Origin of the sequence: Tianweitania aestuarii, assembly GCF_018457165.1 — a bacterium.
Taxonomy (GTDB): Bacteria; Pseudomonadota; Alphaproteobacteria; order Rhizobiales; family Rhizobiaceae; genus Tianweitania; species Tianweitania aestuarii.
In genome coordinates, this window is sequence record NZ_JAFMNX010000001.1 from 1577362 (window position 1) to 1632065 (window position 54704).

Here is a 54704-nt window from a genome sequence, read left to right on the forward strand (position 1 = left end):
ACGGGCGCTCTCCTGGCTGGTGGCAGAGGTGTAGGCGCGTGGCGGGCCGCCCGCAATATGCTTGTTCCGGTGAACGATGTGTCGGCACACTGGGTGCTTTCATCGAACGGTGAGAAACTTATCTTATTGTCTTTGACGATGCCGGACGAGCCGGCGCCGAATGCGAAGGAGCCGATCATGGCAAAGGTACTTGTTCTTTATTACTCGAGCTGGGGCCACATGGAGCAGATGGCCAAGGCCGCTGCCGAAGGCGCACGCCAGGCCGGCGCTGAAGTCACGCTCAAGCGTGTTGCCGAGTTGGTGCCGACCGAGGTGGCGCAGGCCGCTCATTACAAGCTCGATCAGGACGCGCCGATCGCCGATCCGCTCGAACTGGAAAACTACGACGCGATCATCGTCGGCGCTTCGACGCGCTACGGCGCAATGGCTGCGCAGCTGAAGAACTTCTTCGACCAAACCGGCCCGCTCTGGGCGCGCGGCGCGCTGCTCAACAAGGTTGGCTCAGTGATGGTGTCGACCGCTTCGCAGCATGGCGGTGCGGAAATCGCGCTGATCAGCACGCAGATCCATCTCCAGCATCACGGCATGGTCATCGTTCCCCTGTCCTATGCCTATCAGGGTCAGCTCGGCAACGACGTGGTTCGTGGCGGCGCGCCTTACGGCATGACCACGACGTCGGATGGCGACGGTTCGCGCATGCCATCGGCGCAGGAACTGGAAGGCGCAACGTTCCAGGGCAAGCGCGTGGCTGAAATCGCCGCCAAGCTGCACGGCTGAGCGACCAGCTTCTGATTGCGGACGCGGGCGGCCATGTGCCGCCCGTTTTCGTTTCCGGCCTTGTCGCTGGGGAGCCGCTGTTTACATGACACGCGAACCGAGCCGCTGGGGAAATGCCTGATGCCTGTGCTGACACTTGTCCTGATCTGCGGCGGCGTGCTTGTGGCCGCAGTCGTGGGAATCATCCTGTGGGGCTGGTTGTCCACGCGGCGCATCGCGGCGCAAGCCGAACGCATGGTGCCGCCGCTCGGCAAGTTCATCGAGATCAACGGCAGCCGCATCCATTATTACGAGGTCGGCGAAGGCGAACCGATCGTGATGATCCATGGTCTGGGCGGGCATTACCATCAATTCCGCCAGCCGCTGATGGAGGCGATCGGGCCGGGATACCGCATGATCGCGCTTGATCGCGAAGGCTCCGGCCATTCCACGCGCGCCGATGGACGAACGGGGCGCCTGCCGGAACAAGCAGCGCTCATCAAGGCGTTCATCGACGCGATGAAGCTCGACCGCCCTATGCTGGTCGGTCATTCGCTCGGCGGTGCGGTGGCGCTGCAAACGGCGGTGGATTATCCCGAAAGCGTATCCGGTGTCGCTCTGCTTTCGCCACTGACGCAGATGATGGACGCGCTAAACCCGGAGTTCCGGCGGCTGTATCTGCCCTCGCCGCTGATCCGCCGTTTCCTGTCGCACACTTTTGCCGTGCCGCTGGCGTTGCGCAATGGCGATCGGGTTATGCGCTTCGTGTTCGGGCCGAACACCCCGCCGGAGGATTTTGCGATCGAAGGCGGCGGGATGCTCAGCCTGCGTCCCGGCCATTTCTACGCGACGGCGAGCGACCTCGTCGCCATTCCGCTCGATCTCGCGCAACTGCAGGCACGCTACGGATCGTTGAAGATGCCGGTGGGCGTGCTTTATGGCCGAGGCGATCAGGTGCTCGATTATCGCATTCATGGCGAGCGGATGCTGGATCAGGTGCCGAACCTCGATCTCGAACTGATCGATGGCGTCGGTCACATGCCGCAATATGCCGAAACGAACCGCGTCGCCGCCTTCATCCGCCGTATCGCCGAACGGGCTTTTGCAGTTGATCGCAGCGTGGCGGTAGGCTAGCCAGACGGTGATGTGGGCGTGGCGGAATTGGTAGACGCAAGGGACTTAAAATCCCTCGATCCTGGATCGTACGGGTTCGATTCCCGTCGCCCACACCAGCCTGGATCAGTTGAAGCTCTTCTTCGCTGCCATGGCATCAACCGACGCGTCGCTGATCTGTCGCGCTCCGTTCCGACGAAACAGCCGAGGCAATCATCATGAAAACCAAACTCTTTCAGCCGGATGCACGTGTTCGCTCGGACGAGCACAAGAGGATCTACGCTCTCTATGAACTCGCCTACACGATCGTCGATGTGGGTGCAGCCGTGGCTTTCGTGATCGGCAGCTTCTTGTTTCTCAGCGAGAAGACTCAGACCGCCGGCACCTGGTTCTTCATCGTCGGCTCATTTCTGTTTCTCGCCAAGCCGGCCATCCGCTTCAAGCGGGAACTGAAGCTCCTGTCGCTGGGAAAAACAACGAAACTGGCAAAGCGCGACGGCTGGTCGAAGAAGCAATCCGGCAAGTAAGCCGCCAACAGTCAGCTGGCAATCCGGCTGATGATGTAGGTGTCCATGATCCAGCCATGCACCGCGCGGGCTTGTTCGCGGCGCGTGACGATCTCGTCTGACACGTCAGCAAGCGGCCCCTCGATCAGAACCTCATCCGGCGTTCCGAGATACGCGCCCCAGTGGATCCGGTAGCCGTCGGCATCCAGATGGCGGAAGGAGCATTCGCCGTCGAGCATGACGACAACCGTGTCGGCTCCGGTTGGAAAGCCTTCGCGCAAACGCCGACCTGTGGTGATGACGACGGGATCACCGATCCTGTTCAAGGGGATGCGGTGGCTGGCGCAGAGCTGCTGAATGCTGGTGACGCCCGGAATGACATCAATGGCCAGCTCGAAGGATGCGATGCGCTTCAGCCGCTCTATGATGCGCAAGGTGCTGTCGTAAAGCGACGGATCGCCCCAGACGAGGAAAGCTGCAGCGCCCTCTTCCGCCGTTTCCGCCTTCAGCAGATCAGCATAGCTTCGGGCGATCGCCTCATGCCAATCGTCCACGCCCTGCCTGTACTCGCCGGACTGGTCGCGCACCGGCAGGTCGAACTCGACGATGCGTGTCTTTGCATTGGTGATGAAGCGGACGCAGATCTGACGCCGGACCTCGGCGAGATCATCCTTGGCCTCGCCCTTGCGCGGGATCAGCACGACATCGGCGCAGTTGAGCGCGTTGATCGCCTGCACGGTCAGATGTTCGGGATTGCCAGTGCCGATGCCGATCACGAGAAGCTTGCGCATGGGGATCAGCCGTCCGACACGCCGGCTTCGGCAAAGGTCGCCATGCCGTTGTGGCAGGCGATCGCGCCGCGCAGGATATTGACCGCCAGGCAGGCGCCGGACGCTTCGCCAAGCCGCATGTTGAGGTCGAGCAATGGCGTGAGGTGCAGGGCTTCCAGCAGGCGACGATGCCCGGCTTCGGCCGAAACATGCGCAGACCAGGTATGGTCGAGACCATGTGCATCGAGCTTCGCCAGCGGCAGGGCTGCGGCGGTGGAGACGAAACCATCGAGCAGAACGGAAACCTGGGCATGACGGGCAGCGAGGATCGCGCCGAACATGGCGGCCAGTTCGCGGCCGCCGACGCGACGCAGGGCTTCGATCGGATCGCCAAGCGCTTCGCCGTGGCAGGTCTTGGCGTCATCGACGGCAGACGCCTTGCGCGACAGACCTTCATCATCGACGCCGGTGCCGCGCCCGACCCAATCCGCACCCTCGCCGCCAAGCAGTGCGCAACATAAGGCCGCTGCTACGGTGGTGTTGCCGATGCCCATTTCGCCGAGCACCACAAGATCCGGCCGATCCTTGATGGCCTCATAGCCGGTACTGACGGCTTGGAGAAAGGCGTCCTCATCCATGGCGGGCGCAATGGTGAAGTCCACCGTGGGCTGGTCGATGTGCAGCGGGATCACAGTCAGATTGGCGCCGACCTGGCGCGCGAGCTGGTTGATGGCTGCACCGCCATGCTCGAAATTGGCCACCATCTGCGCGGTGACTTCGGCCGGAAAGGCCGACACGCCGCGATTGGTGACGCCGTGCGAGCCGGCGAACACGAAGACCTCGACGCGGTCGAGCTTCGGTTTTTCCCGCCCCTGCCAGCCAGCCAGCCAAACCGCGAGATCCTCCAGCCTGCCGAGGCTGCCTGGTGGCTTGGTGAGAATGCCTTGCCGATCGCGCGCCTGATCGGCTGAGGTGTCATTCGCCTTCGGCAGGTCGCGACAAGCGGAGCGGAGTTGGTCGATCGAGGTGAAGCGGGTCATCGAAAACCTTTAACGGAGCGCGGCGACGGCAACAATCAGGACGCCGACTTCTGCAACCTGCTGGACCATGCCAAGCACATCGCCGGTCTGGCCGCCGATCTGCCTGAGCGCCAATCTGTGAAGCGAAACAACGATCAGGCCAAGCAGGATTGCCGCAAGAATGGCATGTCCAAACCCGAGCGGCAGCAGGGCAAAGAAGCCAAGCAGAAGCGCCAGCATGGCACTGTTTTTCGGCACCTGCCCAACGCCGGCGGACACACCACCTTCGCGGGCGTTCGGAAGCGTGTGCATGGTGTAAGGAAGCAGGCCGCGCGAGGCACAATGCGCCGCGATCAGCGTGGCGAGCGTGATCCCGAAGCCATACGGCACGAGCGCAGCCAGGAGCGCGGCCCGCAGGAGAAGCGACAGAACGAGCGCTGCGACCCCATAGGTGCCGATGCGGCTGTCTTTCATGATCTCCAGCTTGCGCGCCCGCGTGGAGCCGCCGCCGAAACCATCCGCAACGTCGGACAGGCCGTCCTCATGCAGCGCGCCGGTGATCAGAAGCAGCACGACGAGCGCCAGACCGGCGGAAGCGAGCGGCGGCAGATCGACGGCGTGGCCGAAGCTCAGCGCGACGGTTGCGGCTACAGCCGGAACGAGCCCGGCGAGCGGTGCAGCCCATAAAGCGCGGCTGAACCCGTCGGGCGCCAGGCGATAGGCGGGCATCGGCAGGCGCGTGAAGAAGCCGAGACAGGCGAAGATTTCGCCCATCCAGTCACGATCCCTGCCCGGTCCCGCCGTCATGCGCGGGCGATCGCGTGGAAATAGGTGCCCGACACAAACCCGCGTCGTGCCCCCGATGGTCCAAGGACATTGCCGATGCCGTCGGCGAGTTGCGACAGCGGCTCATCGTTGCCGGGATCGATCACGCGCGAATAATGAAACTCGTGGCCGCGCACCGTCTCGCCGGCGCGTCCGATCGGGCAGTCGGCTTCAAGCACGGCCTGTCGGTAGCCGAGGTTGAGTTTGCGCTTGGCATAGCTTGTGGCGTGGCCGAGCAGGCCCGTCATGGCATGGGTAACGCCGTCGGCGTCTTCCAGCGCCCGCCCCAAGACCATGAAGCCCCCACACTCGCCATGAACGGGTCGCGTTTGGGCGAAACGGCGCAGGCCGGTCTTGAACCTTTCTGCGGCAGCAAGGCGACCGGCATGGAGTTCGGGATAGCCGCCGGGCAGCCAGCAGGTGTCGCAATCCTCGGCCGGCGTCTCATCGGCCAGCGGCGAAAACGGCACGATCTCCGCACCCGCTTCGCGCCACAAACGCGAGACATGCGAATAAACGAAGGTGAAGGCGGCGTCCGAGGCAAGCGCGATCCGCTGACCGGGCGGAGGTAAGGCGTGGGTAATCGACCCCGTGCCGGCTTCCACCGGTTGAGCAAGCTTGATCACGGCATCGAGGTTCAGGCTCTTTTCCATCGTGTCGGCAAGACGATCGATAAAGGCCTCGAGCGCCTGATGTTCGCTGGCCTGAACGAGGCCGAGATGGCGTTCGGGCAAAGCCATGTCCGGGTTTCGGTAAACCGCACCGACTACAGGAATGCCGCGCGCTTCGATGGCAGCACGCGCCTGATCCTCATGCCGTGAGCTGGCGACTTGATTGAGCACGACGCCGCCGATCGGCACTTGAGGATCGAAGGTGGCGAAGCCATGCGCGACCGCAGCGGCCGTGACGGACTGGCCGGAGATGTCGAGCACAAGGAGCGTCGGCAGACGGTAGCGCCGCGCCAGCTCGGCGGCAGCCCCGGACCGGCCGGGATCCGAGCGGATGCCGTCGAACAGGCCCATCGCGCTCTCGATGATCATGAAATCAGAGGCTTGCGCCTGTTCGCTGATGAGATAGTCGAGCAGATCAGGGATCATCGACCAGCTGTCGAGATTGACGCCGGGTTGGCCGGTGGCGGCGTGGTGGAAGCCGGGATCGATATAATCCGGGCCCGACTTGCCGCCGCGCACCGTGTAACCACGCCGCGCCAATGCGCGCATCAGGCCGATGGTGACGCTGGTCTTGCCCGAGCCGGAACGCGGCGCGCCGATGATCAGGCCACGCGCGCTCACGGCAGGATGACTTCGCGCATCAACGAACCCAAGGCGTAGCGCTGCAGAACGATTTCGCCGACGACGATTAGGGCCGGCGGCACGATGCCGGCAGCGCGGACATCGGCTTCGACGCGAGCGAGGTCGGAGATCAGCAGCCGCTCCTTGACGGTGGTCGCGCCCTGGATGACGGCAACCGGCGTCGTTGCGGCAAGCCCGCCGTCACGCAGGCCGGCAGCGATGATCGGCAGATTGCTCATGCCCATATAAACCACGAGCGGCTGCCCGGTGCGGGCAAGCGACGCCCAGTCCAGATGATCCTGATCATCGATGCCGTGCCCGGTGGCGAGGATGATCGCCTTGTTCACGCCGCGCAGCGTGGCGGGCATGCCGGCAGCGGCGAGCGCACCAAAGGCGGAGGTCACGCCCGGCAGAAAGCGGAACGGGATGCCGGCGGCGGTCAGCGCTGCGGCTTCTTCACCGCCACGCCCGAACACATTGGGATCGCCACCCTTCAAGCGCAGGACACGTTTGTTCTCGCCGGCAAGCTTCACGATCAGCTCGTTGATGAAGGTCTGGCTGGCGGACGGCTGTCCCGCGCGCTTGCCGACATAATGCGCCTGCGCCTGCGGGCCTGCCTTGAGCACGGCTGCATCCACCAGCGCGTCATAGACGATCGCATCCGCCTGCCCCAGCGCCGACACGACTTCCAGCGTCAGGCCGGCGAGATGGCCGGGACCCGCGCCGGCGAGCCAGACATGCCCAGGCTCGAAAGGCGGCATCTGTATATCGAGGCGCGCGAGGGTTTCAGGAAGGCTCATAGGCTGTCGCGGCCCCGGAAGCGGCGCTGGTAAGCGGGATCATAGAGTGAGCTTTCGCGGAAATCCTCGGCTCCGAGGCCCGGACCTACAAAGATCAGCGCCGTGCGGTCGATCGGATCGGCGGCAACCTCAGCTTCAATCGTGGCGAGCGTGCCACGCAGGATGCGTTCTTCCGGCCAGGTCGCGCGCACGACGATGGCGACGGGGCAATGGGCACCATAAAGCGGGGTCAGTTCTGCAACGACGCGATCCAGCGCATGAATGGCCAGGTGGATTGCCAGTGTCGCGCCCGTCGCGCCGAAAGCGGCCAGATTTTCGCTGGCCGGCATGGCGGAAGCACGGCCGGACACACGGGTCAGCACAAGGCTCTGCGCCACTTCCGGGATCGTCAGCTCGCGCTTGAGCGCGGCGGCTGCGGCGGCGAAGGACGGAACGCCGGGGGTCAGCGTGTAGTCGATGCCGAGCTTTTCGAGGCGGCGGATCTGTTCGGCAACGGCGCTCCATACCGACAGATCGCCGGAATGCAGCCGCGCGACATCGTGGCCTGCGGCTTGAGCGCTGGCATATTCGGCTTCGATCTCGTCGAGCGACATCGGCGCCGTGTCCACGATGCGGGCATCTTGCGGGCAATAATCGAGCAGTGCTCTGGGAACGATCGAACCGGCGTAAAGGCAGACTGGGCAGCGCGCGATGAGATCGCGGCCGCGTACCGTGATGAGGTCCGGCGCGCCGGGGCCGGCGCCGATGAAATGCACGGTCATCAATCCACTCCGCTGACGGCGAGCGCGCAGGTGACGCCGTCTTGTACCAGGCGCGGTCCGAGCAGGCGCGCATCGGGACCGCAAGCTGCCAGAGCCGCCGCTTCGCTGGCCGAGCCAAGGCCCGTCGCTGCAAGCGAGGTCTCGCTTTTTGTCAGGCCCTGCGTGTCTGCGGCCTTCAACTGCTGATCTGTAGGAACGGCCAAGGGAATGCCGAGGATTTCGGCCGCTTCGATCAAACCGGCTTCATCGCGCTTTCCGGGAACGGTCGCCAGCAGAGCGAGGTCGTCGCGCGTGAAGCCGTGGACATCCAGGGCCGTGTCGAGCGTAGCCAGCACCACCATCGCGCGCGTATCTTTCGTGCAGCCGACGCCTGCAACCATCATGGCTTCACCCACATCCATTGCATGACCGGCATAGACGGGCGCCAGCCGCTCATAGAGCCGATCTTGGAAGCACGCGCGACGGAGACCTGGATGAGATCACCGCCGAGACGGGCATGAAGCGCCAGCAGCACGGCTTCCATTTCAAGCGTGACGCTGTTGGCGACAAGCCGACCGCCGGGCTTCAGCGCGGCGACGACAGCATCCATCGTGCCTTCATCCGAACCGCCGCCGCCAACGAAGATCGCGTCGGGTTGCGGCAGGTGGGACAGCGCATCCGGCACACGGCCTTCCACCAGTTTCAAGCCGGGAACGCCGAAGCGGGTGGCATTGCAGCGGATGCGGGCAACGCGCTCGGGCTCATGTTCAACGGCAATCGCGCGCATGGACGGATGCGCCAGCATCCATTCGATCGCAACCGAGCCGGACCCGGCGCCGACATCCCACAGGAGCTCGCCCCGCCGTGGCGCGAGGGCGGAAAGTGTTGCGGCGCGGATCGGGCGCTTGGTGATCTGGCCGTCATGCTCAAACAGATCGTCCGCCAGCCCGAAGCCGAGCGGCAGGATGCGGGCGTCATTTCCCGCAGTGACCTCGATGGCGAGGACATTCAGCGGATCGAAGGACGGGAGCGGTTCGGTGGCAGTCCAGGATGTCAGACGCTCCTGCGGACCACCGAGGGCTTCCAGAACATGCAGCCGGGACGCGCCAAAGCCGAGCTCGCGCAAGGAGGCGGCAATCGCGGCAGGCGCTTGCCCATCCGAGGTCAGCGCGAGAACACGGCGCGCGGGATGCAGCAGCGGCCGGATCAGGTCTATCGGCCGGCCATGCAGCGAGACCGTCTCGATGTCCTGCAAGGCCCAGCCGAGGCGAGCCGCTGCAAGGCTGAAGGCCGAAGGTGCGGGAAGAACGTCGATCTCCTCCGCATCGATCACCCGCGCGATCGTTGCGCCGACGCCGAACAAAAACGGATCGCCGGATGCCAGGACGCAAACCTGGCGGCCTTGCAGCGCGATCAGATCCTGCATGGAGGGGTCGAAGGGTTCGGGCCAGGCGCGCGCCTCGCCCGTGATCAGGCTTTGCGCGAGCGCGAGATGGCGACGGCCGCCCATGACGATCTCGGCCTGGGCGATGCGATCGCGCGCTCGTGGCGAGAGGCCGTTGACGCCATCTTCACCGATGCCGACCACCGAAAGCCATTTCGTGTCTGTTGCCGACAGCCCAAGCGGATTATGCAGCGGCATGAACACACCGCATTGCTTGATCCTGGGGGGCACCGGCGACGCGCGGCAATTGGCGCAGCGTTTGGCTGGTCGCGCCGACCTTCGCGTGACCCTGTCGCTTGCCGGCCGCACCAAGACGCCGCTGCCACAAGCCGTTACGACGCGTGTCGGCGGCTTTGGCGGTGCTGCCGGGCTGGCCGAGTTTCTTCGAACCGAGCGCGTCGACTTGCTGGTTGATGCAACCCATCCCTTCGCGGCGCAGATCAGCGCCAATGCCTTTGCAGCCGCGCAAGAGACTGGAACGCCGTTGCTCGCCTTGGATCGTCCTGTCTGGACGAAGGCTGAGGGTGACGATTGGATCGAGGTGGATGACGTCGCTGCCGCCGCTGCAGCTATCAGCGGTGAAGGCCGAACGGTGTTTCTGACCATCGGCCGGCAGGAGCTCGCCCCCTTTGCCGCTTATCCGCAGCACCGCACCATCATCAGAAGCGTCGATCCAGCGGATGTGGTTCTGCCGAACTCCACGATCATCCTTGACCGTGGCCCGTTCGATGCCGCGGCCGAGGAAAGGCTGATGCGCGCGCATGGCATCGAGGTCGTCGTCAGCAAGAACAGCGGCGGCGATGCGACCTACGGCAAGATCATCGCCGCACGAAAACTTGGGCTGCCCGTGATCATGGTCAAGCGCCCCCAACCATCCGGCGCGCGGAGCGTTTCCGGCGTCCAATCGGTCGAGGACTGGATCGAGGCTCATGTCGCGGCCTTTGCGGAGCGCGGTGCATAAACCAGCGTCTCACGGCCCGGCCGTTCGATCAGCCGTGTTTCGGGAGAGCCGATCAGGATGCAGGTGGCCATATCAGCCATATCAGGCTCGGCTTGGCTGAGCGGCACGATCCGGATGCGCTCATCGGGACGACCGGCAGCGCGACCGAAGACCACAGGCACGGTGTGCGGCAAAACGGTGCGCAGGATCTCGAAAGCGCGGCCAAGCTGCAGCGGACGGGCCTTGGAGATCGGGTTGTAGAGCGCGATCACGAAGCCGGCGGATGCCGCGGCAAGAAGCCGGTTTTCGATGAGATCCCAGGGCTTCAAATTGTCGGACAGCGACATCGTGCAGAAGTCATGGCCAAGCGGCGCGCCGACGCGGGCGGCGACGGCGAGCATGGCTGTGACACCCGGCACCACCGAGAAGTCGAGGTCGCGCCATTCAGCCGGACCGTGCTCGATCGCCTCGCACATGGCCGCGGCCATGGCGAACACACCGGCATCACCACCAGACACAACGGCGACGTGCTTGCCGGACGCGGCGAGTTCCAGCGCAGCCTTGGCGCGGTCGAGTTCCTCGCGATTATCGGACGCATGCAGGATCTGGTCGGCGCGCACCTGAAGGCGATCGAGATAAGGCTTGTAGCCGAAAAAGTCGCTGGCCTGCGCGATCGCGCTGCGCGCCTGCGGCGTCATCTGATCGGGATTACCGGGGCCGGTGCCGATCACGGTGAGACGTCCACTCATACGAGACCCTCCGTCATCTGCAGGGCAAAACCCAGATCCTGCCCCGGCTTGGCGGCCCAGCCGGGCACCAGAACGAGCGAGAAATATGGGGCGATATCGTCGGCTTTGTCGGCCAGAGGAGCGATCACCATGTTGGCCATGGTGCCGCGCTCGACATAGATCGCGCGGTCGAGCTTGCCGGCTTCAGCCAGCGCACGGCGGATCTTCGGGAGATTGCGTCCGACCTTCATGATGATGGCGGCCTGCGTATCCACGAGCCTCTCGGCCAGAATGTTTTCGTCCAGAGTGCCCGGCAGAACGCTCAAGATGTCGTCGCCCTGCACGATCGGAACGCCGGTCGCCGACCAGCAGCCGGACATGGCGGTGATCCCCGGAACGACCTCGGTGGGGTAGCGATGCGCAAGCCTCACATGCAGATGCATGTAGGATCCGTAAAACAGCGGATCGCCTTCCGACAAGACGACGACCGTGCGATCGGCGCGAAGATGATCTTCGACCTGCTTCGCAATGTCTTCGTAGAAGTCGTTGATGGGGTTAATGTAATCCGCGTGATCCTTGTGGACCTCGGTGGTCACCGGATAGATCATCGGCAGTTCGATGATACCGGGCCGCATATGCGCCTCGACGATGGTGCGCGCGTTGCCCTTGGCTCCGCGCTTGGCGAAATAGGCGACCACATCGGCTTCGGCGAGATAGCGCGCGGCCTTCAGCGTCAGGAGTTCAGGATCGCCTGGGCCGGTACCGAGGCCGATCAATCTGCCAAGCGGTGCGCTCATAGGCCGGGCCTCGCCAGGGCGTTAACGGCAGCCGCAGTCATGGCGCTTCCACCCATGCGGCCGCGCACGACGGCAAAGGGAATGCCGAATGTGCTTTCAGCCAGCGCGTCCTTCGACTCCATGGCGCCGACGAAACCGACCGGCATGCCGATGATGGCGGCAGGCCGCGGGGCGCCGGCGGCGATCATGTCGAGGAGGTAGAACAAGGCCGTCGGGGCGTTGCCGATGGCGACAACGGCGCCTTCCAGCTGCGGTCGCCAGAGCTCGAGCGCAACGGCGGATCGGGTGTTGCCGAGTTCCTTGGCGAGTTCGGGTGTACGGGGATCGCGTAGCGTGCAGATCACGGGATTGGTGGCGGGAAGCCGGGCTTTTGTGACGCCCTGAGCTACCATTTCAGCGTCGCACAGGATCGGCGCGCCGTTCAGGAGGGCGGCGCGGGCAACCTCAACGAAAGTGGGAGAAAACTGGAAGAACCGGGCAGCTTCCACCACGCCGCAGGCATGGATCATGCGCACGGCAACATCGGCTTCCGCTTCGGTAAACAACGAAAGATCGGCTTCGGAGCGGATGATGGCGAAGCTTTTCTCGTAAATCGCGTCGCCTGATTTGATGTAGTCCGTGGTCATGAAGCCCGCTGCATGGGTTTTTGCGTCATCAGCCTGTCGCTGAAATCGGGTGGGAGCACTATCCCGTTCGCGACGATCTTGCGAGAGCCCGGGACGCCGATCACAGAAATGAACGTGCCGCTCGGCCTCGCACATTCCTTTTCGCACCCCGAAAGATGCAAAAGAAATGGCAAATCCTCTTCATTTGCGCATTTGGCAGCGAGTTCGGCTCCCAAGGCATGGGTGTTCAGATAACCAGACGCGCAAGCCGGCGCTCCGGCACAGGCAACGATTCGCAAACGCGGATCATCCGGCCGCGTGATGACATCGAAGGACGTGGATAGATTGATCGCTTTTTCCGCGATGGATGCGTCCGCGCACAGAAGGATCAGCAGGCGGTTCGGCGACAGGCGGAGTTCGCCGATGCCGAGCGCCTGCCATTCCCCGCACAGCCCGATCAAGGCTTCAGCGGTGACCGTGCCGAACGGCAGGGCGATCACGGCGGCGACGCGACCATCGGTCAGCGGCAGGATGTCTCCCGGATGAAGTTGGGCGGTGTCACCCTCTTGCGGCTGCGCTGGTGCTTGAACCGTGTCGTAGGTCGGCAGCAGATCGCGACCGCGTGTCTTGCGGCCACCTCCAGCGATCGTGTGCAGTAGCGCGACGGCGGACTGGATGGCGTGTTCGGCATCATAAACGCCGACGAAGCGAGCCGTTTGAGCGTCCCCGGCAAGCGCGACCTGCCAGGTCTTCGCATCGAGCGCGGTCAGGCGGATATCGGCTTTGACGCCGGCGAGCATGGATGGACCACCACCATCCACCACGACGGAGACCTTCGGGCCGAGCTCGGGGGCGAAAGGCGCGGTCTGGTTCTGGATCGCAGCGGCAAGCGGATGCGGGTCGGCGTGTTCTTGTTCGCAAAGGCCGGCGAGCGGCGCGATGTCGAGCGGAAGGCCGGTGCGGATAAGGAGGCCGAGCGCTTCAACGGCGGCGTTCATGTCCGACACGGTTTCGTCGCGCAGACCGCGGATCTGCAGACTGCCGCGCAGGGTGATCTCGAGCAAACCGTTGCCGCAGCGTCTTGCGGCTTGCGCGACGCCCGAGAGGTCAGCCGGTGCGATGGCGCCGTTGATCGGGTTGATGCGCGCGAGCAGGCCGTCGCCAGTCGGCATCGGCTTGGACAGAGACGGGCATTCGCCGCGCTGGCGATGCGGGATGATGGTTGTGGTCATGCGGCCACCTCGCCGGCCCGTGCTTCGGCAATCAGGGCAGACAGATCGTCGTCGATCGAATTGCGCAGCGGATGCCAGAGACCACGGCTGCGCGCCGAGGCTAAGCGTTCGGCGATGAAGCGGGCGGCGGCCGGGTTTTCGCGCAGAAGAAAGGCGCGCACGGTGTCGTCTTCGAGATAAGCCGTATGAAGATCGCCGATCAACGCGCCGGGCACGGCATCGGTGGTTTCGGCAAAGCCGACGAGGCGATCAACGGTTTCGGCAAACTCGGAAGCGCCGCGCGGACCATGGCGCAGCTGACCGGCGATGAAGCGCGGGTTGAGAGCACGAGCGCGCACGGTGCGGGTGATGGTCTGGGCGAGCGAGCGCGCCTCCGGCGTTTCGGCCTTGGTCGTGTCGAGCACGATGAGATCGGCCTTGCCGCCGAGTGCTTTGACCGCCGCCGCGAAGCCACCGATGAAGGCCACGTCGGCGGAACCTTCGAGGATGTCGCGGCCGGGATCGTCGGCGCTGTGAACGAGAAGATCGGCTTCCACGAGACGGTCGGCAAAGCTGCCGTCCCGACGGCCCTCGCCGCTATGGCCACCAAAAGCATGCGACGCGCCATCGAGATAAGCGCGGCCGAGTTCGGCGCGTTCGTCCCAATCGCCGGAAGCGAGCTTGTCTTCCACGCCGGAGCCGTAAGTGCCGGGCGCAGAGCCGAAGATGCGGGCGGTGACTTGACCGTCGCGCCTTGCGGCAGCGAGCGGATTGTCACCTTCAGCTTCATCGCGCGCGGCAACGGCTGCGACAGCCGCATCGATCAGGGCGATCTGGGTGGCGAACATATCGCGGAACAGGCCGGATATGCGCCAGGTCACATCGATGCGCGGTCGTCCGAGCTGTGCCGGTGGCAGAACTTCGATGCCGGTCACGCGGCCGGTGGCAGGATCCCATTGCGGACGACAGCCCATCAGCGCCAGTCCCTGCGCGATCTCCTCGCCACCGGTGCGCAGGGAGGCGCTGCCCCAAAGGTCTATGACGAGCGCGCGCGGCCAATCTCCGTGTTCCTGCATATAGGATCGGAGAACTTCGGCCGATGCCTTTTCGCCGAGGGCAAAGGCCGTGGGCGTCGGAAGGGTGCGCGGGTCGGAAGTGAAGAGGTTGCGCCCGGTAGGCAGAACATCGGTGCGGCCACGCGCCGGGGCACCCGCAGGACCGGGGCGGATATGGCGGCCATCGAGCGCGGCGAGCAATGCGGTGCGCTCGGCGTCCCCGCATTCGCGACGCATCGGATCGTCACCTTCCGCGCGGCCGAAGATGTGCAGGCCATCCTTGACCGCGAAATCCTTGAGATCGCAGAGCCAGGCATCAATGCGCACCAGGGCGGCGTCGGGATCGTCAGCGGCGTCGACGCCCGCTTCGCCCGCCAGCCCGGTTTTCTGCGCCGTTTCCACGATGAGCTTGGCGAGCCGATCACGGCGACGGCGATCAAGGCCGTCGGCCTGGCTGTATTCGTCGACGAGGCGTTCGAGTTCCTGCTGCTCGGGCGACAGGCCAGCACCTTCCAAAGGCGGCGTGAGATGGCCGAGCGTGACGGCGGCAATGCGGCGCTTGGCTTGCGCGGCTTCTCCGGGATTGGAGACGATGAACGGATAGATCACCGGCAGCGCGCCGGTGACGATCTCGGGGAAACAGTTCTGCGACAGTGCTGCGGTTTTGCCCGGCAACCATTCCAGCGTGCCATGCGCGCCGACATGGATGATGGCGTGGGTACCGACGATCTCGCGCATCCAGAAGCCGAAGGCGACAAGCGCATGACGCGGCGGCAAAGCGGGATCGTGGTAGTCGGCACGCCGATCGGCAGAGCGACCGCGGTCCGGCGCGAGGGCTATCGTGACATTGCCGAAGCGAAGCGCGCGGAAGCCGAAGCCGTCATCCTCAGCGTCTGTCTCAGGTTCACCCCAGGTCTCGGCTAGCTGGGCCTGCGCGCCTTCAGGTAGTTCTTTAAGAAGCCGCTTATAGCTAGCGACATCAAGCGTTTCTCGTGAATTAATCAGATCGCGCATCAACTCGCGCGGAAGCTCGGGCACCTCACCAACCGTGTAGCCAGCGGCAAGGAGATCGGCCAGCATAGCCAGCACACTGGCTGGAACATCAAGGCCCACGGCATAGCCGGTGCGGCCGGCGGAACCGGGATAATCCGGCAGGAGGATCGTGATCTTGCGTTCGGCCGGTGGGGTTTGGGTCAGGTGGAGATAGTTGGCGATGCGGGTCGCCACGTGGGCGATGCGGTCGGGTTCAGGGCGGTTGATCTGTGCCGAACCAGGCAGCAGGCCGGGCTCCTTGAAGGAGATGGCGCCGGCAAGAATGCGGCCGTCGAGTTCGGGCAAGACGACATGCATGGCGAGATCGGCGGGTGCCAAACCGCGCTGGCCGCTTTCCCAGGCCTCGCGCCGCGTCGTGGCCGTGACGATCTGGAACACTGGCAAGCCGAACTGATCGAACAGGGTTTCAGCGCCGGGCTCCGCGCCGCTCGCAAAGGCCGTGGCGGTGAGGATCGCCGACGGGTGATGCTGGGCAACCGCCTCCCGCAGGAAGGCTTCGACTTGGCTGTCGCGCAGGCTCGACACGTAGATCGGCACGGGGTTGAGGCCGCGTGCTTTCAGCTCGTCGGCAAGCGCATCGATGGGCGCGACATCCTCGGCAAGCAGCATGGAGCGGTAGAACAGGATCAGGACAGGCGAGCCCGTGGTCTGCTCGTCGGGGCGATAATAGCCGGCGCGCGGAAGCGGCTCGGCTTCTTCCACCGCGCGCTCCTGGCCCGACAGCATTGCCATGCGCTCCACAACGCGGCGCATGTTGTCTGGCCCGCCTTCGCGGAAACAGGCGAGCAGCGCCTGGCGCTCGGACGGCTCCATCGTGGAAAGAGAAGCGAGGCGTTCGTCCTCGACGCGGCATTCGCCGGGCAGAAGCGCGAGCTTGACGTTGTAACGGCGCGCGGTTTCGCTCAGGCGATCGCAGCCATAGCGCCACCAGTCATAGCCACCCAGCACACGCACCACGATAACCTTGGCGCTGGCCGCGATGCGATCGACCCAGAGATCGACCGACATCGGGTGGCGCAGATCGCGCAGGGCGGCAAGCCGCAGGTCTGGCAGGCTCGCATCCGCTTGAACGGCGCGATTAAGGCTGGCCAGATCGCTGTCAGAAAACGACAGCGCAACCATGTCCGCAGGCTGATGACCGAGATCGATGGGCTCGATCAGGTCGTCCAGCGAAGCCGTCGTGGTTGCGAGGATGTGCATGAGCTTTTACGCGGCGAGGATGGTCTCGACCGCCTGACGATCCAGCCCCTTCAGGCCAATCACCACCAGCCGCGTGCCGCGCGTTTCATCCGACTTCCAGGGACGATCATAGTAGTGCGCGACGCGTGGACCGACAGCCTGGACAAGGAGGCGCATCGGCTTGCCGGAGACCTCGGCAAAACCCTTCAGGCGCAGCACGTTTTCCGTCTCCGCTGCCTTTGCCACCTTTGCGGCGAGCGCATCGGGATCGGTGATCGCGGGCAGCTCGACGATGAAGGTGTCGAAGTCGTCATGCTCGTGATCGAAATGGCCGTCATGGCTGGTCTTGCGGTTTTCGATGTCGTCTTCCACCGCAAGGCCGAGGCCGAGAAACACAGCCGGATCGATCTGGCCATGCGCGGACTGCACGATCTTGACCGCGCGCGGGAGATGCTCTGCGATGCGGGCTTCGGCGCGGCCGAGCGCGTCGCTGTCGAGCAGGTCACTCTTCGACAGAACGATGAGGTCGGCGCAGGCGATCTGGTCGTTGAAGACTTCATCCACCGGATCGTCATGGTCGAGCGACTCGTCGGCCACGCGCTGCGCCTGCAGGGCATCCATGTCAGACGCGACCTTGCCCTCGGCCAGCGCCGGACCGTCCACCACGGCCACGACGCCATCGACGGTGACGCGGTTTTTGATCGCGGGCCACTGGAAGGCCTGGATCAGCGGCTTGGGCAGCGCCAGACCGGAGGTCTCGATCAGGATGTGATCGACCTTCGGCTCGAGGGCGAGGATCTGGTCGAGCGCTGGCGCGAAATCATCGGCCACCGTGCAGCAGATGCAGCCATTGGCGAGCTCGACGATGTTCTCGTCCGGGCAGTTCTCGACACCGCAGCTCTTGAGGATCTCGCCGTCGATGCCGACATCGCCGAACTCGTTGACGATGATGGCGATGCGCTTGTTGCCGGATTTCTCCAGCATGGAGCGCAGCAGCGTGGTCTTGCCCGCTCCAAGAAAGCCGGTGACGACGGTGCAGGGAGTGCGGTCGGCTGAAACGCTCATGGGAGGTCCTTCAGGTGGTCGAATGTGGGTATGCGCGCGATCAAACCGCGCTTCAAGGCTTCTGGACGGGCGCCAAACGGCATGAACCCGTCAGATGACGTCGCAAAGAGCGCAGCGCCGGCTAGAATGTCATCCGCGCTGGTTTCCTCAAGTTCGCCGAACAGGTAGCTCCAGCCTCCCGGCCGCAGCATGGCAACGCTGATGCCGCGCCGGCAATTGCCGAGGCAGCCAGCGCTCTTGACGGAGATGTCGGTGTTCCTTGCCGCTTCGCTGACGGCTTCGAGCAGGCGCACGCCGGGACGAACACCGTCCGCCGGCATGTCGCGCAACCGACAGGAGCGGCACACGACAATGGTCACCGCAGCCGGCTCACAAGCCGGGTCGGGCACGTTTGGGATCGCCGGTCGAACTGCCGCCAAGATTCCAGTCTCCTCGCCCGGATCGCCCGCCGGACATGTTCAGGATCAAAATGCGGACGGCAGGTCTCCTGGCTCTCGGATCATCGCGATCCTTCCACCTTCCCAGGCTTGTCGCCCAGTGGCTTTCGGAAGAAGCGCTCACCCGATCACAGTTGCGGGGACAGCTGCGGATTGGCTTTCGCGTACCGCATTCCCTCTTAGCTCCCGGCGTTGCGGCCGGCAGACCGTCGAACACGCTTGTACGGCCTGGCGCGAGCGGCTGTCAACGCGACGACTTTGCAGGCCACTAGGCCGCCAGGGCATGTCGCGAATCCGATTGCACGACATCGTGAAAGCTCTATGGTGACCGGGTCGACGGTTCCCGCAAGGGATCAAGGGAACGCGGTGAGGACTTGCTCCGATGCCGCGGCTGCCCCCGCAACTGTAAGCGACGAGCTTTGCCAAAACACCACTGGAGCCTGCTCCGGGAAGGTCGGTCAAAGCGCCGGAGTCGCGAGCCAGGAAACCTGCCGCCGACATGAAATGACAACGTGCCCTCGGGTGGAGGGCGGAAGGATGATCATGACGACTACAACGCTCGCGCCTGCCGGTGCATCGGTTCAAACGCATACGCAGGTCCAGGCCCTGCCCCTGATGATGGCCGCCCTCCTGGGCCTTCTGGTGATCGGCTTCGTCGGCTTCTCGCATATCGAAGCCGTGCACAATGCCGGCCACGATTATCGCCATTCCATGGCCTTTCCCTGCCACTAACCAGGGATGACATCATGACCCTTTTTCGTAACGTCGTGTTTCTCGCGGCGCTGGCCGGACTATGCGCCGGTCTGGTGATGACTGCGCTTCAGATCACGTCCACCGTTCCGCTGATCCTGCAGGCGGAAACCTTTGAAGGTGCTGCACCGCAAGCGCATGAGCATGGTGCAGCCGAGGCTGGCGCCGGACATAGCCATGCGGCGGGAGCGCCCGCCCATGTTCATGACGAAGATGGTTGGGCGCCGGCCGATGGCTTCGAGCGCACGGCTTATACGACGCTCGCCAACATCGTGACCGGCATCGGCTTCGCGCTGCTTCTGGTGGTTGCCTCGGAGTTCACAAGCGGCATCACCACGCTGCGGCAAGGACTTCTTTGGGGCTTCGCGGGCTTTGCGATCTTCACGCTGGCGCCCGGCCTCGGTCTTCCACCGGAACTGCCGGCGATGCCCGCCGCCGATTTGACCGCGCGGCAGGTGTGGTGGACGGGCACGGTGGCGGCAACGGCGGCCGGATTGGCGCTGGTGGTTTATGGCCGAGCATCGTGGCTGGCGATCATTGGCATCGCGCTTTTAGTGGCACCGCATCTGATCGGCGCACCGCAGCCGGTGAACCACGACTCGCCGGTACCCGAAGGGCTGCATCATCAGTTCGTGGTGGCGGTGACCGTGACGAACCTGGTGTTCTGGGCCGTGCTTGGGGTTGCGACGGCACTGCTGCGCGGCCGTATGCTGGACCGTAGCGTCGTTGCAAGGCCGCGGCTTGCCTGACGAGACCACACAAAACCGGCTGACTTTTCTGCTCGGCGGCGCGCGCTCCGGCAAGAGCTTGCACGCCGAGCGGCTGATCACAGCCCTGCCCGCGCCCTGGACCTACATCGCCACGGCGCAGGCCTTTGATGACGAGATGCGCGAGCGGGTCGCGCATCATCGGGATCGGCGCGCTCAAGGCTGGCAAACGCTGAACGCGCCGCTCGACTTGGCGGGCACGCTGCGCGCCTTGCCGGCTGGAGCGCCTGTGCTGCTCGATTGCCTGACGCTGTGGCTGACCAACGTCATGCTGGCTGACCACGATGTCGAAGCCGCGGTGACCGAATTGTGCGGGGTTCTGGCAAGGCCGACGGGCCGCTGGTATGCCGTTTCCAACGAAGTGGGCCTGAGCATCGTCCCGGAAAATGCGCTGGCGCGCCGCTTCCGCGACGAACAAGGCCGGCTCAACCAGAAGATCGCGGCGTTGGCCGACGAGGTTCTGTTCATGGTGGCCGGCCTACCGATGAAAGTGAAGTGAATGACCGAGATCGACGCTGAAGAAGCCGCCCGCCACAAGGCGAAGATGGAAAAGCGCAAGCAGGTCCAGGACGCCGAAGTAGCCGAAAAGACGGTCGAAAAGGGCCTGCTGATCGTCAATACCGGTCCCGGCAAGGGCAAGACGACGGCGGCGTTCGGACTGGCCTTGCGGATGCTGGGCTATAACAAGCGCGTCGGTGTCGTGCAGTTCGTGAAGGGCGCGTGGCATACCGGCGAGATGGACGCGTTCAAGCGCTTCGGCGATCAGGTCGTGTGGCACACGATGGGCGAAGGCTTCACCTGGGAAACGCAGGATCTCCAGCGCGACATCGCAGCGGCGGAACGCGCCTGGGCGAAGGCGGAGGAGCTGCTGGCCGATCCGACGATCGGGCTGGTGGTGCTGGACGAGCTCAACATCGCGCTGCGCTACGAGTATCTCGATCTCCAACAGGTGGTGGCGACCCTCAGCGCGCGGCGTCCTGACCTGCATGTCGTGGTGACAGGCCGCAATGCCAAGCCGGCGCTGGTTGAAGCGGCGGATCTGGTGACGGAGATGACGGCCACGAAGCACCACTTCAAGGCCGGCGTGAAGGCGCAGCAGGGCATCGAGTTCTAGCGCGATGGCCGCGCGTGCGCTCATGTTCCAGGGCACCGGCTCCGATGTCGGAAAATCGCTGGTGGTGGCCGGCCTTTGCCGCGCCTTTGTTAATCGCGGGCTGACCGTTCGACCGTTCAAGCCGCAGAACATGTCCAACAATGCTGCGGTGACGGATGATGGCGGCGAGATCGGCCGGGCGCAGGCGCTGCAGGCGCTGGCCTGCCGCACGCCGTTGACCGTCCATATGAACCCGATCCTGCTCAAGCCGCAAAGCCAGGTCGGCGCGCAGGTGGTGGTGCAGGGCAAGGTGATCGGCAATGCCGATGCGCGCGCTTATCAGGGCATGAAGGCCGCCTTGATGCCGCAGGTTCTGGAGAGTTTCGGGCGCTTGAAGGCTGAGGCGGACCTTGTTCTGGTGGAAGGTGCAGGCAGTGCCTCCGAGGTCAATCTGCGTGCCAACGACATCGCCAATATGGGCTTTGCGCGCGCGGCCGATGTGCCGGTGGTGCTGATCGGCGACATCGATCGCGGCGGGGTGATCGCCAGCCTTGTGGGCACGAAGCATGTGGTCGATGGGCATGATGCCGCGATGATCTGCGGCTTTCTCGTGAACCGCTTTCGTGGCGACCCTACCCTGTTCGATGCCGGCATGGTGACGATTGCCGAGCAAACGGGCTGGCGCGCCTTTGGCTTGCTGCCGCATTTTGAGGATGCGCGGCGTTTGCCGGCGGAAGATGCGCTGGCGCTGACGGCAAAGTCGGCGCGCAAGGCAGCATCCGGCAAAGTGCGGATTGCCGTGCCGATCCTGCCCTCGATCTCCAACTTCGACGATCTCGATCCGCTGGACGCCGAGCCCGATGTGGAGCTCGTTCGCGTGTGGCCGGGAACGGCCCTGCCCGGCGATGCGGATCTCGTGCTTCTGCCGGGATCCAAGGCAACCATTGCCGACCTGAAGGTGCTCAAGGAGGCCGGGTTCGGCATCGATCTGCAGGCGCATATTCGGCGCGGCGGGCATGTGCTGGGCCTATGCGGCGGCTTTCAGATGCTGGGCCGCACGATCAACGATCCAGATGGCATCGAGGGGCCGGCTGGGTCGGTGGAAGCGCTCGGATTGCTCGACGTCGAAACGGTGCTGACATCGGACAAGGCGCTGCATCCTGTGACCGGCAAAACGGCCGATGGGACCTCTTTCCGAGGCTATGAGATGCATGTCGGGCGCACGCAAGGTCCGGGCGTGGCCAAGCCGTTTGCGCGACTGGGCGACGGGCGTTTGGACGGCGCGGTGTCAGCGAATGGACTGGTGTCCGGCACTTATGTGCATGGCTTCTTTGCCGATGACAGGCAGCGCGCGGCGTGGCTGGAAAAGCTCGGCGGCACGTCGCAGCTGGCCGATTACGATGCCGGTGTCGATCAGGTGCTGGATGGACTGGCGGCGCATTGCGAGCGCTTCCTCGATCTGGATGCGATGCTCAGCCATGCCAGGTGAAGAGCGCCAGCGCGACCACGCCGGCCAGCGCAACCATCAGAAGATCGGCGGTCCAGTAAAGACGCAGCGCGCGGCGAATGTCGGCAGCGGTCGCATCGCGACGGCCACCCTCACCCATGAAAGCATCGTTGACCTGAACCCCGCCGTAAGACCGGGGGCCGTTCAAGGCGAGACCCAACGCACCGGCAAAGGCGGTTTCCGGCCAGCCGGCATTCGGCGAACGATGCTTGGCCGAATCGCGCCGCACCGCACGCCATGCACCCCAAGCGGAACAGCCGGGCAGGATTGCGGCGGCAGCGATCACCAGAAGCGCGGTCAGGCGCGAGGCCGGCAGATTGATCAGGTCGTCGAAGCGCGCGGATGCCCAGCCGAAGTGCTGATAACGCGCGTTCTTGTGGCCGATCATGGAGTCGGCCGTGTTGACGGCCTTATAGGCCGCACCGCCGGCAAGCCCGCCCACAGCCAACCAGAAGGCCGGCGCGACGATGCCGTCGGAAAAGTTTTCCGCGAGGCTTTCGATAGCGGCGCGACAAACGGCTGGTTCGTCCAGCTGTTCGGGATCGCGACCGACGATCATGGAAACGGCGCGGCGGCCGCCGGTCAGGCCTTCGGCTTCCAGTGCTTGGGCGACGGCCTGAACATGGGTCGCGAGGCTGCGCTGCGCCAAGAGGCTGCTGGCGATGAGGGCGGTGAGAAGCAGCGCCCAGCCATGGCCGAGCACGGTCTGGATGGCAAAGCCGATGCCGCCGGCAATGATGAGCAACAGGACCAGCGTCAGCACGCCATTGGTCTTGCGGGTGGCATTGCTGAAGTCGGTCCGGTTGAGCATCCGTTCCAGCCGCGAGATCAGCGCGCCGATCCAGGTCACGGGATGGCCGATGGCGGCGAACAGGCGGTTGGGATAGCCAAGCGCGAGTTCGAGGATCAAAGAAAGAAAGGCGAGCAGGACAAACATGCGCAACCAGGCTGAAGTGTCGGATGTGCCGGACCATGGCGGCAGCCTGGCGCGCGCCGAAGCGCAGTTTCCGCAGGCTGCCCGGCCATGGATCGACCTGTCCACGGGTATCAATCCGCACGCCTATCCGTTTTCGCCCCTGCCCGCCACCGCCTTCTCGCGCCTGCCGGAGCCGGCTGAAACGGATGGGTTGGCAAAGCTGGCGGCGCAGACCTTCGGCGTGGCCGATCCGGCCTGTATTGTTTGTGGTCCGGGCACGCAGATCATGCTGCCGCTGGTGATGCGGCTGGTGCAGCCGGGTCGCACGGCGGTGCTGTCGCCGACCTACGCGGAACATGCGCGTGCGGCTGCTCTGGTCGGGCACGAGGTCACAGAAACCGGTACGCTCGATGAGCTTTACCAATCCGATCTGGCCGTGATCGTGAACCCCAACAATCCCACTGGACGTGTGGTTGCGCGCGCGCAGGTGCTCGATCTTGCGCGGCATCTTCATGCCAAAGGCGGTTTGCTCGTGGTGGACGAGGCCTTCATGGAGGCTGGTTCGGCTGGAGAAAGCGTGGCTAACGATGTCGGCCAAGGCGGGCTGGTGGTGCTGCGCTCCTTTGGCAAGTTCTATGGGTTGGCCGGGGTTCGATTGGGGTTTGTTCTGGCCGAAGAAGAACGCGCGGCGTGGCTGAACGCGCAGCTTGGACCTTGGGCGGTGGCGGGGCCGACGCTGCATATTGCCAGGCAGGCGCTGGCCGACGACGCCTGGAAGTTGGCCATGCGGCGGCAGCTGATGGGCGAAGCAGAGCGGCTCGACGGTGTGCTGCGCGCTGGCGGGTTGGAGATCGTCGGGGGAACGAGCCTGTTCCGCTTTGTTCGATGTCCCCATGCGAGCGCCTTGTACCGTCATCTCGGCGAGCACGGCATTCTGGTGCGACCCTTCCGCTTTGCCGACGATGTCTTGCGGATCGGATTGCCGGCGGATGACGGTGCGTTCAGCCGACTGGATGCAGCCCTCGCCACGTTTGGAGCCGAGGCATGATCCACGTTACGCCGCTGTCGCACCTGCCGGAAACGCTGGCTGCTTCGAAGGCGCGGCGGGTTATTTCGCTGCAGTCGATCGGAGCGACGTTCGAGCGGCCGGCTGGCATCGAGCCCGACGATTATCTTCAGCTTGCCATGCATGACATCGCGGAGGAGCGCGAGGGCTATGTCGCGCCGTCACGCGAACAGGTTGCGGCGATCCTGGCTTTCGGCGAGCGGGTGACCGAAGACGATCCGATCCTGATCCACTGCTATGCCGGCATCAGCCGCTCGACGGCGGCGGCTTACGTGATCGCGGCCGCTCTTCGGCCTGGTATGGACGAACAGGCGTTGGCGCAGGTGTTGCGGCGCCTTTCACCTTCGGCGACGCCAAACCCGCGCATTGTCGCGCTGGCCGATGCGTTGCTTGGACGCGAAGGTCGGATGATCGCTGCGATCCGCGCCATCGGCCGGGGTGCCGAGGCTTTCGCAGGCACGCCGTTCGTCCTGCTCGAAAATCAACAGGAAGATTGAGACGTTTCGGAACCAAGACCGTTTCTGCCGGTTGAGCGCCGCCAACAAGGAGACAGGTCATGGCCGAGAAGACGCTCGAAGAGATCGCCGCCAAGATGAAGGGCATCGACATCGCGATGCTGACGACCGTCACCGAAGACGGAAGCCTGGCAAGCCGCCCGATGAGCAACAATGGCGACGTCGATTTCGACGGTGACTCCTACTACTTCACCTATGAAGAATCGCGCATGGTCGCCGATATCGAGGAAGAGCCCGCCGTGACGCTCGGCTTCTCCGGCGCCGACGGCTTCTACGTTGCCGTGTCCGGCGATGCCGACCTGATCCGCGACAAGGAAGAGTTCCAGGCGCACTGGAATCCGGATCTCGACAAGTGGTTCGAGGACGGCATCGATACGCCGAACATCGTGATGATCAAGGTCGAGGCCGACCGCCTGAAATGGTGGAAGGGCGAAGACGCCGGCGAGTTCAGCGACTTCTGATCCGAAGCGGAACGTTTGATGGATATGGAAAGGGCCGGTGAGAACCGGCCCTTTTTCGTTGCGTCAAAGCGTGATGCGGTATTTGGCGAAGCCGCCCTCACCCTCGCCGGCGGGCTCGATCTTCACGGCCTTGACGTCGCCGATGAAGTCTTTGGCCTTCGGTCCGGTTTCGAACAGGACGCTGGTGTCGGGCATGGAAGCGAAGGACCAGTTGGCATCGGCCGACGGGTTGATCGTGCCCTGATCGACGATGTAGCGCACGATCACATCGCGGTTGGTGTCGGGCGCCTCGAAGATCACTTTGGACTCGTTGATCTCCGGGAAATTGCCGCCGCCGCCAGCGCGATAGTTGTTCGAAGCCACCACGAACTTGGCGGCCGGATCGATCGGCTTGCCCTCGAACATCAGGTCCTTGATACGGTTGGACGAGGCATTCAGCACCTCACCTTTCGCGCCATATTTCGGGGGCTGAGACAGATCAATCTTGTAGGTCACGCCGTCGATGACGTCGAAGTTGTAGGACGGGAAGTCGGTGTTGATCAGCGGCTGATCGGCCTTGCCGGGCTCCACCTGACGGAAGATGCCGGCCGACATTTCAAGCCATTCCTTGACCTGCGCGCCGGTGACTTCGAGCGCGCGCACGGTGTTGGGGTAAAGATAAAGATCGGCCACGTTGCGGATCGCGATGTCGCCGGCCGGAACGTCGGTGTAATAATCGGCACCGTTGCGCCCGCCCGACTTGAAGGGCGCGGCCGCCGAGAGCACCGGCAGGTCCTTCCACTGCGTCTCCTTCAGAAGATCCTTGATGTACCAGATCTGCGCCTGGGACACGATCTGCACGGACGGATCGTCGGCCACCAGCGCGAAGTAGGAGTAAAGCGGCGCGGAGGTCTTGCCGACCGGACGGCGGACATAGTCGAGCGTCGCCTTGTGCTCGGTCTCGACAGCTTGAACAACCTTCGGATCGTCCGCCACGGTGGCCACGATCTTGTCTTCGCGCTTGAAGATCGGCCGCGCTTCCGAGGTGCCGGACACGACCTTCCATGTGTTGCCGTCACGCTCGAGCAGCAGGTCGATCAAACCCATATGCGAGCCCCAGAAGCCGCCCATGACGGCCTGCTTGCCTTGCAGCGTGCCCTTCTTGGTGTCGACGCCTTCCATGTCCTGGAAGTCCTTGGGTCCGGGGAAGACGAGGTGCTGGTGGCCGGTGAAGATTGCGTCGATGCCGTCCACACCCGCCAGGAAGAAGGAGGCGTTCTCCATCATCTCGGTTTTCTTGGTGTCGATGCCGGAATGCGACAACGCGATCACGATGTCGGCGCCCTCTTCCTTCATCTGCGGCACCCAGGCTTCCGCTGCCTGAACGATGTCGCGCGTCGCGACATTGCCGCTGAGGTTCTTGGAATCCCACACCATGATCTGCGGCGGCACGAAGCCGATGATGCCGACCTTGATCGGATGCTCGGCGCCTGCGCCATCTTTGATCGTCCTGTCGAGGATCAGGTAGGGCTTGAGGTAAAGCTTGTCGTCGCGTGGATTGGCGGCGAGCTCGGTGCCGCGGATCAGGTTGGCGCAGACGAACGGATAATTCGCGCCGGCCAGAACCTTGTCCATGAAGGACAGGCCGTAGTTGAATTCATGATTGCCGAGCGTGGAGCAGTCATAGCTCAGCGTGTTCATGGCCTTGATGACCGGATGAACGTCGCCTTCCTTCATGCCGCGCTCATAGGCGATGTAGTCGCCCATCGGGCTGCCTTGAACGAAGTCGCCATTGTCGACCAGCATCGAATTGGTCGCTTCATCGCGCACCGCCTTGATGAGCGACGCCGTGCGCGACAGGCCCATCGTTTCGTTCGGCTTGTCGGCGTAATAATCGTAAGGAAGCACGTTCACATGGATGTCCGTGGTTTCCATGATGCGCAGATGCGCCTGGTTGGCCTGGGCATGGGCGGAAAACGGATGCAGCACGATAAGGCCGGCCGTTGCGGCGGTTCCAGCCAGAAAGCCGCGGCGGGACATTGCGAGTTGCGTGTTCATGATACGGCTCCTGATCTGCAACGAGTCTCGATTGCGCAATGTCACCGCGCCGACGGTGCATGTCCAGCAGATTGACGACAGCACCATGACCATGCGCAACTTGCTTGGAAGCGCGGCGTTGCTTGTTCATAGCTGCCGCGCGGCTTCGCCGACCTGGGATATCTGATGCTTTCCGAACTCGAACAATTTGGCGACACGGTTGCGCGTGAAGGCGAGCAGATCGCCGCGAGTGGCATTCTGCCGTGGTTCGCGCTGCAACTCGGCATCATCGCAGCGCTGTACATCGTGGCGCGGCTCGTTGGCCGCCGGCTGGAGCACCAGCTGGAAGCAAGGGCGCGGCGGATCCGCGACAATCGGGGGCTGCTGCGCGTTGTGGCGGCGGTGCTGCGGCGGCTGCATTGGGCCGTTTTCGTGGTTCTCCTGTTTCTCACGATCACCTTCAGCCGTGCCTATACGCTTCGCCCGCCTGCTCTGCTGTCCCTAGCCCTTGCGCTTTCGGCCACCTGGTTCGTGACGGTGGTGCTGTCGCGGGTCATCCGGAACCGCCTGCTGGCCAAGATCGTGTCATGGACCGTTTGGCTTCTAGCGGCCTTGTTCATCACCGGACTGAATGACGACGCGGGCATTCTGCTCGACCGCATCGCCCTGCCGATGGGGGCAACCCGGCTGTCGCTGCTGACGGTCGTAAAGACCCTGGCGCTGCTCGGCGTCGCGATCTGGCTTGCCAATGCGGGCGGCAGTTTCCTCGATCACCGGCTGCGCACGACCGAAGGGCTGACCCCGTCGATGCGGGTTCTGTTCGGCAAGATCGCCAAGGTCGGCTTGATCATCATCGCCATTCTGCTGGCGATTTCGACCGCGGGCGTCGATCTGACCACGCTGACGATCTTTTCCGGCGCCATCGGCGTCGGCCTCGGCTTTGGCCTTCAAAAAGTGGTTTCGAACTTCATATCCGGCGTCATCATCCTGATGGACCGCTCGATCAAGCCGGGCGACACGATCACGGTCGGCGAAACCTTCGGCTGGATCCGGGAACTGCGTGCGCGGTTCGTGTCCGTCGTGACGCGCGACGGGCGCGAATATCTCATTCCGAACGAGGACTTCATCACCGAGCGGGTCGTGAACTGGAGTTTCACGGACGACCTCGTGCGGCTCGATATCAAGTTCGGCGTTTCTTACAACAGCGACCCGCACAAGGTGACCGAGATAGCGATCGCGGCGGCTTCGAGCGTTTCGCGCGTGGAAAGCGATCGCCGTCCGGTTTGCTGGATCACCGGCTTCGGCGATTCGTCGATCGACTTCCTGTTGCGGTTCTGGATTCACGATCCGCAGCAGGGTCTCACCAATGTGCGCGGCAAGGTCTATCTGGCGCTGTGGGATGCCTTCAAGGCCAACAACATCGACATTCCCTTCCCGGTTCGCGATGTCATTCTTCGTTCCCCGCCGATCGGTTCGAAGATCTTCGATCCCGAAAACATCGCGGAACCGGACGTCTCAGGTGCTAGCCTTGCTCAAAGGTCAGTCCAATCGCCGTCCGATCAATGATTTCGCGCATGGCGAAGGACGTGTTGATCTTGATGACATGCGGCATCGCCGTCAGCCAATCCTTGTGGATGCGCTCGTAATCGGCGAGATCGCGCGCGGCGATCCGCAGGACGTAGTCATATTCTCCAGTCATCAGGTGGCAGGACAGGACGTTCGGGCAGCGCCTGATCGCGGCCTCGAATTCGGACAGCGTCTTCTCGAATTGGCCGGATAGCGAGATATGCACGATCGCCGTCATCGGACGTCCGAGGCCGGCAGCCGCAATCTGGGCGTGATAGCCGCGGATCGTGCCTGACTTTTCCAGAATATCAAGCCGGCGCGAACAGGCGGACTGCGACAGCCCGACCTTTTCGGCAAGCGCCGCGTTGGACATACGGCCGTCCTTCTGGAGTGCCGTCAAAATCGCAAGATCGATCTTGTCCAATGCCATTGATCCGCGATTCCTTCGAAGATGATGCCTTCCCGCGCATGATTATCTCACGAGGACGTACCAGAGCAATTGACATCGCAAAGACCTGCGACACCTCCTGGGCATACAGTCGCGTTCTAAGGAACGCCAAGATAATGGGAGTGCAAACAATGCGCGTCGGCTGCCCCAAGGAAATCAAGAACCACGAATATCGCGTCGGCCTCACGCCAGGTGCGGTCCGCGAATATGCTGCGCACGGGCATCAGGTGCTGGTGCAAACGGGTGCCGGTGCGGGCATCGGTGCCGGTGATGACGCTTATCGCGCCGCCGGGGCGACGATCGCGAAAACGGCGGAAGAGGTTTTCGCCAAGTCCGACATGATCGTGAAGGTGAAGGAGCCACAGCCCAACGAATGGGTTCAGCTGCGCGACAACCAGATCCTTTATACCTATCTGCACCTCGCGCCGGATCCGGAGCAGACCAAAGGCCTGCTCGCTTCGGGCGTGACGGCTGTTGCCTATGAAACCGTGACCGACGAGCGCGGCGGCCTGCCGCTTTTGGCGCCGATGTCGGAAGTGGCCGGGCGTCTCGCCATCCAGGCCGGCGCGACGTCGTTGCAGAAGGCCAATGGCGGACGCGGCGTGCTTTTGGGCGGCGTGCCGGGCGTCCTGCCGGGCAAGGTCACCGTGATCGGCGGCGGTGTCGTCGGCCTTCATGCCGCAAAGATGGCGGTCGGCCTCGGTGCCGATGTGACGATCCTCGACCGCTCCATTCCGCGCCTGCGCCAGCTCGACGACATCTTCAACGGCCGCGTGCACACGCGCTATTCCACCGTGGAAGCGCTGGAAGAAGAATGCTTCTCGGCCGACCTCGTGGTGGGCGCGGTGCTGATCCCCGGTGCGGCCGCACCCAAGCTCGTGTCGCGCGAAATGCTGTCCGGCATGAAGAAGGGTGCTGTGCTCGTTGACGTCGCGATCGACCAGGGCGGCTGCTTCGAAACGAGCCACGCCACCACGCATGCCGACCCGACCTATGAAGTCGAGGGCGTGATCCATTACTGCGTGGCGAACATGCCGGGCGCCGTGCCGGTGACCTCCGCACATGCCCTGAACAATGCCACGCTGCATTACGGGCTGGCGCTGGCCGACAAGGGCATCAAGGCAATGATCGACATGCCGCATCTGCGCAACGGTCTCAACGTCCACAAGGGCCGCATCACCAATGCCGCCGTTGCCGAAGCGCTGGGCTACGACCTGGCAGAACCGAAAGCCGCGCTCGCCGCCTGATCGGGTGTTCTCGAAGTGCGAAGCCCGCTGGAGCGATCCAGCGGGCTTTTCTACGGCTGAGCCAGAACGCCGCCGGTGACCGGGCGATCGCATCCGGTGGTTGTTGGCCAGGTCAGTGGCAGACCGCGGGTCGAGCGCACGGCGAGATAGGCCCAGGCCTCCGCTTCTGTTGCATCGCCATCAAGGCCGACTTCTTCGGCGGCCACGACCTCGCCGCCATCGGCCTCTGCGAGCCTTTGGAGGTCGCCTGATATATGCGGGTTCTTGCGACCGCCGCCGCACAGGATCCAAAGCTTCGGCGTTTCCGGCATCTGTTTGCGTGCCGCGAATACTGCTTCGGCGGCAAGCGCTGCCAGCGTGCGTGCGCCATCGTTGAGGTTCAGGCCTTGCACGCCCGACAGGTCGAAATCGCCGCGATCGAGCGATTTCGGGGCGGGCCGGGCGAAGAAGGGAAGCTGGAGATAGGCTTCAACGATCGCTTGATGAACGCTGCCCTTGGCAGCGGCAACGCCATCGGCATCGAAGGCAAGGCCGCCTTCCCGCTGCATCCATTGATCGATCAGCTGGTTGCCGGGTCCGCTGTCGAAGGCAACAGGATCACCGGACGCCGGAACATAGGTGACGTTGGAGATGCCACCGATATTGACGAAAACGGTGGGTGTGCGGCGGAAGGTTTCCGGCAGGCTCTTGGCCAGAGCGACATGATAGGCCGGCACCAGTGGCGCGCCCTGCCCGCCGGCAACCATATCGGCTGCACGCATGTTATAGACGACGGGCGTGCCGGTCCGTTGTGCCAACAGCGCGCCATCGCCGATCTGGACGGTGAGACCCTCGGCTGGCCGGTGCAGCACGGTCTGGCCGTGGAAGCCGATCAGCTCCGGTTGCCAGTCGGGAAATTTCGCGCGAAATGCATGAACGGCTTCGGCGTGGCGCTGCGTGAGATCGCGCTCGAGTTCGGCCAGGTCATGGGGCCGCTGGTCGCGTTGTTCGATCACCTTCGCCGTCTGCAATGCGGCTTCGATGCGGGCGCGGAAGGTGTCGTCATAGGGCACGAACAAAGACGGGCCGCGCTCCACGATCGTCTCGCCATCGGTGCGCAGGGCCGCGACGTCGATGCCGTCCATGGACGTGCCGCTCATCAGCCCGAGAGCCGTCGTCATCGCCGCCATTGCCGTTCCCCTTTGATTCCCCGTTTCACGATGCTAAAGCCGCGCTGTCTTCCCGTTTCTTAACGGCCGAGCAATCAATCCCGAAAGTCTGGAACCATGCCTGCCTTCAAGTCCGATTTCCTGCGCACGCTCCAAGAGCGTGGCTTCATCCACCAGATCTCCGACGAGACTGGTCTGGACGAGCTCTTTTCGCGCGAGATCGTGACGGCCTATATCGGCTTCGACCCCACGGCGCCGAGCCTGCATGCAGGCGGGCTGATCCAGATCATGATGCTGCACTGGATGCAGAAGACCGGCCACCGGCCAATCGCGCTGATGGGCGGCGGCACGGGCATGGTGGGCGATCCGTCCTTCAAGGACGAGGCGCGCAAGCTGATGACGCCGGACGTGATCCAGTCGAATATCGATGGCATCAAGAGGGTGTTTTCCAACTACCTGACCTTCGGCGATGGTCCGCGCGACGCGCTGATGGTCAACAATGCCGACTGGCTGCTCGGCATCAACTACCTCGACTTCTTGCGCGATGTTGGCCGGCATTTCTCGGTCAACCGCATGCTGTCCTTCGATTCGGTGAAGACGCGGCTCGATCGCGAGCAGTCGCTGTCGTTCCTCGAATTCAACTACATGATCCTGCAGGCCTATGATTTCGTGGAGCTCAACAAGCGCACCGGTACGCGCCTGCAGATGGGCGGTTCGGATCAGTGGGGCAACATCATCAACGGCATCGATCTCGGCCATCGCATGGATACGCCGCAGCTCTTCGCCCTGACCTCGCCGCTGCTGACGACCTCGTCGGGCGCCAAGATGGGCAAGTCGCTGTCGGGCGCCGTCTGGCTGAACCCGGACATGCTGTCGGCCTATGACTTCTGGCAATACTGGCGCAACACCGAGGATGCGGACGTGTCGCGCTTCCTGAAGCTCTACACGACGCTGCCGATGGACGAGATCGCACGGCTTTCGGCTTTGGGCGGTTCGGAGATCAACGAGGTCAAGAAGATCCTGGCGACCGAGATCACGGCCATGCTGCATGGGCGCGAGAATGCCGAACAAGCGGCTGAAACGGCGCGCAAGACGTTCGAGGAAGGCGCATTGGCTGCCGATCTGCCGACGATCGACGTGCCGGCGGCCGATCTCGAAAGCGGCATCGGCTTGCTGGCCTTGATGGTGATGGCGAAGCTCGCCGGATCGAATGGTGAAGCCCGCCGTCATGTTCAGGGCGGCGCCGTGCGCATCAACGACAAGCCGGTAAGCGACGAGCGCACATCGGTCGGCACCGGCGAGATCGGTGAAGCCGGCGTCATCAAGCTGTCGCTCGGCAAGAAGAAGCACATTCTGGTGCGTCCGGCCTGACGAGGCCGCTGCCTACCCAAACACCCGCAAAGAAAAAGGCCCGGCTGCGCAAACAGCCGGGCCTTTCTTCGTCCTGGTGCCAGGGATCAGAACTTGTAGCTCAGACCTGCGCGAACCGTGTGCTCGTCGATGTCGAAGTCGCCGAGACCCAGGCCGAAATCTTCGCTGCCGTAATCGGAGTAGCGATATTCGACGCGTGCGGTCCAGTTGTTGGTGAAGGCATGCTCGACGCCGCCGCCAACGGTCCAGCCCGTGAGGGTCTCGGACTCGTCGATGCCGAGGCCGTCGATATAGGCGTTGGTGATGGCGAGGCCGCCCGTGGCATAAACCAGCGTGCGGTCGAAGGCGTAGCCGAGGCGGCCGCGAACCGAACCCTGCCAATCCGTGCCGATCTCGACCGAACCGATGCCCACGCCGTAATCGTTCTCGTTCCAGGTGTAGCTGACGTCGCCTTCAACGCCGAACACGACGTTGCCCTGCTGGAAGTTCCAGCCGAAGAGACCGCCGAGCGCTGCGCCGTCGAAGTCTTCGCTGCCGAAGCCGCCGGGAAGGTCGACCGACGTCCAGACGTAACCGCCCTGAACACCGAGATAAACACCGCTCCAGTCATACGCGGTCTCAACAGCAACCGGTACGGTCGGCTGATAGTCCGTGATGATGTCGGCGGCGAAAGCGGACGACGCGAAAAGCGTGGCGGCCGCTGTGATTCCTGCGATCCTGAAAACCATGGATCTGACTCCTATTTCATAAGCTAACCCGCTCCACCTAACAGAAGGCGGGCAAAAACGCCGTGTTCTCACAGCAACACATGCATCAAAGCAGCCAAGCCCTTGATGTTGTTGAACCTGACGCAGCGGGAGAATGGATGGGGATGGGCTAGAACTCGAAGATCGAGCGGAAAATGCCGGGTGCGATGACCGAGATCGGATTGATCTGAAGGTCCGGCTTCTTCGCATTGCCGACCAGTCGGAAGGTGATGCCGATCAACGCGCCGTCGCGGCCATTTCCGAGAATCTGGCCGATGATGGGGATCTCGCCGAAGATGCGATTGACGCCATAGGCCGGCAGGAAGGTGCCGGTCATGTCCATATTGCCCTGCGGATCATAGAACGTGCCCTGAAAGCTCGCGCCGATCACCGGCCCGCGCACCACGCCTTCACGCAGAACGAGCGAACCCGGACCTTTCTGGATGCGGGTGAAGCCGCGCTCGAAGGCAACGCTGCTGGTGTCGATCTCGCGGTTGAGCGTGTCGTTGAGCGATTTGCCCTCCGGAGGCGGGCTTGCCACCAGCGATCGCAGCTTGGGTTCGTTGACGATTCGGAAATCGCGCGCATCCACCGCGCCGACCATTGCGGCTCCGGTGCGGCCGGCAAGTTCCAGTTCGATGCGGCCGCCATACATATGCTCATAGACATCGGCAAAGCGCAGCACGCCGCCGGCATCGGTGGACTGAACGCGCAGGGCGTTGCTGCCTCCCGCATTGTCAGTTTGCACGGCAACGGCTCCCCCCGAGCCCATGACGCCGCTCAGCCGCAGCGCGCCGGCGCCGCTGTCATAGGTAACCTTGAGGTTGTTGATGACCTCGTTGAAGAAGCCATTGGCCTGATCCACCGTGACATCGAGCGCCACCGGCATCGCCTCGCCTGTTCCCGATGCTGAGGCGGCGGATTCGGCGAGATAATGTTTCACGAGAGAGCGGGCATCGAACTGCTTGCCGCGCACGCGCACGGTGTAGGTCTTGCCCTTGCGCTCGAGATCGATCGACGCATCATCGCCGCGGTTGAGCTTGACCGTGCCGAGCTTTGCGGAAGCGAGCCCACCGGAATTCAGCCGCAGATCGCCGGCAACGTCGAAGCTGTCGCCGCTCAACTGGAAGTTCGTGAGATCGGTAACGCCATCGCGCGCGCTCAGGCGAAAGCGCAGTTTTGCCGGAACGCCGGCACCCTTCTGCCAGCCGACCCACGGCACGCGCACTTCCGTGCCGGTAAGATCGGCCGAGACCTCCTGTTGATCGCCCTGCGCGGCATCCACATCGAGCAGCATGGGACCGGAGATCAGGGGATCGAGGGCCGGAAAGTGCTTTTGCCGGGTGGCCTCGTCCAGCGTCAGCTGGATGGAGCGTTTGCGGGTCACATCCGCCGCAGAGCCGACAGGCTCCGTCAGGTTCAGGCGGGCCGGGATGCCGTTGAGGTTGGCATTGGCTGCGATCTCCGCGCGCCGCTGATCGATCGACGCCGTACCCGCTGCATCGGTGACCGTTTGCCCCGAAAAAGGCTTGGCCAGATTGAGCTTGTCGAAGGCGAGATCGACGCTCCAATGCACGCGCGAACGATCGACCTCGCGATTGAGCGGAATGTCGGCATTCACCGTGCCCCAAATCTCGCCGCTGAGATCGTTGGGCTCCATGCCGATGAAGCGCATGGCGTTGATCGGCTCACGCGCAGCCAGATCGCCGATCGCCTTTGCGTCGCCGGAAAGATCCAGCGTCATGAAGCCGACCGGACCGCCATCCTGATTGCCGGGTATCCGCATCGTGCCGTCCGTGATCGTCACCTTGCGATCCTCGGCCATGCGCGCTTCGCCCTTGGACAAGGCGATCTCGACATCGTTGCCGCCGAAGGTGATGACGCCGGCCGCGTCCTGCACGATGGGCAAAGTGTCGAGCACGTGCAGGCTGGTATTTTCCACCACGAAACGGCCATTGGCTTCCTTGGCCGTGAAGGGAATGCCATCACCAAGACGACCGGGCGCCAGAGACAGGTTGATCTCGCTTTCGACGAGGCGACCAGCGGTGACGTTCTCATGCACCCACTCACGGGCCTGCGGCGCGACGATGAAGGGCCATAGCTGCTTGGCCGAGGCGACGGGCATGGACGTGGTGCCGAGAATGGCGCGGAACCCTGGCGCGCGGCGTCCATCGAAGATGATCTCGCCCTGGCCGGCGAATTGTCCATCATCCGTGCCGACCTTGAGATCGTCGATTACGAGCTCGGTGGGGTCGGGCAGATATTTGCCGGCCAGCCGAGAGGTGATCTCCACGGGCGCATCCGCAAGGTCCTGGGCCGCCAAACGGGATTCGTCGCTCACCAGTTCGAAGCGATAAGCGCGCGCGCTGTTCGGTGCTCCCGGCTCTGCAGGCTGCGGGCCGATGCCGCCGCTGAAGCTCAAGATCGTTTCGCCGGTTTGAACGGCTGCCTTCTTGATCGCGAGTTCGCCCGATCCTGATCGAAACTCCATTCCGAGTTCGGCGTCACCCGCGATGATGCCGTTTTTGCCGAGATCGATGGCGGCGTCCGTCATGGAGGCGCTGGCGGCGAGCGTGCTTGGTTCGCCGTTCACGCCTTCGCGCCCATCGATGTCCATGGCGATCGTGCCGAGCGACGGATCCACCACGGCAATGCCGTCATCAATGAAGGGATCGTCGCGGACGATGGGATCGGAGTCGAGCGCAACCGTCAGCGACGAAATCTGCGTGCCGCCTGGCCGCGCAGCATTGCCGGCCAGAACGATCGTGCGCCCGTTGACGGCAAGTTCTGCGTTGATCGTCAGCGCATCGCCTGCGCGTGCAAGCGTGGCCGAGCGGATCACGAAGGTCGTTGTTTTCTCCAGACCGGGAAGAACGATCTCGACATTTTCCAGCGCAAGCCGGCGCGTCTGGCCCGCATCCAGCCCGTTGAAGGCGCGGTGCAGGCCATCGAAGATCGCCGCCAGAACCTTGTCGGGATCAACGAGGCCCTGCGCGTTCTTCAAGCCGGCAGCCCAGTCCTGCTCGCCGTTCTGCTGCAGGGCGCCGGCGACGATGCGCGCATCGGCCAGCGTGGCATTGCCGATCTGGATACGGCCTTTGAGGAGTTGAAGCGGCGCCAGCCCGAATCGCACCTCGCCTGCCGAGATCTGCGGCCCGCCTGGGTTCACCGCGCCGAGCTTCAGATCAGCAAGGCTGAGCGACAAAAAGCGCGAGGCATCGAAGGACACGCCCAGCTTGCCGAGCGACGCGACGACCGGTTCACCCGCAAACCGGCTCCCCGTGCGCTCGGCCTGTTCACGTAGACGGTCCATGCCGATCGATGGAATGCCGTAAACGGCGAGAAAGAACACGGCAGCGAGGAAAAGGCCGATCGCCAGACTGAAAAACACGCCGATCCCATGCAGATAGCGGCGCTTGCGGCGTTTGGGCTGGGAAGACACCGGCACCTGCGGCGGCGCAGCAGAGGGCAAGGCGCCGAGATCAGCGATCTCGTTGCGCCGGAAGCGGATTCTCTGGTGCTCGCGCGGCTCGTTTTCCAACGTTGTCGACGGTTCCTGATCGGCTGATGGACGAATCCGGCAGAGCTCTATATTTCGCGAGACACATGCGGACGTAAACAGGTGGCGCGATGACAGACGCGAAGAACGAGCTACAAATCGGCGATATTGCACCGGATTTTGAACTCCCACGCGATGGGGGCGGAACTATGTCGCTGCAATCGCTTCGCGGGAAGCCCGTGGTGCTCTACGCCTATCCCAAGGATGACACGAGCGGCTGCACGGCGCAGGCGATCGACTTCACGCGCCTGAAGCCCGACTTCGAGCAGGCCGGCGTTACCGTGGTCGGCATCTCGCCCGACAGCGTGAAGAAGCACGACAAGTTCAAGCTCAAGCACGAGCTCGGCATCGACCTCGTTGCCGACGAGGAAAAGTCCGTGCTCACCGCGCTCGACGTGTGGAAGGAAAAGAGCATGTATGGGCGCAAATATATGGGCGTCGAACGCTCCACCTTCCTCATCGACAAGGACGGCAAGATCGCGCGGATCTGGCGCAAGGTGTCCGTTCCCGGCCATGCCGAGGAAGTCCTGGAAGCCGCCCGCGCGCTCGGCTGAGTGTCGAAAACGCGTCATGACAGGACGGCGGGGCGACGGCTGTTCGCCCGCCCGCATGCTAGGTCACGCGCTGACCTAACGGGTTAGGAGCGGATCTTTGACCGTTATTCGGGCATTCCCGTCACGCACGATCGACACCGACACACTCGGCGGACGCTTGTCGCGCACGCGCGATGCAAGCGGGATCAGCCTGCAAACCTTGGCGCGCCGCGTCGGCGTAAAAAAGCAGACCATCATCGATTGGGAAAACGACCGCTCGGAGCCGAGCGTCGAGCGCCTGACGCTGGTTGCCAGCGTGCTCGACGTGACCCTGATGTGGCTGATGCACGGCGTGGGCGATGCGCCGGCCGACGAGATCGGTCCAGACCCCCTCGCTTCGCTGACCGCGCAGATCGAGCGCCTGCGCCGCATCCATGAAGATACCGGCCAGATCATCGAACGCCTGGGGCGTGAAATTCAGAGATTGAACGACGGCGAGTAAGCCCCACCGTCAAAGTCACGAGGCGCGTCAGTCTGCCTGGGCCGATTCCGGCGCCGGCACGTCCGAGGTCTTCTTGCAGGCCTTCAGCCACACATCGTAGACCGGATGCTCCACAGCATTGAGGCCGGGACTTTCAGCAAACATCCAGCCGGTGAAGATGCGGCGGATCTTGCGGTCGAGCGTGATCTCGTCGACTTCCACGAAGGAGTCAGTTTTCGGCTCCTGATTTTCAGGGCTGGCATAGCAGACACGCGGCGTGACCTGGAGCGCGCCGAACTGCACGGTCTCATTGACGTAGACGTCGAAATTGATGATGCGGCCGGTAATCTTGTCGATGCCGGAAAATTCCGCAACGGGGTTCTTGATGCGCTGCGCGGCCACGGCCGGCTGCTCCGGGTCCGTTCCGTCAGCCGCACCCTGGGCTTGCGGCGTATCGAATCCCTGGATGCCTTCGAAACCCTGTGGGCCTTGCTGAGCATGCGCTGCCGGAATGATCATCATTGCGATCAAACCAGCAAACAGGCTCCGGTTCACACTCAGCATCATCGATCCAATTCTACCGCCCGCCGCGAGGCACGGCCACTTCCCTGTCTCGCGTAGAGGAGAATTGTGGCGAGAAATCTAAGAGGCTCGTCCGGAAGCGATCAGCCGCCCGGCGTCCAGGCGTCGTAATCGCCGGTGACCCGTGGACGCTCTTTCTCGTTCAGGATCGAACCCTGCGGACGATAAGCGCCTGCCGTGCCGGTGAGGTTCGGCTTGTGCGCCTTTTCCCATTCGCGCGGAGAATAGGTTTCGGCCGAAGGCGGCGTGTCGACGCGGTGATGCATCCAGCCGTGCCAGCCGGGCGGGATAGCAGACGCTTCGGCATAACCGTTGAACACGACCCAGCGGCGCGGATGACCATCCGGGCTCATGCCACCTTCGTAATAGGTGTTGCCCAACGCATCCTGACCAACGGCCTTGCCCTTGCGCCAGGTGAAGAAGCGCGTGCCGAGCGTTTGGCCATTCCACCAGGTGAAGAATTGGGTGAAGAACTTTGACATCACGTCATCCCTTGGGAAGCGGCTACCCGCTTGTTCGTTGGCCGCGTTATGGCGCTGTGTGCCTCGCTTGGCAAGAAGGCGCGCCGCTCAGACCAGTGACTTCTCGTAGATCAGCACGGTTCGCGGCACTGCGCCGCCATGTTCCTCGCGCCCGGCCTGGGTGAAGCCTTCCGTTTCATAGAAGGCGACGGCACGGCTGTTGCGTTCCTCGACCTCGAGCCGCAGCACCTGCGATTCGAAGAAGGACTGCTCAATTTCTTCCAGAAGCATGCCGCCGATGCCCCGCCCTTGAAGCTCCGGCAAGACGTAGAGCTGAAACAGCGTGACCACGCGCATGTCATCCAGCGTCGCGGCCGCAAACGCACAGCCGCAGATCCGCTCGCCATCATCGGCAACGAGAAATTCTGAGCGGTCGCGATCGATCATCGCCTGAAGCGCTTCGGGCGAATGCCATTCCGCCGTCAGCTCCTCCACCATGCCCGGCCCGTAGATCGGATCATAGGTCGCGTGCCAGGTTTCGGCGAGCAGCGCACGAATCGCGGAAATGTCCCACGATCCGGCAGTGCGAACGAAAACGCTCACTCGGTGATCCCGAGTTTCGCCTTCACGAGGTCGTTGACGGCCTGCGGCGCGGCCTTGCCGCCCGTGGCCTTCATGACCTGCCCCACGAACCAGCCGGCCATGCTCGGCTTGGCGCGTGCCTGCTCGGCCTTGTCGGGGTTGGCGGCGATCACGTCATCCACGGCCTTTTCGATCGCGCCGGTGTCGGTGACCTGCTTCAAACCGCGTGTTTCGACGATCTCCTTGGGATCACCGCCCTCGTTCCAGACGATCTCGAACACGTCCTTGGCGATCTTGCCGGAAATGGTGCCGTTCTTGATGAGATCGACGATGGCGCCGAGCTGGTCCGGCGACAGGGGCGCATCCTCGATGTCGCGGCCTGCCTTGTTCAAGGCGCCGAGCAGTTCGTTGATGACCCAGTTGGCGGAAATCTTGCCGTCGCGGCCTTTGGCGACCTGCTCGAAATAAGCGGCAATCGCCTTTTCCGAAACGAGGATCGAGGCATCGTAAACCGAGAGGCCTAGATCGTTCACCAGCCGGTTGCGCTTGTCGTCCGGCAGTTCCGGAAGATCGGCAGCGAGCGCGTCGACATAGGCCTGGTCGAATTCGAGCGGCAGAAGATCGGGATCGGGGAAGTAGCGATAATCATGCGCTTCTTCCTTTGAACGCATGGAGCGCGTTTCGCCCTTGTTCGGGTCGAACAGCCGCGTTTCCTGATCGATCTTGCCGCCATCTTCCAGGATCGCGATCTGGCGGCGCGCCTCGTAGTCGATGGCCTGGCCCACGAAGCGAATGGAGTTGACGTTCTTGATCTCACAGCGCGTGCCGAACTCGCCGCCCGGCTTGCGCACGGAAACGTTGACGTCGGCGCGCAGCGAGCCCTCGTCCATGTTGCCGTCGCAGGTGCCGAGATAACGCACGATGGTGCGCAGCTTGGTGACATAGGCCTTGGCTTCATCGGCCGAGCGCATGTCGGGCTTCGACACGATTTCCATCAGGGCCACGCCCGAACGGTTCAGGTCCACGAAGGACATGGTCGGATGCTGGTCGTGGATCGACTTGCCGGCGTCCTGTTCGAGATGCAGGCGCTCAATGCCGACCTCGATGTCCTCGAAGTTGCCCTGGCGATCAGGGCCGACCGAGATGATGATCTGACCTTCGCCGACGATCGGCTGCTTGAACTGGGAGATCTGGTAGCCCTGCGGCAGATCCGGATAGAAGTAGTTCTTCCGGTCGAACACCGACTTGTGGTTGATCTGCGCCTTCAGGCCGAGGCCGGTGCGGATGGCCTGACGCACGCATTCCTCGTTGATCACCGGCAGCATGCCGGGCATGGCGGCATCCACGAGGCTGACATTCTCGTTGGGTGCAGCACCAAAGGTGGTGGAAGCGCCCGAGAACAGCTTGGCCTCGGAAGTCACCTGGGCATGCACTTCCAAGCCGATGATCACTTCCCAATCGCCGGTGGCGCCGGAGATCAGGCGTTTTGGATCGGGCGTGCGGGTGTCAACTAGCGTCATGATGAAGGTCCGGTCGAAGCGCGCGGCGAGCCGCATCTTGTTTGGCAAATCGGCTAAAGCAATCGGCCGCGCTTCGCAAGGCAAGGCGGAGCCTTGGGACCTGTTCGATCCGGGGACTCGGTACAATTTGAACGGATCCCATATCGAGCAATCCAGCCTGTTCGGAGGCCGGTCAGGCCATCAGATCGCATCGGCGGAAGGTGAAAAGATTACGCCATCCGCACCGCACGCGGCCGCACTTCCCCGAAAAAGCCAACAAACAGGAAGCCAACGAGAAAGCCGCCGACATGCGCTTCCCAGGCAACGGCGCCCATGTCTTCCGGCGTGAGATAGCCCATGCCAGAAATGAGGTTCACGGCCATCCAAACCACGAGAAACACGATCACCGTGCGCGAGGTCAGGCTTTCCGCAATGGTCAGCGGCGGGCCGGAAAAGCGCCCTTGTCCCCAGCGTCGGTCGATCTGAAAGCCAAAGCGCGCGGCTGCGCCCATCATCCCGGAAATGGCACCGGATGCACCCACCAGCGGGATCTCCGAGCCGGTATGCAAGGCGTAATGCAGGGCGACAGCTCCCCAGGCGGTCACCAGCCAAAAGGCGAAAAAGCGCCATGGTCCCATGCGGTTGGCGAGCGGCGAACCGAAAGCGGCGAGCCAGACCATGTTGACGATCAGGTGCGACCAGCCGCCGTGTAGGAAAGCGTAGGTCACCGTGCTCGTCACGGCATAGATGTCGAACAGATACTCGCCGGAATAGCGCACCGGGATAAAGGCGGCGCGCACCATCAGATCGATGTCCTGCTCTTCCGTCAGGAGATAAAGACGCACGAGATGCACGCCCACGCACAGCGCGATCATCAGCAAAACGGCGCTGGGAATGTTGAACAGGGGTTCGCGCGGCGCGCTAGCGGCGGGGCCGGGTTCAACAACAGCGTCGGTGCGCTGATTCTCTTCTGGGATGCTCATCGGACATAGATCGCCCTAAAAAGAAGGCCGTTCAAGGTTTCCCTCGAACGGCCTGGTCGAGCCCCCACGCTCCCCCGAAAACATCACTGTAACCGCGCTTCTCTGCGGTTGCGGCCATTTTGACCCAATCCAATCGCTTCAGCAACGTAAACCCTTTGTTAACCTTAACTGACCTGCTCCGTGAACAAGAGGACGGCGTGACTGGCACGCTTCCTGCTGCGGGCAGCATGAAAAGCGTCGGGTGGCTCCAACTTGTTCACCGATGGCACACCGCCGGCGATCATGGAGAACAGGAATTCATGAAACTGCAGGGTTCAATAGACCTTTTCCATTACTGGAATCGGCTGCGCGACGGGCGCCCTGCTCCGCTACGCTCGGAGATCGAGCCCGCGGACATCAAGGATCTGCTTGCCGACACCTTTATCCTCGAACTGGATACGCGTGGCGGCCCGGTGTTTCGTCTGGCAGGCACGCGGCTTTGCGCGACCTATGGCCGTGAACTGAAAGGCTATGCCTTTGCGTCGATGTGGACGCCGCGCGACCAGAAGGTCGTGGCACGCCTGTGCAACAACGCCTTCCACGACAAGACGGTCGTTTCGATCAGCTTTCACGGGATCAGCGACACGCAGCGCGAGCATCCGTTCGAATTGCTGCTTCTGCCGCTCAACGGTGGTCGCGACAGTTTACGCGCGCTTGGCATCGTCAACACGAAGGAACGGCCGTTCTGGATGGGTGCGGACCCGATCCGGGAGAATGTGCTGCAATCCGTGCGCGTCATCGATCCGGAGATCGAACCGGTGTTCTTGAAATCGCGACCGGCCATCGAAGTGCCTTCGCTTGCGCCCGGCGACCGCCACTTCAACCCGTTGGATGTGTTTTCCGGTCCCGGCCGACGCATCCGCCACCTCGTTGTTCTGGACGGTGGACGCGGCGAATAATGGGGACGACCACCCCGAAATCGTGAACGGAACCGGAACACAACTCGCATAGGTCCGCGAGCCGTGCAATATTGTGCGTTGATTCGCAGTACCGGGACCGAGTTCAGAATGACCGATACAAACGACCTTTTCGGAATGCTCGATGCGCAGCCAGCGCGGGCAAAAACGAAGCCGGTTGATCCGATTCTGCAGGCCGCGCGCGAACGCGCCGCGAAAAAGCCCCTGCCGAACGCAGCACCCGAAGCACAAGCAGCCGAAACACCGCCTGAGCCCGTCGCGACCGCTCCGCTGGCGACACCCAACGAGCCAGCAGCTCCAGCACCCGCACCAGCACCCCGCACGCCGAAGACACAGCCGCCGCGCGAAGTCGCCGAAAGCTATAGCGCCGCTGACATCGAGGTTCTGGAAGGACTGGAACCGGTGCGCCGCCGCCCGGGCATGTATATCGGCGGCACGGACGAAAAAGCACTGCACCATCTGTTCGCCGAAGTCATCGACAACTCGATGGACGAAGCGGTGGCAGGGCATGCGACCTTCATCGAGGTCGAACTGTCGGCTGACGGCTTCTTGAGCGTCACCGACAACGGCCGCGGCATCCCGGTCGATCCGCATCCCAAGTTCAAGGACAAGTCGGCGCTCGAGGTCATCATGACCACGCTGCATGCCGGCGGCAAGTTCGATTCCAAGGTGTATGAAACATCCGGCGGTCTGCACGGCGTCGGCGTGTCCGTCGTGAATGCGCTGTCCGACGTGCTCGAAGTCGAGGTCGCACGCGGCCGCCAGCTTTGGCGCCAGCGCTTCTCGCGCGGCATTGCGCAAGGCGGGCTGGAAAGCCTGGGCGAAGTGCATAATCGCCGTGGCACGAAAGTGCGCTTTCATCCCGACGAGCAGATCTTCGGCAAGGGCGCGCATTTCCTGCCCGAGCGCATCTACAAGATGGCGCGCTCGAAGGCGTTCTTGTTTGCAGGCGTCGAAATCCGTTGGTCCTGCGACCCGGCCCTTCTGAAGGAAAAGGACGAGACGCCGCAGCGCGCCGTGTTCCACTTCCCCGGCGGCTTGAAGGATTATCTCACCGCGCAGCTCGGCAGCGAGATGCAGGTCACGCGCGAGATCTTTGCCGGCAAGACGGAAAAGCAGGGCGGCCACGGTGCGCTGGAATGGGCGGTCACCTGGTATGGCGGCGACGGCTACGTCAATTCCTACTGCAACACGATCCCCACGCCCGAAGGCGGCACGCATGAAGCCGGCTTTCGCACGGGGCTGACGCGCGGCTTGAAGGCCTATGCCGAACTCACCGGCAACAAGCGGGCCTCGATCGTCACCGCCGATGACGTCATGATCTCGGCCGCGGGTATGCTGTCGGTGTTCATCCGCGAACCGGAATTCGTCGGCCAAACTAAGGACAAGCTGGCGACGCTGGAAGCGCAGCGCATCGTGGAAAACGCGATCCGCGATCCGTTCGATCACTGGCTGGCGGACAATCCGCAGGAAGCCTCCAAGCTTCTAGACTGGGTGATCGCGCGCGCCGACGAGCGTTTGAAGCGACGTCAGGAAAAAGAAGTCAGCCGCAAGAGCGCGGTGCGCAAGCTGCGTCTGCCCGGCAAGCTCGCCGACTGCACGCAAACGGCGGCACAGGGCGCTGAACTCTTCATCGTCGAGGGCGATTCGGCCGGTGGCTCCGCCAAGCAGGCGCGCGACCGTGCCAGCCAGGCGATCCTGCCCCTGCGCGGCAAGATCCTCAACGTGGCGTCTGCCGGTTCGGAAAAGCTCGGCGCCAACCAGCAGATTTCGGATCTGATCCAGGCGCTGGGCTGCGGCACGCGCTCGAAATATCGCGACGAGGATCTGCGCTATGACCGCGTGATCATCATGACGGATGCCGACGTCGATGGCGCGCATATCGCATCGCTGCTGATCACCTTCTTTTATCAGGAGATGCCGAACCTGATCCGCGACGGTCACCTTTATATGGCCGTGCCGCCGCTTTACCGGATCAGCCAGGGCGGCAAGGTCATGTATGCGCGCGACGATGCGCATAAGGATCAGCTTCTCAAGGCGGAGTTCACCGGTCGCGGCAAGATCGAGATCGGCCGCTTCAAGGGCCTTGGCGAGATGATGGCATCGCAGCTGAAGGAAACCACGATGGACCCGAAGAAGCGCACGCTTCTGCGCGTCGAGGTTCCACAGCTGCAGGACGAGGCGGATGCGACCAAGGCGTCTGTGGACGCGCTGATGGGCACCAAGCCGGAACTGCGTTTCCGCTTCATCCAGGACAATGCGGAATTCGCCGGGGCGCTTGATATCTGAGCGGGTTCAAGCCGCCGCGATTGCCCGTGCATGATGGCGGGCGTTTTCGCGCAGGGCTTCGAGGTGGATGCGGCGAATGAGGCTGGCGACTTCGCCGCTCGGATCATCCTTCAGCGCCTGCAGCATTGCCCAGGTCACTTCCTGCGTTCCGGCAACGCGTTTGCCGTTGGCGACCTCACGCCAAAGAGACAGCGCGCTGATGATCACGGGCTGAAGGTTCTCCGGCAAACCGGCCGAGCGCATCAGGGCACCAAGCGCCACATCGCGGCCGCGTGCCAAAAGCGCGCCGACATGCCGCTCGCTTTGGCCCGTCAGCGCAACGAGCGCTGCGCCGAAGAAGTCGATCTTGCCGGCGGCAACGGCGCGGAGAAGAAAGCCGGTGGTGAGCTCACCGCGCAGACGCAGATGCTCGATCAAGGCCGGATGCTCGTTGCTCCCGGTGCGATCAATTAGGGTGAGCGACGCCTTCGTGCAGGCTTCGCGCGCCATGCGGGCCGCCCTCGCCTCGCCCATGATGCCAAGGAGAAACGGCGAGCGTCCCAGCGTTTCTCCGAGTTGAACAAGAAGCAGATGGCGGCAGTCGGATGGCAGCTCCGCCAGGTTCAGCATGGCTTCGCGCAGATCGGCACGATCACCGAACCGCTCGATCATGCGCCGAAAGCTCACAGCGGCGATGTCGGCGCCGGAATTTTCCAGAAGCGCCACACAGGCTTCCACTTCGCCGACCTCTGCGATGGCTGCGGCAAGGCTGATGCCGACCCAGGCACGGCGCGCAACCACGCATTGCACCGGCGTCGGCGCAACCGCGAAGCGGTCGATCAGATCGGCTTCCGTCAACAACGGGGAGCGGCCGAGAACGAGCGACGCGACTTCGATCTGGTCGCCAGCCAGAGCGGCGATGATCTGTGGCGGTGCCTTGCGGCTCATCGACAGGGCTTCGGCCATGGCGAGGCGCACCTTGGATGAGGGATCGTCAAGAAGCAGCGTGAGAGCCGCTTCGGCTGCACAGCGATCCTCGAACTCCAGGGTTCCATCGATATAAGCGCGCGACAAGGCGGCAGCGGCAGCGGCGCGTTCGCAAACGCGCGCGGTGTCGATCCACCTCAAGAAATGCGCCACGACAACCATGCTTTCGCCCCGACCTTCCACGCTTGAACCTTATGGTGAAAAGTGTTTACGAACGGTTCACCATAAATGCGGGAGGCGTGGAATGGCTGGGCTTTATCTCGAACAGTTCGAAGTGGGCGCGGTGATCCGCCATACGCTGACGAAGAGCGTGACCGAAAGCGACAACATGCTGTTCTCGGTCATGACGCTCAACCCGCAGCCGCTGCATATCGATTTCGACTTCGCCGCCAAGAGCGAGTGGGGCCGCCCGCTGGTCAACTCGCTGTTCACGCTCGGCCTGATGATCGGCATTTCCGTTCACGACACGACGCTCGGCACCACGATCGGCAATCTTGGCATGACGGATACCGAGTTCCCGCATCCCGTTTTTCACGGCGACACTATCCGCTGCGAAACCGAGATCAAGTCGGTGCGTGAGTCGCGCTCGAAGCCTGATCGCGGCATCGTCGAGTTCGAGCATCGCGCCTTCAACCAGGACGGCGTGCTGGTGGCGCGTTGCACGCGGCAGGCCATGATGCTCAAGACGCCGAAAGCCTGATCGATGCGCTCGCTGTTGTTTGTGCCGGGCGATTCTGCCCGCAAGCTGGAAAAGGGGTTTGCGTCCGGAGCCGATGTGCTCCTGATCGACCTGGAAGACAGCGTCAGCCTCGCCAACAAGGACGCCGCACGCAAACTGACGGCGGAGTTCCTTCTTTCCAACCGCAACGCGAACGGGCCGCAGCTTTATGTTCGCACCAACGATCTGCGTTCAGGGCTGATCGACGATGATCTCGAAGCGGTGATGGGAAGCGCGCCCGTCGGCATTCTTTTGCCGAAAGCCGCCGCCAGCAGCGACGTCGATCATCTTTCCACGAAGCTGCGCGTGCATGAAGCCGAGCATGATCTGGCTGATGGCAGCACGAAGATCATCGCGCTGATCACGGAAACGCCGGCAGCGGTGCTCGCGGCGTCCACCTGGCAGCAGCGCCATCCGCGTCTCGCGGCTCTGACCTGGGGTGCGGAAGATCTGTCGGCCGAGATCGGCGCGGAACGGACGCGCACGGACGATGGCGAGTTGACCGACGTGTTTCGGCTGGCCCGCGCCCTTACCGTGCTTGCAGCCTCCGCAACAGAGGCAGCACCGCTCGATACGGTTTTCGTAAATTTTCGCGATGAAGACGGTTTGCGGCGCGAATGCTTCGAAGCCGCTCGTGATGGCTTTACGGGCAAGATGGCGATCCACCCCGCACAGGTGCCGGTGATCAACGCGGCATTCACGCCGGATACGCAGGCAATCGAACGGGCGCAGGCGATCGTCGATGCCTTTGCCGCGGCCGGAAATCCCGGTGTTGTCGGGATCGACGGCAAGATGTTCGACCGTCCGCATCTCAAGCGCGCGCAGCGACTGCTGGCGCGCGCCGGATCGGCAGGTTAAGCGCGATCGTCTTCCCAGCGCGGCCGGCGCAGCGCAAAGGTTTCGGTGACGCTGGCATAGTCCATGTAGCCCAGCCGTGCCGTGCTGCCGGCCTTCACGATGTCGAACAAGCCATCGGTCAGATAGGCATCGTCCAGATAAACGCCGACCACCTGACCGATCACCACATGCGAATTGGTGATCGTGCCATCCAGCGTCTTCGGCCGGAAGATTTCCGTGACCTTGCATTCCAGAGCGGCATGCGCTTCCGCCACGCGCGGCGCACCGACGAACCGGGATGGCGCCATCGTCAGGCCGGCATAGTCGAACTCATTGGTTCCGCGCGGCGCATCGACCGAGCTGCGGTTCATGGCTTCCACGAGATCGCGGCTGACGAGATTGGCGACGAACTCACCGCTGTCTTCCGCAAAGCTCGAACTGTCTTTGGCGCCTTCCGACGAAAACCAGATCAGCGGAGGATTGCCGGACAGCGCGTTGAAGAAGGAATATGGCGCCAGGTTCACCTGACCATCGGACGACTTCGTGGAAATCCAGCCGATCGGCCGTGGCGCGACGATCGCCTTGAACGGATCATGCGGCAGACCGTGGCCGTTGGCAGGTTCATAAAACATGATTTACTCCGCAGGTCCCGCGTAATCACTGACGATCTCGTCGAGGGCTGGCCGCGGGCGATCGGACAGCTCCCCTTTATAGGTGCCGATATGGATGAAGCCGACGACGCGCTCGTCCGACTTCAGCCCGAGCAGGCGACGCCCTTCCGGATGATCGGAATACCAGTTGGAAATCCAGTTCGCGGCATAGCCCAGGCCATTGGCTGCCAGAATCAGGTTCATCGCCGCAGCACCGCCAGACAGGAACTTCTCCCAATCGGGGATCCTCGGATGCGGCTTGGGCACCGACACGACGCCGATCACCAGCGGCGCGCGGGAGAATCGGCTGAGCTCCTGCTTGCGGCGCCCTTCTTCAAGCGGGCCTTCCAGCTGCTCCGCCAGGTCCGCCAGTTTTTCGCCAACGTCCACACGCGCCTGGCCGCGATACAGAATGAAGCGCCAGGGCGCGAGCCGGCCGTGGTCTGGCACGCGCGAGGCGATCCGCAGGATGGTTTCGAGCTCGGCGTCGGACGGAGCGGGCTCCGCGAGGTCTTTGATCGGAATGGACTTGCGGGTAGACAGAAAGTCGATGATGTCGGAAGACATGAAAAAATCTCCTGAAGCGATGGGAGGTGAGCTGCGTGCCTCAGCCGCAAAATGTCTGGGCCATGCTGTAGGGGAATCGTCTTGAAATTGCCACCGCGCCAATGTCCAAAGCAGGTCGGTGATCAGGGTCAAACCGTCGTGACATGATGAAAACAGCACTGCGTTCCACAACCCTGGGCGTTGCCCTTGTGGCTATGGTCATGAGCAACGCCTTTGCGCAGCAAGGTGGCGGGCTTGGTGAACCGGGCGGCGCTCAGATCGACGGCGACCCCGGCGTGCCATCGGAAGGTCATAGCGGTCGTCGACCTTTGTTCGGAGCGTCGGACGCCGTTGCAGATCCCTCAGATGCCGATGGCTTTCCCGACGCGCCGCTGGCCACGCCAGGATTCGGCGGCGAAGAACCCGCAGCGGTGCTTCCCGATGTGAAGCTGCCGGGCATCAACAATTATGCGCCTGCAAACCAGCAGACGCCGTTGGCGACCGGTGATCTCGGCGAGATCACGTTGGAAGCGCAGCTGACCGAGAACGCCAAGGAAATCCCCCGCGGTCTGGTGTGGCGGGTGTTTCGGCCCGACGCCGATGCGGACGGCAAGCTGCCGATGGTTGCTTCGGCACAAGGCGGCACGAGCGTGTTTCAGCTGGAACCCGGCAGCTACCTCGTTCACGCAGCCTACGGCCGCGCAGGCGTGACCAAGCGCATCACCGTGACCCGCGAGCCGAAGCGCGAAAATCTGGTGCTCGATGCGGGCGGTTTGAAGCTCGATGCCGTGTTGTCGGGCGGCATGCGTATTCCCTCGGACAAGCTGCGCTTTTCGATCTTCGACAGCCATTCGGATGCCACTGGCGAGCGGGCGCTGATCATTCCCGATGTCAGCCCGGGCACCGTCGTGCGGCTGAACGCCGGCACCTATCACGTGGTTTCCACCTACGGCACGGTGAATGCCGTGATCCGCTCGGACATCCGCGTCGAAAGCGGCCAGCTGACCGAAGCGACGGTCGAGCACAAGGCGGCGCAGATGACGATGAAGCTGGTGCGCGAAGTCGGTGGCGAGGCCATTGCCGACACGGCTTGGTCGGTGGTCACCGGTTCCGGCGATATCGTGCAGGAAAATGTCGGCGCCTTCGCTTCGATGGTGCTGGCAGAAGGCACCTATACGGCCGTGGCACGCAACCGCGATCGCATCTACAGCCGCGACTTCACGGTTGTCGCCGGCCGCAATCAGGATGTGGAAGTGCTGGCCACCGAAGGCCAGCCGGCAAGTCCTGCCGAAGCGACCGAGTAAGCACGCCTTAACGGCGTAGCACAGACACAGCCAACAGCGTAACGAGGCTGCTGCGCATGATCCTTTCATGCCCAGCAGCCGGGACAGGCTTATGAAGCCTGCGTGATGGTCGGACGACCCTTAGTCCGCCAGACGTGCGAGGTCGGGCGGTGTGGCTTCGGCAACCAGCATGGCCAGCGCTTCATCCAGCGACATCGCCGACTGATCGCGCGAACCGAGACGGCGGATGTTCACCGCCCGCTCTTCGGCTTCGCGCTTACCGCAAACGAGGATCACCGGCACCTTGGCCAGACTGTGCTCGCGCACCTTGTAGTTGATCTTCTCGTTGCGCAGATCGAGCTCGGTCAGAAGACCAGCCTTCTTCAGCACCTTCTGCACTTCGCGGGCGTAATCGTCGGCTTCGGAGGTGATCGTGGCGACAACCACCTGCACCGGCGCGAACCACAGCGGCATATGGCCGGCGAAGTTCTCGATCAGGATGCCGAGAAAGCGCTCCATTGAACCACAGATCGCGCGATGGATCATCACCGGCTGCTTCTTCTCGGAATCCGAGCCGATATAGAAGGCGCCGAAGCGTTCCGGCAGGTTGAAGTCGACCTGCGTGGTGCCGCACTGCCATTCGCGGCCGATCGCGTCCTTCAGCGTGTATTCGAACTTCGGTCCATAGAACGCGCCCTCACCCGGCAGAATGCCGGTCTTGATCTCGGGCGACTGCGCCTCGATCGTCTTGAGCACATCCATCATCACGCTTTCGGCGCGATCCCAAAGCGCATCAGAACCGACGCGCTTTTCAGGCCGCGTCGAGAGCTTGATCGTGATGCTTTCGAAGCCGAAATCCTTATAAACGGACAGGATCAGGTCGTTGATCGCCAGGCACTCTTCCGCCATCTGCTCGTCGGTGCAGAAGATGTGTGCGTCATCTTGCGTGAAGCCGCGCACGCGCATCAGACCGTGCAGCGCGCCGGATGGCTCGTAGCGATGCACCGCGCCGAATTCCGCAAGCCGGATCGGGAGTTCACGATAGGACTTCAAGCCGTGCTTGAAGATCATCACATGGCCGGGGCAGTTCATCGGCTTGAGGGCGAAGACGCGTTCGTCCTCGGTTTCTTCAGCCGCGACCGTGACCTGGAACATGTTGTCGCGATACCAGCCCCAATGGCCGGAGGTCTCCCACAGACTGTGATCGAGCACCTGCGGCGCGTTCACCTCCTGATACTCGCCTTCCAAACGGCGGCGCATATAGCTGACGAGGTTCTGGAACATCTTCCAGCCCTTGGCGTGCCAGAAAACAACGCCGGGACCTTCTTCCTGGAAGTGGAACAGGTCCATCTCGCGGCCCAAGCGGCGATGATCGCGCTTTTCGGCTTCTTCCAGCACATGCAGATAATGGTCGAGCTGTTCCTGCGTCGCCCAAGCCGTGCCGTAGATGCGCGTCAGCATCGGGTTGTTGGAATCACCGCGCCAATAAGCACCGGCGACCTTCATCAGTTTGAAGGCCGTGCCGATCTGGCCCGTGGACGCCATGTGCGGCCCGCGGCAGAGATCGAACCAGTCGCCCTGATAATAGATCTTGAGGTCTTGGCCTTCAGGGATCGCGTCAATCAGCTCGACCTTGTAGGCCTCGCCCTTGTCGACAAAGACCTGCTTGGCGCGGGCACGATCCCAAACTTCGCGCGTGAACGGCTTGTTGCGCTGGATGATCTCTCGCATCTTCTTCTCGATGACCGGGAAGTCATCGGGCGTGAAAGGCTCCTTGCGGGCGAAATCGTAATAGAAGCCGTTTTCGATCACCGGTCCGATCGTCACCTGCGTATCGGGCCAAAGCTCCTGCACCGCTTCCGCGAGCACGTGCGCGGTATCATGGCGGATCAGTTCCAGCGCGCGTGGATCATCACGCGTCAGGATCTCGATCTTGCCGGACGAGCCGAGCGGTTCGCTGAGATCGCGCACCGTGCCATCGACGGCATAGGCGACGGCCTTCTTGGCAAGCGACTTCGAGATCGACTCGGCCAAGGCGGCACCGGTCGCCGCAGCGTCGTAGTCGCGCACGGAGCCGTCGGGGAATGTAAGGGAAACCTGGGACATGCTGTTCTCCATCTATCCAGTCCCGCATACGAACGCGGGTGGTCGCGCGCCATGTCAGGGCGCAGCGCGCATGTAGCGGGCGAAAGCGGATGCGTAAAGCCTAGTCGGTCCCGCGCGGCTTGCGTCCGAACCGCCAAAGGCGCCACGGCGTCCATGGAGAGGCGCGCGATCCGAGGTCATCCGGCACAACATCAATGCCATGCGTACCGCCCGGACCGCAGCGCACCACGCGAAACAGGGACAACCAGCCGCCCGACCAAAGGCCATGCCGCGCAATGGCTTCATAGGCATATTCCGAACAGGTCGGATAATGCCGGCAGCCATGGCCAACAAAGCCCGACAGGGTCAGCTGATAAAGGCGCACAAAGCCGGTGCCGAACAAACGGCCGGGCGTGCGGCGCCAAGGGGCGGAGAAGTTACGGGATCTGCTCGCCGGCATCGATCAGGATCGGCTCTAATTGGCTGCGCATTTCTGGAATGCTCATCGTGGCTGTTTCCCACAGCGTCTTGTGCGAAATGGTCTCGTAACCGTGTACGAGAATATGGCGGATACCGACTGCCTTCCGCAATTTCAGTTGGTCGGCACTATCCGCGAACTCAGGGTACTTCCGCACAATGCCGTTTGATACCTCACCGACGAGTTCGATCGCCTTTGACAGTGCGAGTTGCTCGATCTCGCCAGTGCTCAGGGTCTGGTACGTCATTTCTTGTGTGACACGCTCAACGCGCAGGCAGGCTTCGTGCAAGCCGACCAAACGATCTACCAGTCCTTCTGGTAAGAAACCGTCACTCATAGTGGCTTGAAGGATCGCTCAAGACGGCGGAAGACGCGCTCGGAAAAATCTTTCTCGGAGTGAACATCCACAGGTGCACCGACTTTGTCGGCAAGATCCTGGCCGAGTTGGGCCATGTCGAACAAAGTCATGACCCCGCCCACTGAAACCACGATATCCAGATCGCTCGCTTCCGTGTCCTCGCCGCGCGCGACTGACCCGAACACCCGCGGGTTGCTCACCGGATATTTGGCCAGGATCGCCAGAACCTGATCCCGATGCTTCGCCAGCGCTTCGGAGGGACGCATTGCGGGGTTCCTCAGGCGGCCTTGCCGGCTTCAGCGCGTTCGATCTGGTCGATCGCGTCGACAACGGCATCGAAGGTGAGCATGGTGGAGGCGTGGCGGGCTTTGTAGTCGCGCACAGGCTCCAGATATTTCAGATCTTCGAAGCGCCCTTCCGGCGGCCTGCCGTTGTCCTTCAGCATGGCGTGCATGGATTGGCGCAGGACGCGCAGCTCTTCGGCTGTCGAGCCGACAACATGCTGCGCCATGATGGCCGAGGAGGCCTGACCGAGCGCGCAGGCCTTCACGTCATGGGCAAAGTCGGTAACGACGCCATTGTCCATGCAAAGGTCGACAAGCACTGTGGAGCCGCAGAGTTTCGAATGCGCCTTTGCCGTCGCATGCGGCGCGGCAAGGCGACCCGTTCGGCCGATATTGCCGGCGAAACCCAGGATTTTCTCGTTGTAGACTGCATCGATCATGTTGTTTCTCCGCAGCGGCGCAGCTTGAGCATGGTTTGCCGCGCGAACGCCTTCCTTTCGCGTTCGGCCCTCCATATATAGGAGCACGGTTCATAAAGCGGCAAGCACAAGAGACATCAGCTGCTTTTCGAACCCAAACCGCCGCATTCGGCCGGAGTGTTTGCTCCCGCATAACCGAACTC

At 63.2% G+C, this 54704-nt stretch carries 55 protein-coding genes, 1 tRNA gene, 1 pseudogene and 2 riboswitches; of the genes and pseudogenes, 23 read left to right on the forward strand and 34 right to left on the reverse strand.

Going from position 1 to position 54704, the window contains the following annotated elements:
• Window positions 1-177 precede the first annotated feature (177 nt).
• The 4 genes from wrbA to JYU29_RS07760 all read left to right on the forward strand — a co-directional run bounded on the left by wrbA (window position 178) and on the right by JYU29_RS07760 (window position 2396).
• Window positions 178-777, forward strand: a complete 600-nt coding sequence (gene wrbA, locus JYU29_RS07745; RefSeq protein ID WP_213984086.1) for an NAD(P)H:quinone oxidoreductase — start codon at window positions 178-180, stop codon at window positions 775-777.
• Between the two features lie 120 nt (window positions 778-897).
• Window positions 898-1890, forward strand: a complete 993-nt coding sequence (locus JYU29_RS07750) for an alpha/beta fold hydrolase (protein ID WP_213984087.1) — start codon at window positions 898-900, stop codon at window positions 1888-1890.
• A 12-nt stretch (window positions 1891-1902) separates the two neighbouring features.
• Window positions 1903-1988: transfer RNA gene (locus tag JYU29_RS07755), tRNA-Leu, on the forward strand.
• 99 nt (window positions 1989-2087) lie between these two features.
• Window positions 2088-2396, forward strand: a complete 309-nt coding sequence (locus JYU29_RS07760) for a YrhK family protein (RefSeq protein WP_213984088.1) — start codon at window positions 2088-2090, stop codon at window positions 2394-2396.
• Window positions 2397-2407: 11 nt separating this feature from the next.
• Here JYU29_RS07760 and cobF read toward each other — a convergent pair whose 3' ends face one another.
• The 8 genes from cobF to cbiE are packed head-to-tail and all read right to left on the reverse strand — an operon-like array spanning window position 2408 to window position 9463.
• Window positions 2408-3166, reverse strand: a complete 759-nt coding sequence (cobF, locus tag JYU29_RS07765; RefSeq protein WP_213984089.1) for a precorrin-6A synthase (deacetylating) — start codon at window positions 3164-3166, stop codon at window positions 2408-2410.
• A gap of 5 nt (window positions 3167-3171) precedes the next feature.
• Window positions 3172-4185 (reverse strand): nicotinate-nucleotide--dimethylbenzimidazole phosphoribosyltransferase, encoded by a 1014-nt coding sequence (gene cobT, locus JYU29_RS07770; RefSeq protein WP_213984090.1) that lies wholly within the window; start codon window positions 4183-4185, stop codon window positions 3172-3174.
• Window positions 4186-4194: 9 nt separating this feature from the next.
• Window positions 4195-4971 carry an adenosylcobinamide-GDP ribazoletransferase gene (cobS, locus tag JYU29_RS07775; protein WP_213984091.1) on the reverse strand — a complete coding sequence of 259 codons (777 nt, stop codon included), beginning with the start codon at window positions 4969-4971 and terminating at the stop codon, window positions 4195-4197.
• On the reverse strand, window positions 4968-6281 hold the full coding sequence (locus JYU29_RS07780; protein ID WP_213984092.1) for a cobyrinic acid a,c-diamide synthase CobB: 1314 nt from the start codon (window positions 6279-6281) through the stop codon (window positions 4968-4970). Before JYU29_RS07780 ends, cobS begins: the two co-directional genes overlap by 4 nt.
• A complete protein-coding gene (gene cobA, locus JYU29_RS07785; RefSeq protein ID WP_213984093.1) occupies window positions 6278-7081 on the reverse strand; it encodes a uroporphyrinogen-III C-methyltransferase in 804 nt (267 codons plus the stop codon). Before cobA ends, JYU29_RS07780 begins: the two co-directional genes overlap by 4 nt.
• Window positions 7078-7842 (reverse strand): precorrin-4 C(11)-methyltransferase, encoded by a 765-nt coding sequence (cobM, locus tag JYU29_RS07790; RefSeq protein WP_213984094.1) that lies wholly within the window; start codon window positions 7840-7842, stop codon window positions 7078-7080. The genes cobA and cobM overlap by 4 nt, the downstream gene beginning before the upstream one ends.
• A complete protein-coding gene (locus JYU29_RS07795; protein WP_213984095.1) occupies window positions 7842-8225 on the reverse strand; it encodes a cobalamin biosynthesis protein in 384 nt (127 codons plus the stop codon). The genes cobM and JYU29_RS07795 overlap by 1 nt, the downstream gene beginning before the upstream one ends.
• Entirely contained in the window at window positions 8222-9463 is a 1242-nt protein-coding gene (gene cbiE / locus JYU29_RS07800) for a precorrin-6y C5,15-methyltransferase (decarboxylating) subunit CbiE (protein ID WP_213984096.1), read from the reverse strand. The genes JYU29_RS07795 and cbiE overlap by 4 nt, the downstream gene beginning before the upstream one ends.
• On the opposite strand from cbiE, the gene JYU29_RS07805 reads away from it, so the two are divergent.
• Window positions 9462-10226, forward strand: a complete 765-nt coding sequence (locus tag JYU29_RS07805; protein ID WP_213984097.1) for a cobalt-precorrin-6A reductase — start codon at window positions 9462-9464, stop codon at window positions 10224-10226. The genes cbiE and JYU29_RS07805 overlap by 2 nt on opposite strands.
• Here JYU29_RS07805 and JYU29_RS07810 read toward each other — a convergent pair.
• The 7 genes from JYU29_RS07810 to JYU29_RS07840 are packed head-to-tail and all read right to left on the reverse strand — an operon-like array spanning window position 10193 to window position 18317.
• Window positions 10193-10954 (reverse strand): precorrin-3B C(17)-methyltransferase, encoded by a 762-nt coding sequence (locus JYU29_RS07810; RefSeq protein ID WP_213984098.1) that lies wholly within the window; start codon window positions 10952-10954, stop codon window positions 10193-10195. The genes JYU29_RS07805 and JYU29_RS07810 overlap by 34 nt on opposite strands.
• Window positions 10951-11730 carry a precorrin-2 C(20)-methyltransferase gene (locus tag JYU29_RS07815; protein WP_213984099.1) on the reverse strand — a complete coding sequence of 260 codons (780 nt, stop codon included), beginning with the start codon at window positions 11728-11730 and terminating at the stop codon, window positions 10951-10953. The genes JYU29_RS07810 and JYU29_RS07815 overlap by 4 nt, the downstream gene beginning before the upstream one ends.
• Window positions 11727-12356 carry a precorrin-8X methylmutase gene (locus JYU29_RS07820; RefSeq protein ID WP_213984100.1) on the reverse strand — a complete coding sequence of 210 codons (630 nt, stop codon included), beginning with the start codon at window positions 12354-12356 and terminating at the stop codon, window positions 11727-11729. The genes JYU29_RS07815 and JYU29_RS07820 overlap by 4 nt, the downstream gene beginning before the upstream one ends.
• Window positions 12353-13567: a precorrin-3B synthase gene (gene cobG, locus JYU29_RS07825; RefSeq protein ID WP_213984101.1), complete on the reverse strand. Its 1215-nt coding sequence runs from the start codon at window positions 13565-13567 to the stop codon at window positions 12353-12355. The genes JYU29_RS07820 and cobG overlap by 4 nt, the downstream gene beginning before the upstream one ends.
• Window positions 13564-16854 (reverse strand): cobaltochelatase subunit CobN, encoded by a 3291-nt coding sequence (cobN, locus tag JYU29_RS07830; protein WP_213984102.1) that lies wholly within the window; start codon window positions 16852-16854, stop codon window positions 13564-13566. Before cobN ends, cobG begins: the two co-directional genes overlap by 4 nt.
• Window positions 16855-16860: 6 nt before the next feature.
• The gene (gene cobW, locus JYU29_RS07835; protein ID WP_213984103.1) at window positions 16861-17898 is read right to left on the reverse strand and encodes a cobalamin biosynthesis protein CobW; all 1038 of its coding nucleotides are present in this window, start codon (window positions 17896-17898) and stop codon (window positions 16861-16863) included.
• Window positions 17895-18317: a DUF1636 family protein gene (locus JYU29_RS07840; RefSeq protein ID WP_250157210.1), complete on the reverse strand. Its 423-nt coding sequence runs from the start codon at window positions 18315-18317 to the stop codon at window positions 17895-17897. Before JYU29_RS07840 ends, cobW begins: the two co-directional genes overlap by 4 nt.
• 41 nt (window positions 18318-18358) lie before the next feature.
• Window positions 18359-18561, reverse strand: a riboswitch (cobalamin riboswitch).
• Between the two features lie 94 nt (window positions 18562-18655).
• A riboswitch (cobalamin riboswitch) is annotated at window positions 18656-18845 on the forward strand.
• A 33-nt stretch (window positions 18846-18878) separates the two neighbouring features.
• Here JYU29_RS07840 and JYU29_RS07845 point away from each other — a divergent pair.
• From JYU29_RS07845 to JYU29_RS07865, 5 genes are read left to right on the forward strand one after another with little or no spacing between them, the layout of a single operon-like run.
• Window positions 18879-19067, forward strand: coding sequence for a CbtB domain-containing protein (locus tag JYU29_RS07845; protein ID WP_213984104.1), 189 nt, complete (start codon window positions 18879-18881; stop codon window positions 19065-19067).
• Between the two features lie 14 nt (window positions 19068-19081).
• A complete protein-coding gene (locus JYU29_RS07850; protein WP_213984105.1) occupies window positions 19082-19834 on the forward strand; it encodes a CbtA family protein in 753 nt (250 codons plus the stop codon).
• On the forward strand, window positions 19827-20351 hold the full coding sequence (cobU, locus tag JYU29_RS07855) for a bifunctional adenosylcobinamide kinase/adenosylcobinamide-phosphate guanylyltransferase (RefSeq protein WP_213984106.1): 525 nt from the start codon (window positions 19827-19829) through the stop codon (window positions 20349-20351). The genes JYU29_RS07850 and cobU overlap by 8 nt, the downstream gene beginning before the upstream one ends.
• The gene (gene cobO, locus JYU29_RS07860; RefSeq protein ID WP_213984107.1) at window positions 20352-20966 is read left to right on the forward strand and encodes a cob(I)yrinic acid a,c-diamide adenosyltransferase; all 615 of its coding nucleotides are present in this window, start codon (window positions 20352-20354) and stop codon (window positions 20964-20966) included.
• A 4-nt stretch (window positions 20967-20970) separates the two neighbouring features.
• Window positions 20971-22434, forward strand: a complete 1464-nt coding sequence (locus JYU29_RS07865; protein WP_213984108.1) for a cobyric acid synthase — start codon at window positions 20971-20973, stop codon at window positions 22432-22434.
• Here the strand turns inward: JYU29_RS07865 and cbiB are convergent.
• Window positions 22418-23389 carry an adenosylcobinamide-phosphate synthase CbiB gene (gene cbiB / locus JYU29_RS07870; protein ID WP_213984109.1) on the reverse strand — a complete coding sequence of 324 codons (972 nt, stop codon included), beginning with the start codon at window positions 23387-23389 and terminating at the stop codon, window positions 22418-22420. The genes JYU29_RS07865 and cbiB overlap by 17 nt on opposite strands.
• On the opposite strand from cbiB, the gene cobD reads away from it, so the two are divergent.
• The 3 genes from cobD to JYU29_RS07885 are packed head-to-tail and all read left to right on the forward strand — an operon-like array spanning window position 23388 to window position 25410.
• Entirely contained in the window at window positions 23388-24416 is a 1029-nt protein-coding gene (cobD, locus tag JYU29_RS07875; protein ID WP_213984110.1) for a threonine-phosphate decarboxylase CobD, read from the forward strand. The two genes, cbiB and cobD, sit on opposite strands and share 2 nt — an antisense overlap.
• Window positions 24413-24931 carry a tyrosine phosphatase family protein gene (locus tag JYU29_RS07880; protein ID WP_213984111.1) on the forward strand — a complete coding sequence of 173 codons (519 nt, stop codon included), beginning with the start codon at window positions 24413-24415 and terminating at the stop codon, window positions 24929-24931. The genes cobD and JYU29_RS07880 overlap by 4 nt, the downstream gene beginning before the upstream one ends.
• A gap of 59 nt (window positions 24932-24990) precedes the next feature.
• The gene (locus tag JYU29_RS07885; protein WP_213984112.1) at window positions 24991-25410 is read left to right on the forward strand and encodes a pyridoxamine 5'-phosphate oxidase family protein; all 420 of its coding nucleotides are present in this window, start codon (window positions 24991-24993) and stop codon (window positions 25408-25410) included.
• A 63-nt stretch (window positions 25411-25473) separates the two neighbouring features.
• Here the strand turns inward: JYU29_RS07885 and JYU29_RS07890 are convergent, their stop codons facing one another.
• Window positions 25474-27447, reverse strand: a complete 1974-nt coding sequence (locus JYU29_RS07890; RefSeq protein ID WP_213984113.1) for a bifunctional 2',3'-cyclic-nucleotide 2'-phosphodiesterase/3'-nucleotidase — start codon at window positions 27445-27447, stop codon at window positions 25474-25476.
• A 165-nt stretch (window positions 27448-27612) separates the two neighbouring features.
• Between JYU29_RS07890 and JYU29_RS07895 the strand changes: the two genes are divergently transcribed.
• The gene (locus JYU29_RS07895; RefSeq protein ID WP_213984114.1) at window positions 27613-28992 is read left to right on the forward strand and encodes a mechanosensitive ion channel family protein; all 1380 of its coding nucleotides are present in this window, start codon (window positions 27613-27615) and stop codon (window positions 28990-28992) included.
• Here the strand turns inward: JYU29_RS07895 and JYU29_RS07900 are convergent.
• Window positions 28949-29422, reverse strand: a complete 474-nt coding sequence (locus JYU29_RS07900) for an Lrp/AsnC family transcriptional regulator (protein ID WP_213984115.1) — start codon at window positions 29420-29422, stop codon at window positions 28949-28951. The two genes, JYU29_RS07895 and JYU29_RS07900, sit on opposite strands and share 44 nt — an antisense overlap.
• Window positions 29423-29571: 149 nt before the next feature.
• On the opposite strand from JYU29_RS07900, the gene ald reads away from it, so the two are divergent.
• Complete coding sequence (gene ald / locus JYU29_RS07905; RefSeq protein WP_213984324.1) at window positions 29572-30687, forward strand: alanine dehydrogenase; 1116 nt, start codon at window positions 29572-29574, stop codon at window positions 30685-30687.
• A gap of 50 nt (window positions 30688-30737) precedes the next feature.
• On the opposite strand, the gene JYU29_RS07910 is transcribed toward ald, so the two are convergent.
• Window positions 30738-31856: an anhydro-N-acetylmuramic acid kinase gene (locus JYU29_RS07910; RefSeq protein ID WP_213984116.1), complete on the reverse strand. Its 1119-nt coding sequence runs from the start codon at window positions 31854-31856 to the stop codon at window positions 30738-30740.
• Window positions 31857-31952: 96 nt separating this feature from the next.
• Between JYU29_RS07910 and tyrS the strand changes: the two genes are divergently transcribed.
• Window positions 31953-33206: a tyrosine--tRNA ligase gene (gene tyrS, locus JYU29_RS07915; RefSeq protein WP_213984117.1), complete on the forward strand. Its 1254-nt coding sequence runs from the start codon at window positions 31953-31955 to the stop codon at window positions 33204-33206.
• 86 nt (window positions 33207-33292) lie between these two features.
• Here the strand turns inward: tyrS and JYU29_RS07920 are convergent, their stop codons facing one another.
• Together JYU29_RS07920 and JYU29_RS07925 are read right to left on the reverse strand one after the other, a co-directional pair.
• Complete coding sequence (locus JYU29_RS07920; protein WP_213984118.1) at window positions 33293-33934, reverse strand: outer membrane protein; 642 nt, start codon at window positions 33932-33934, stop codon at window positions 33293-33295.
• 148 nt (window positions 33935-34082) lie between these two features.
• Complete coding sequence (locus tag JYU29_RS07925; RefSeq protein ID WP_213984119.1) at window positions 34083-37493, reverse strand: YhdP family protein; 3411 nt, start codon at window positions 37491-37493, stop codon at window positions 34083-34085.
• A gap of 89 nt (window positions 37494-37582) precedes the next feature.
• Here JYU29_RS07925 and JYU29_RS07930 point away from each other — a divergent pair, with 89 nt between their 5' ends.
• Together JYU29_RS07930 and JYU29_RS07935 are read left to right on the forward strand one after the other, a co-directional pair.
• On the forward strand, window positions 37583-38065 hold the full coding sequence (locus JYU29_RS07930; protein WP_213984120.1) for a peroxiredoxin: 483 nt from the start codon (window positions 37583-37585) through the stop codon (window positions 38063-38065).
• A 97-nt stretch (window positions 38066-38162) separates the two neighbouring features.
• Window positions 38163-38546 (forward strand): helix-turn-helix domain-containing protein, encoded by a 384-nt coding sequence (locus tag JYU29_RS07935; RefSeq protein WP_213984121.1) that lies wholly within the window; start codon window positions 38163-38165, stop codon window positions 38544-38546.
• A gap of 27 nt (window positions 38547-38573) precedes the next feature.
• Here the strand turns inward: JYU29_RS07935 and JYU29_RS07940 are convergent.
• From JYU29_RS07940 to JYU29_RS07960, 5 genes and pseudogenes are all read right to left on the reverse strand, one after another.
• Window positions 38574-38942, reverse strand: a pseudogene (locus tag JYU29_RS07940) (DUF2155 domain-containing protein); the annotation flags it as partial.
• 248 nt (window positions 38943-39190) lie between these two features.
• Window positions 39191-39589 (reverse strand): NADH:ubiquinone oxidoreductase subunit NDUFA12, encoded by a 399-nt coding sequence (locus JYU29_RS07945; protein WP_213984122.1) that lies wholly within the window; start codon window positions 39587-39589, stop codon window positions 39191-39193.
• Window positions 39590-39676: 87 nt separating this feature from the next.
• Window positions 39677-40171 carry a GNAT family N-acetyltransferase gene (locus tag JYU29_RS07950; RefSeq protein WP_213984123.1) on the reverse strand — a complete coding sequence of 165 codons (495 nt, stop codon included), beginning with the start codon at window positions 40169-40171 and terminating at the stop codon, window positions 39677-39679.
• Window positions 40168-41670, reverse strand: a complete 1503-nt coding sequence (gene gatB / locus JYU29_RS07955) for an Asp-tRNA(Asn)/Glu-tRNA(Gln) amidotransferase subunit GatB (RefSeq protein ID WP_213984124.1) — start codon at window positions 41668-41670, stop codon at window positions 40168-40170. Before gatB ends, JYU29_RS07950 begins: the two co-directional genes overlap by 4 nt.
• Before the next feature lie 209 nt (window positions 41671-41879).
• The gene (locus tag JYU29_RS07960; RefSeq protein WP_213984125.1) at window positions 41880-42632 is read right to left on the reverse strand and encodes a rhomboid family intramembrane serine protease; all 753 of its coding nucleotides are present in this window, start codon (window positions 42630-42632) and stop codon (window positions 41880-41882) included.
• 299 nt (window positions 42633-42931) lie between these two features.
• Between JYU29_RS07960 and JYU29_RS07965 the strand changes: the two genes are divergently transcribed.
• Window positions 42932-43570 carry a PAS domain-containing protein gene (locus JYU29_RS07965; protein ID WP_213984126.1) on the forward strand — a complete coding sequence of 213 codons (639 nt, stop codon included), beginning with the start codon at window positions 42932-42934 and terminating at the stop codon, window positions 43568-43570.
• A 108-nt stretch (window positions 43571-43678) separates the two neighbouring features.
• Window positions 43679-45877 (forward strand): DNA topoisomerase IV subunit B, encoded by a 2199-nt coding sequence (gene parE / locus JYU29_RS07970; RefSeq protein ID WP_250157212.1) that lies wholly within the window; start codon window positions 43679-43681, stop codon window positions 45875-45877.
• A gap of 6 nt (window positions 45878-45883) precedes the next feature.
• On the opposite strand, the gene JYU29_RS07975 is transcribed toward parE, so the two are convergent.
• Window positions 45884-47005, reverse strand: coding sequence for a DUF2336 domain-containing protein (locus tag JYU29_RS07975; protein ID WP_213984327.1), 1122 nt, complete (start codon window positions 47003-47005; stop codon window positions 45884-45886).
• Window positions 47006-47087: 82 nt separating this feature from the next.
• On the opposite strand from JYU29_RS07975, the gene JYU29_RS07980 reads away from it, so the two are divergent.
• Window positions 47088-47543, forward strand: a complete 456-nt coding sequence (locus tag JYU29_RS07980; RefSeq protein WP_213984127.1) for a MaoC family dehydratase — start codon at window positions 47088-47090, stop codon at window positions 47541-47543.
• 3 nt (window positions 47544-47546) lie between these two features.
• Window positions 47547-48419 (forward strand): HpcH/HpaI aldolase/citrate lyase family protein, encoded by an 873-nt coding sequence (locus tag JYU29_RS07985; RefSeq protein ID WP_213984128.1) that lies wholly within the window; start codon window positions 47547-47549, stop codon window positions 48417-48419.
• Here the strand turns inward: JYU29_RS07985 and JYU29_RS07990 are convergent.
• Both JYU29_RS07990 and JYU29_RS07995 read right to left on the reverse strand, forming a co-directional pair.
• Window positions 48416-49030, reverse strand: coding sequence for a flavin reductase family protein (locus tag JYU29_RS07990; protein WP_213984129.1), 615 nt, complete (start codon window positions 49028-49030; stop codon window positions 48416-48418). The two genes, JYU29_RS07985 and JYU29_RS07990, sit on opposite strands and share 4 nt — an antisense overlap.
• Before the next feature lie 3 nt (window positions 49031-49033).
• Window positions 49034-49615: a nitroreductase family protein gene (locus JYU29_RS07995; RefSeq protein WP_213984130.1), complete on the reverse strand. Its 582-nt coding sequence runs from the start codon at window positions 49613-49615 to the stop codon at window positions 49034-49036.
• A gap of 200 nt (window positions 49616-49815) precedes the next feature.
• Here JYU29_RS07995 and JYU29_RS08000 point away from each other — a divergent pair, with 200 nt between their 5' ends.
• A complete protein-coding gene (locus tag JYU29_RS08000; protein ID WP_250157213.1) occupies window positions 49816-50898 on the forward strand; it encodes a hypothetical protein in 1083 nt (360 codons plus the stop codon).
• A gap of 120 nt (window positions 50899-51018) precedes the next feature.
• Here JYU29_RS08000 and thrS read toward each other — a convergent pair whose 3' ends face one another.
• The 5 genes from thrS to JYU29_RS08025 form a co-directional block, all read right to left on the reverse strand.
• Window positions 51019-52983, reverse strand: coding sequence for a threonine--tRNA ligase (gene thrS / locus JYU29_RS08005; protein ID WP_431192830.1), 1965 nt, complete (start codon window positions 52981-52983; stop codon window positions 51019-51021).
• Window positions 52984-53083: 100 nt separating this feature from the next.
• A complete protein-coding gene (gene yidD, locus JYU29_RS08010; protein WP_213984132.1) occupies window positions 53084-53422 on the reverse strand; it encodes a membrane protein insertion efficiency factor YidD in 339 nt (112 codons plus the stop codon).
• Entirely contained in the window at window positions 53400-53777 is a 378-nt protein-coding gene (locus JYU29_RS08015) for a HepT-like ribonuclease domain-containing protein (protein WP_213984133.1), read from the reverse strand. Before JYU29_RS08015 ends, yidD begins: the two co-directional genes overlap by 23 nt.
• Window positions 53774-54064 carry a nucleotidyltransferase family protein gene (locus JYU29_RS08020; protein WP_213984134.1) on the reverse strand — a complete coding sequence of 97 codons (291 nt, stop codon included), beginning with the start codon at window positions 54062-54064 and terminating at the stop codon, window positions 53774-53776. The genes JYU29_RS08015 and JYU29_RS08020 overlap by 4 nt, the downstream gene beginning before the upstream one ends.
• An 11-nt stretch (window positions 54065-54075) precedes the next feature.
• Complete coding sequence (locus tag JYU29_RS08025; protein WP_213984135.1) at window positions 54076-54522, reverse strand: iron-sulfur cluster assembly scaffold protein; 447 nt, start codon at window positions 54520-54522, stop codon at window positions 54076-54078.
• Window positions 54523-54704: the final 182 nt, after the last annotated feature.

Coding starts and splice junctions, on each gene's coding strand:
- wrbA (WP_213984086.1), top strand. CDS start 178: ATGGCAAAGGTACTTGTTCTTTATTACTCGAGCTGGGGCCACATGGAG.
- JYU29_RS07750 (WP_213984087.1), top strand. CDS start 898: ATGCCTGTGCTGACACTTGTCCTGATCTGCGGCGGCGTGCTTGTGGCC.
- JYU29_RS07760 (WP_213984088.1), top strand. CDS start 2,088: ATGAAAACCAAACTCTTTCAGCCGGATGCACGTGTTCGCTCGGACGAG.
- cobF (WP_213984089.1), bottom strand. CDS start 3,166: ATGCGCAAGCTTCTCGTGATCGGCATCGGCACTGGCAATCCCGAACAT.
- cobT (WP_213984090.1), bottom strand. CDS start 4,185: ATGACCCGCTTCACCTCGATCGACCAACTCCGCTCCGCTTGTCGCGAC.
- cobS (WP_213984091.1), bottom strand. CDS start 4,971: ATGACGGCGGGACCGGGCAGGGATCGTGACTGGATGGGCGAAATCTTC.
- cobA (WP_213984093.1), bottom strand. CDS start 7,081: ATGAGCCTTCCTGAAACCCTCGCGCGCCTCGATATACAGATGCCGCCT.
- cobM (WP_213984094.1), bottom strand. CDS start 7,842: ATGACCGTGCATTTCATCGGCGCCGGCCCCGGCGCGCCGGACCTCATC.
- JYU29_RS07795 (WP_213984095.1), bottom strand. CDS start 8,225: ATGATGGTTGCAGGCGTCGGCTGCACGAAAGATACGCGCGCGATGGTG.
- JYU29_RS07805 (WP_213984097.1), top strand. CDS start 9,462: ATGAACACACCGCATTGCTTGATCCTGGGGGGCACCGGCGACGCGCGG.
- cbiE (WP_213984096.1), bottom strand. CDS start 9,463: ATGCCGCTGCATAATCCGCTTGGGCTGTCGGCAACAGACACGAAATGG.
- JYU29_RS07810 (WP_213984098.1), bottom strand. CDS start 10,954: ATGAGTGGACGTCTCACCGTGATCGGCACCGGCCCCGGTAATCCCGAT.
- JYU29_RS07815 (WP_213984099.1), bottom strand. CDS start 11,730: ATGAGCGCACCGCTTGGCAGATTGATCGGCCTCGGTACCGGCCCAGGC.
- JYU29_RS07820 (WP_213984100.1), bottom strand. CDS start 12,356: ATGACCACGGACTACATCAAATCAGGCGACGCGATTTACGAGAAAAGC.
- cobG (WP_213984101.1), bottom strand. CDS start 13,567: ATGACCACAACCATCATCCCGCATCGCCAGCGCGGCGAATGCCCGTCT.
- cobN (WP_213984102.1), bottom strand. CDS start 16,854: ATGCACATCCTCGCAACCACGACGGCTTCGCTGGACGACCTGATCGAG.
- cobW (WP_213984103.1), bottom strand. CDS start 17,898: ATGAGCGTTTCAGCCGACCGCACTCCCTGCACCGTCGTCACCGGCTTT.
- JYU29_RS07845 (WP_213984104.1), top strand. CDS start 18,879: ATGACGACTACAACGCTCGCGCCTGCCGGTGCATCGGTTCAAACGCAT.
- JYU29_RS07850 (WP_213984105.1), top strand. CDS start 19,082: ATGACCCTTTTTCGTAACGTCGTGTTTCTCGCGGCGCTGGCCGGACTA.
- cobO (WP_213984107.1), top strand. CDS start 20,352: ATGACCGAGATCGACGCTGAAGAAGCCGCCCGCCACAAGGCGAAGATG.
- JYU29_RS07865 (WP_213984108.1), top strand. CDS start 20,971: ATGGCCGCGCGTGCGCTCATGTTCCAGGGCACCGGCTCCGATGTCGGA.
- cobD (WP_213984110.1), top strand. CDS start 23,388: ATGCGCAACCAGGCTGAAGTGTCGGATGTGCCGGACCATGGCGGCAGC.
- cbiB (WP_213984109.1), bottom strand. CDS start 23,389: ATGTTTGTCCTGCTCGCCTTTCTTTCTTTGATCCTCGAACTCGCGCTT.
- JYU29_RS07880 (WP_213984111.1), top strand. CDS start 24,413: ATGATCCACGTTACGCCGCTGTCGCACCTGCCGGAAACGCTGGCTGCT.
- JYU29_RS07885 (WP_213984112.1), top strand. CDS start 24,991: ATGGCCGAGAAGACGCTCGAAGAGATCGCCGCCAAGATGAAGGGCATC.
- JYU29_RS07890 (WP_213984113.1), bottom strand. CDS start 27,447: ATGAACACGCAACTCGCAATGTCCCGCCGCGGCTTTCTGGCTGGAACC.
- JYU29_RS07895 (WP_213984114.1), top strand. CDS start 27,613: ATGCTTTCCGAACTCGAACAATTTGGCGACACGGTTGCGCGTGAAGGC.
- JYU29_RS07900 (WP_213984115.1), bottom strand. CDS start 29,422: ATGGCATTGGACAAGATCGATCTTGCGATTTTGACGGCACTCCAGAAG.
- ald (WP_213984324.1), top strand. CDS start 29,572: ATGCGCGTCGGCTGCCCCAAGGAAATCAAGAACCACGAATATCGCGTC.
- JYU29_RS07910 (WP_213984116.1), bottom strand. CDS start 31,856: ATGGCGGCGATGACGACGGCTCTCGGGCTGATGAGCGGCACGTCCATG.
- tyrS (WP_213984117.1), top strand. CDS start 31,953: ATGCCTGCCTTCAAGTCCGATTTCCTGCGCACGCTCCAAGAGCGTGGC.
- JYU29_RS07920 (WP_213984118.1), bottom strand. CDS start 33,934: ATGGTTTTCAGGATCGCAGGAATCACAGCGGCCGCCACGCTTTTCGCG.
- JYU29_RS07930 (WP_213984120.1), top strand. CDS start 37,583: ATGACAGACGCGAAGAACGAGCTACAAATCGGCGATATTGCACCGGAT.
- JYU29_RS07945 (WP_213984122.1), bottom strand. CDS start 39,589: ATGTCAAAGTTCTTCACCCAATTCTTCACCTGGTGGAATGGCCAAACG.
- gatB (WP_213984124.1), bottom strand. CDS start 41,670: ATGACGCTAGTTGACACCCGCACGCCCGATCCAAAACGCCTGATCTCC.
- JYU29_RS07960 (WP_213984125.1), bottom strand. CDS start 42,632: ATGAGCATCCCAGAAGAGAATCAGCGCACCGACGCTGTTGTTGAACCC.
- JYU29_RS07965 (WP_213984126.1), top strand. CDS start 42,932: ATGAAACTGCAGGGTTCAATAGACCTTTTCCATTACTGGAATCGGCTG.
- parE (WP_250157212.1), top strand. CDS start 43,679: ATGACCGATACAAACGACCTTTTCGGAATGCTCGATGCGCAGCCAGCG.
- JYU29_RS07975 (WP_213984327.1), bottom strand. CDS start 47,005: ATGGTTGTCGTGGCGCATTTCTTGAGGTGGATCGACACCGCGCGCGTT.
- JYU29_RS07980 (WP_213984127.1), top strand. CDS start 47,088: ATGGCTGGGCTTTATCTCGAACAGTTCGAAGTGGGCGCGGTGATCCGC.
- JYU29_RS07985 (WP_213984128.1), top strand. CDS start 47,547: ATGCGCTCGCTGTTGTTTGTGCCGGGCGATTCTGCCCGCAAGCTGGAA.
- JYU29_RS07990 (WP_213984129.1), bottom strand. CDS start 49,030: ATGTTTTATGAACCTGCCAACGGCCACGGTCTGCCGCATGATCCGTTC.
- JYU29_RS07995 (WP_213984130.1), bottom strand. CDS start 49,615: ATGTCTTCCGACATCATCGACTTTCTGTCTACCCGCAAGTCCATTCCG.
- JYU29_RS08000 (WP_250157213.1), top strand. CDS start 49,816: ATGAGCAACGCCTTTGCGCAGCAAGGTGGCGGGCTTGGTGAACCGGGC.
- thrS (WP_431192830.1), bottom strand. CDS start 52,983: ATGTCCCAGGTTTCCCTTACATTCCCCGACGGCTCCGTGCGCGACTAC.
- yidD (WP_213984132.1), bottom strand. CDS start 53,422: ATGCCGGCGAGCAGATCCCGTAACTTCTCCGCCCCTTGGCGCCGCACG.
- JYU29_RS08015 (WP_213984133.1), bottom strand. CDS start 53,777: ATGAGTGACGGTTTCTTACCAGAAGGACTGGTAGATCGTTTGGTCGGC.
- JYU29_RS08020 (WP_213984134.1), bottom strand. CDS start 54,064: ATGCGTCCCTCCGAAGCGCTGGCGAAGCATCGGGATCAGGTTCTGGCG.
- JYU29_RS08025 (WP_213984135.1), bottom strand. CDS start 54,522: ATGATCGATGCAGTCTACAACGAGAAAATCCTGGGTTTCGCCGGCAAT.